This window comes from Acidovorax sp. T1, from assembly GCF_002176815.1.
Taxonomy (GTDB): Bacteria; Pseudomonadota; Gammaproteobacteria; order Burkholderiales; family Burkholderiaceae_C; genus Acidovorax.
The window spans coordinates 3,010,340-3,066,145 of the sequence record NZ_CP021648.1 but is presented as its reverse complement, the minus strand read 5'-3'; the positions used below and the strand labels follow the sequence as shown (position 1 = coordinate 3,066,145).

Annotated in this window: 54 protein-coding genes and 1 pseudogene (2 of these 55 only partly in view); 29 read left to right on the top strand and 26 right to left on the bottom strand. The window is 66.4% G+C overall.

Annotation, left to right across the window (positions count from 1 at the left end; genetic code table 11):
• Both rpoH and ftsY read right to left on the bottom strand, forming a co-directional pair.
• A protein-coding gene (gene rpoH, locus CCX87_RS14315) for an RNA polymerase sigma factor RpoH (RefSeq protein ID WP_087747327.1) crosses the window boundary here: on the bottom strand, window positions 1-903 show its 5' portion. It extends 39 nt beyond the left edge of the window; only the first 903 of its 942 coding nucleotides appear in the window; the start codon lies at window positions 901-903; the stop codon falls past the left edge of the window.
• Between the two features lie 300 nt (window positions 904-1,203).
• Window positions 1,204-2,568 carry a signal recognition particle-docking protein FtsY gene (gene ftsY / locus CCX87_RS14310; protein ID WP_157667137.1) on the bottom strand — a complete coding sequence of 455 codons (1,365 nt, stop codon included), beginning with the start codon at window positions 2,566-2,568 and terminating at the stop codon, window positions 1,204-1,206.
• Between the two features lie 28 nt (window positions 2,569-2,596).
• On the opposite strand from ftsY, the gene CCX87_RS14305 reads away from it, so the two are divergent.
• From CCX87_RS14305 to coaD, 4 genes are all read left to right on the top strand, one after another.
• The gene (locus CCX87_RS14305) at window positions 2,597-4,078 is read left to right on the top strand and encodes a M16 family metallopeptidase (protein ID WP_087747325.1); all 1,482 of its coding nucleotides are present in this window, start codon (window positions 2,597-2,599) and stop codon (window positions 4,076-4,078) included.
• A gap of 22 nt (window positions 4,079-4,100) precedes the next feature.
• On the top strand, window positions 4,101-5,474 hold the full coding sequence (locus tag CCX87_RS14300) for a M16 family metallopeptidase (RefSeq protein WP_087747323.1): 1,374 nt from the start codon (window positions 4,101-4,103) through the stop codon (window positions 5,472-5,474).
• Window positions 5,471-6,187 (top strand): 16S rRNA (guanine(966)-N(2))-methyltransferase RsmD, encoded by a 717-nt coding sequence (gene rsmD, locus CCX87_RS14295; protein WP_087747321.1) that lies wholly within the window; start codon window positions 5,471-5,473, stop codon window positions 6,185-6,187. The genes CCX87_RS14300 and rsmD overlap by 4 nt, the downstream gene beginning before the upstream one ends.
• A gap of 223 nt (window positions 6,188-6,410) precedes the next feature.
• Window positions 6,411-6,911 carry a pantetheine-phosphate adenylyltransferase gene (gene coaD, locus CCX87_RS14290; protein WP_087747317.1) on the top strand — a complete coding sequence of 167 codons (501 nt, stop codon included), beginning with the start codon at window positions 6,411-6,413 and terminating at the stop codon, window positions 6,909-6,911.
• Between the two features lie 22 nt (window positions 6,912-6,933).
• Here coaD and CCX87_RS14285 read toward each other — a convergent pair whose 3' ends face one another.
• From CCX87_RS14285 to CCX87_RS14265, 6 genes and pseudogenes are all read right to left on the bottom strand, one after another.
• The gene (locus tag CCX87_RS14285) at window positions 6,934-8,016 is read right to left on the bottom strand and encodes a zinc-binding metallopeptidase family protein (protein ID WP_087747315.1); all 1,083 of its coding nucleotides are present in this window, start codon (window positions 8,014-8,016) and stop codon (window positions 6,934-6,936) included.
• Between the two features lie 175 nt (window positions 8,017-8,191).
• Entirely contained in the window at window positions 8,192-8,509 is a 318-nt protein-coding gene (locus tag CCX87_RS14280) for a BON domain-containing protein (RefSeq protein ID WP_087748357.1), read from the bottom strand.
• 110 nt (window positions 8,510-8,619) lie between these two features.
• Window positions 8,620-8,700 (bottom strand): annotated as a pseudogene (locus CCX87_RS21675) (ferritin-like domain-containing protein); the annotation flags it as partial.
• A gap of 103 nt (window positions 8,701-8,803) precedes the next feature.
• Complete coding sequence (locus tag CCX87_RS14275; protein WP_087747313.1) at window positions 8,804-9,193, bottom strand: hypothetical protein; 390 nt, start codon at window positions 9,191-9,193, stop codon at window positions 8,804-8,806.
• Window positions 9,194-9,257: 64 nt separating this feature from the next.
• Window positions 9,258-9,422, bottom strand: coding sequence for a DUF1328 domain-containing protein (locus tag CCX87_RS14270; protein ID WP_087748356.1), 165 nt, complete (start codon window positions 9,420-9,422; stop codon window positions 9,258-9,260).
• Between the two features lie 237 nt (window positions 9,423-9,659).
• The gene (locus CCX87_RS14265; protein WP_087747311.1) at window positions 9,660-11,024 is read right to left on the bottom strand and encodes a sensor histidine kinase; all 1,365 of its coding nucleotides are present in this window, start codon (window positions 11,022-11,024) and stop codon (window positions 9,660-9,662) included.
• 120 nt (window positions 11,025-11,144) lie between these two features.
• Between CCX87_RS14265 and CCX87_RS14260 the strand changes: the two genes are divergently transcribed.
• A complete protein-coding gene (locus CCX87_RS14260; RefSeq protein ID WP_086911501.1) occupies window positions 11,145-11,777 on the top strand; it encodes a response regulator in 633 nt (210 codons plus the stop codon).
• Between the two features lie 86 nt (window positions 11,778-11,863).
• Here the strand turns inward: CCX87_RS14260 and CCX87_RS14255 are convergent, their stop codons facing one another.
• The 4 genes from CCX87_RS14255 to gpmA all read right to left on the bottom strand — a co-directional run bounded on the left by CCX87_RS14255 (window position 11,864) and on the right by gpmA (window position 15,534).
• Complete coding sequence (locus CCX87_RS14255) at window positions 11,864-12,280, bottom strand: response regulator (protein WP_087748355.1); 417 nt, start codon at window positions 12,278-12,280, stop codon at window positions 11,864-11,866.
• 114 nt (window positions 12,281-12,394) lie between these two features.
• A complete protein-coding gene (locus CCX87_RS14250; RefSeq protein ID WP_087747309.1) occupies window positions 12,395-13,147 on the bottom strand; it encodes a HesA/MoeB/ThiF family protein in 753 nt (250 codons plus the stop codon).
• Window positions 13,148-13,223: 76 nt separating this feature from the next.
• On the bottom strand, window positions 13,224-14,660 hold the full coding sequence (locus CCX87_RS14245) for a S41 family peptidase (protein WP_087747307.1): 1,437 nt from the start codon (window positions 14,658-14,660) through the stop codon (window positions 13,224-13,226).
• 130 nt (window positions 14,661-14,790) lie between these two features.
• A complete protein-coding gene (gpmA, locus tag CCX87_RS14240) occupies window positions 14,791-15,534 on the bottom strand; it encodes a 2,3-diphosphoglycerate-dependent phosphoglycerate mutase (RefSeq protein WP_087747304.1) in 744 nt (247 codons plus the stop codon).
• A gap of 72 nt (window positions 15,535-15,606) precedes the next feature.
• Between gpmA and CCX87_RS14235 the strand changes: the two genes are divergently transcribed.
• The 4 genes from CCX87_RS14235 to CCX87_RS14220 all read left to right on the top strand — a co-directional run bounded on the left by CCX87_RS14235 (window position 15,607) and on the right by CCX87_RS14220 (window position 18,017).
• Complete coding sequence (locus CCX87_RS14235; protein WP_087747302.1) at window positions 15,607-16,014, top strand: rhodanese-like domain-containing protein; 408 nt, start codon at window positions 15,607-15,609, stop codon at window positions 16,012-16,014.
• A gap of 67 nt (window positions 16,015-16,081) precedes the next feature.
• On the top strand, window positions 16,082-16,342 hold the full coding sequence (grxC, locus tag CCX87_RS14230) for a glutaredoxin 3 (protein WP_008903427.1): 261 nt from the start codon (window positions 16,082-16,084) through the stop codon (window positions 16,340-16,342).
• Between the two features lie 120 nt (window positions 16,343-16,462).
• Entirely contained in the window at window positions 16,463-16,921 is a 459-nt protein-coding gene (secB, locus tag CCX87_RS14225) for a protein-export chaperone SecB (RefSeq protein ID WP_087747300.1), read from the top strand.
• A gap of 55 nt (window positions 16,922-16,976) precedes the next feature.
• On the top strand, window positions 16,977-18,017 hold the full coding sequence (locus CCX87_RS14220) for an NAD(P)H-dependent glycerol-3-phosphate dehydrogenase (RefSeq protein WP_087747299.1): 1,041 nt from the start codon (window positions 16,977-16,979) through the stop codon (window positions 18,015-18,017).
• A 29-nt stretch (window positions 18,018-18,046) separates the two neighbouring features.
• Here the strand turns inward: CCX87_RS14220 and lysA are convergent, their stop codons facing one another.
• The 3 genes from lysA to panB all read right to left on the bottom strand — a co-directional run bounded on the left by lysA (window position 18,047) and on the right by panB (window position 21,340).
• Window positions 18,047-19,300: a diaminopimelate decarboxylase gene (gene lysA / locus CCX87_RS14215; RefSeq protein ID WP_087747297.1), complete on the bottom strand. Its 1,254-nt coding sequence runs from the start codon at window positions 19,298-19,300 to the stop codon at window positions 18,047-18,049.
• 265 nt (window positions 19,301-19,565) lie between these two features.
• A complete protein-coding gene (panC, locus tag CCX87_RS14210) occupies window positions 19,566-20,420 on the bottom strand; it encodes a pantoate--beta-alanine ligase (protein WP_087747295.1) in 855 nt (284 codons plus the stop codon).
• A gap of 26 nt (window positions 20,421-20,446) precedes the next feature.
• A complete protein-coding gene (gene panB / locus CCX87_RS14205; protein ID WP_087747293.1) occupies window positions 20,447-21,340 on the bottom strand; it encodes a 3-methyl-2-oxobutanoate hydroxymethyltransferase in 894 nt (297 codons plus the stop codon).
• A 279-nt stretch (window positions 21,341-21,619) separates the two neighbouring features.
• On the opposite strand from panB, the gene CCX87_RS14200 reads away from it, so the two are divergent.
• The 8 genes from CCX87_RS14200 to nadA all read left to right on the top strand — a co-directional run bounded on the left by CCX87_RS14200 (window position 21,620) and on the right by nadA (window position 29,096).
• Window positions 21,620-22,594: a Bug family tripartite tricarboxylate transporter substrate binding protein gene (locus CCX87_RS14200; protein WP_087747292.1), complete on the top strand. Its 975-nt coding sequence runs from the start codon at window positions 21,620-21,622 to the stop codon at window positions 22,592-22,594.
• Between the two features lie 4 nt (window positions 22,595-22,598).
• Window positions 22,599-23,114 carry a MarR family winged helix-turn-helix transcriptional regulator gene (locus CCX87_RS14195; RefSeq protein ID WP_087747290.1) on the top strand — a complete coding sequence of 172 codons (516 nt, stop codon included), beginning with the start codon at window positions 22,599-22,601 and terminating at the stop codon, window positions 23,112-23,114.
• Window positions 23,115-23,156: 42 nt separating this feature from the next.
• Window positions 23,157-24,848 (top strand): FAD-dependent monooxygenase, encoded by a 1,692-nt coding sequence (locus tag CCX87_RS14190; protein WP_087747288.1) that lies wholly within the window; start codon window positions 23,157-23,159, stop codon window positions 24,846-24,848.
• A 27-nt stretch (window positions 24,849-24,875) separates the two neighbouring features.
• Window positions 24,876-25,085, top strand: coding sequence for a DUF2783 domain-containing protein (locus CCX87_RS14185; RefSeq protein ID WP_087747286.1), 210 nt, complete (start codon window positions 24,876-24,878; stop codon window positions 25,083-25,085).
• Window positions 25,086-25,127: 42 nt separating this feature from the next.
• On the top strand, window positions 25,128-25,664 hold the full coding sequence (locus tag CCX87_RS14180) for a VOC family protein (protein ID WP_087747284.1): 537 nt from the start codon (window positions 25,128-25,130) through the stop codon (window positions 25,662-25,664).
• Window positions 25,665-25,680: 16 nt separating this feature from the next.
• Complete coding sequence (gene fahA, locus CCX87_RS14175; protein WP_087747282.1) at window positions 25,681-26,994, top strand: fumarylacetoacetase; 1,314 nt, start codon at window positions 25,681-25,683, stop codon at window positions 26,992-26,994.
• Between the two features lie 105 nt (window positions 26,995-27,099).
• A complete protein-coding gene (nadC, locus tag CCX87_RS14170) occupies window positions 27,100-27,981 on the top strand; it encodes a carboxylating nicotinate-nucleotide diphosphorylase (protein WP_087747280.1) in 882 nt (293 codons plus the stop codon).
• Complete coding sequence (nadA, locus tag CCX87_RS14165; RefSeq protein WP_087747277.1) at window positions 27,978-29,096, top strand: quinolinate synthase NadA; 1,119 nt, start codon at window positions 27,978-27,980, stop codon at window positions 29,094-29,096. Before nadC ends, nadA begins: the two co-directional genes overlap by 4 nt.
• 24 nt (window positions 29,097-29,120) lie before the next feature.
• Here nadA and CCX87_RS14160 read toward each other — a convergent pair whose 3' ends face one another.
• A complete protein-coding gene (locus tag CCX87_RS14160) occupies window positions 29,121-29,498 on the bottom strand; it encodes a 6-pyruvoyl trahydropterin synthase family protein (protein ID WP_087747274.1) in 378 nt (125 codons plus the stop codon).
• A 38-nt stretch (window positions 29,499-29,536) separates the two neighbouring features.
• Window positions 29,537-30,175: a 7-carboxy-7-deazaguanine synthase gene (gene queE, locus CCX87_RS14155; protein ID WP_087747272.1), complete on the bottom strand. Its 639-nt coding sequence runs from the start codon at window positions 30,173-30,175 to the stop codon at window positions 29,537-29,539.
• A gap of 197 nt (window positions 30,176-30,372) precedes the next feature.
• Between queE and CCX87_RS14150 the strand changes: the two genes are divergently transcribed.
• Window positions 30,373-32,160: a chorismate-binding protein gene (locus CCX87_RS14150; RefSeq protein WP_087747270.1), complete on the top strand. Its 1,788-nt coding sequence runs from the start codon at window positions 30,373-30,375 to the stop codon at window positions 32,158-32,160.
• Window positions 32,161-32,270: 110 nt separating this feature from the next.
• Here the strand turns inward: CCX87_RS14150 and CCX87_RS14145 are convergent, their stop codons facing one another.
• The 6 genes from CCX87_RS14145 to CCX87_RS14120 form a co-directional block, all read right to left on the bottom strand.
• The gene (locus CCX87_RS14145; RefSeq protein ID WP_087747268.1) at window positions 32,271-32,921 is read right to left on the bottom strand and encodes a tRNA-uridine aminocarboxypropyltransferase; all 651 of its coding nucleotides are present in this window, start codon (window positions 32,919-32,921) and stop codon (window positions 32,271-32,273) included.
• Between the two features lie 72 nt (window positions 32,922-32,993).
• Entirely contained in the window at window positions 32,994-33,353 is a 360-nt protein-coding gene (locus CCX87_RS14140) for a 5-carboxymethyl-2-hydroxymuconate Delta-isomerase (RefSeq protein ID WP_087747266.1), read from the bottom strand.
• A gap of 36 nt (window positions 33,354-33,389) precedes the next feature.
• Window positions 33,390-33,770 (bottom strand): aspartate 1-decarboxylase, encoded by a 381-nt coding sequence (gene panD, locus CCX87_RS14135; protein WP_087747264.1) that lies wholly within the window; start codon window positions 33,768-33,770, stop codon window positions 33,390-33,392.
• A gap of 33 nt (window positions 33,771-33,803) precedes the next feature.
• Window positions 33,804-35,399 (bottom strand): L-aspartate oxidase, encoded by a 1,596-nt coding sequence (gene nadB, locus CCX87_RS14130; RefSeq protein WP_087747262.1) that lies wholly within the window; start codon window positions 35,397-35,399, stop codon window positions 33,804-33,806.
• A gap of 137 nt (window positions 35,400-35,536) precedes the next feature.
• Window positions 35,537-36,382, bottom strand: coding sequence for a segregation and condensation protein A (locus tag CCX87_RS14125; RefSeq protein WP_087747260.1), 846 nt, complete (start codon window positions 36,380-36,382; stop codon window positions 35,537-35,539).
• Between the two features lie 64 nt (window positions 36,383-36,446).
• Window positions 36,447-36,653, bottom strand: coding sequence for a DUF3460 family protein (locus CCX87_RS14120; protein ID WP_086926736.1), 207 nt, complete (start codon window positions 36,651-36,653; stop codon window positions 36,447-36,449).
• Between the two features lie 42 nt (window positions 36,654-36,695).
• On the opposite strand from CCX87_RS14120, the gene CCX87_RS14115 reads away from it, so the two are divergent.
• Window positions 36,696-37,208: an outer membrane protein assembly factor BamE gene (locus CCX87_RS14115; protein ID WP_087747258.1), complete on the top strand. Its 513-nt coding sequence runs from the start codon at window positions 36,696-36,698 to the stop codon at window positions 37,206-37,208.
• Between the two features lie 114 nt (window positions 37,209-37,322).
• Here CCX87_RS14115 and CCX87_RS14110 read toward each other — a convergent pair whose 3' ends face one another.
• Window positions 37,323-39,044, bottom strand: coding sequence for a SulP family inorganic anion transporter (locus CCX87_RS14110; RefSeq protein ID WP_087747256.1), 1,722 nt, complete (start codon window positions 39,042-39,044; stop codon window positions 37,323-37,325).
• A 266-nt stretch (window positions 39,045-39,310) separates the two neighbouring features.
• Here CCX87_RS14110 and CCX87_RS14105 point away from each other — a divergent pair, with 266 nt between their 5' ends.
• A complete protein-coding gene (locus tag CCX87_RS14105; protein ID WP_232476407.1) occupies window positions 39,311-39,931 on the top strand; it encodes a YitT family protein in 621 nt (206 codons plus the stop codon).
• An 82-nt stretch (window positions 39,932-40,013) separates the two neighbouring features.
• Here the strand turns inward: CCX87_RS14105 and metG are convergent, their stop codons facing one another.
• Both metG and CCX87_RS14095 read right to left on the bottom strand, forming a co-directional pair.
• A complete protein-coding gene (metG, locus tag CCX87_RS14100) occupies window positions 40,014-42,119 on the bottom strand; it encodes a methionine--tRNA ligase (RefSeq protein ID WP_087747252.1) in 2,106 nt (701 codons plus the stop codon).
• Between the two features lie 82 nt (window positions 42,120-42,201).
• Window positions 42,202-42,780: a restriction endonuclease gene (locus CCX87_RS14095; RefSeq protein ID WP_232476406.1), complete on the bottom strand. Its 579-nt coding sequence runs from the start codon at window positions 42,778-42,780 to the stop codon at window positions 42,202-42,204.
• 120 nt (window positions 42,781-42,900) lie between these two features.
• Here CCX87_RS14095 and apbC point away from each other — a divergent pair, with 120 nt between their 5' ends.
• From apbC to CCX87_RS14050, 9 genes are all read left to right on the top strand, one after another.
• Window positions 42,901-43,992, top strand: coding sequence for an iron-sulfur cluster carrier protein ApbC (gene apbC / locus CCX87_RS14090; protein WP_087747247.1), 1,092 nt, complete (start codon window positions 42,901-42,903; stop codon window positions 43,990-43,992).
• Between the two features lie 121 nt (window positions 43,993-44,113).
• Window positions 44,114-46,012: an NADH-ubiquinone oxidoreductase-F iron-sulfur binding region domain-containing protein gene (locus CCX87_RS14085; RefSeq protein ID WP_087747244.1), complete on the top strand. Its 1,899-nt coding sequence runs from the start codon at window positions 44,114-44,116 to the stop codon at window positions 46,010-46,012.
• Entirely contained in the window at window positions 46,009-48,903 is a 2,895-nt protein-coding gene (gene fdhF, locus CCX87_RS14080) for a formate dehydrogenase subunit alpha (RefSeq protein WP_087747241.1), read from the top strand. Before CCX87_RS14085 ends, fdhF begins: the two co-directional genes overlap by 4 nt.
• 83 nt (window positions 48,904-48,986) lie before the next feature.
• The gene (locus CCX87_RS14075; protein WP_087747239.1) at window positions 48,987-49,544 is read left to right on the top strand and encodes a DUF3305 domain-containing protein; all 558 of its coding nucleotides are present in this window, start codon (window positions 48,987-48,989) and stop codon (window positions 49,542-49,544) included.
• Entirely contained in the window at window positions 49,537-50,268 is a 732-nt protein-coding gene (locus CCX87_RS14070; RefSeq protein WP_087748354.1) for a DUF3306 domain-containing protein, read from the top strand. Before CCX87_RS14075 ends, CCX87_RS14070 begins: the two co-directional genes overlap by 8 nt.
• Entirely contained in the window at window positions 50,228-52,297 is a 2,070-nt protein-coding gene (locus CCX87_RS14065; RefSeq protein WP_087747237.1) for a 4Fe-4S binding protein, read from the top strand. The genes CCX87_RS14070 and CCX87_RS14065 overlap by 41 nt, the downstream gene beginning before the upstream one ends.
• Window positions 52,294-52,926 carry a TorD/DmsD family molecular chaperone gene (locus CCX87_RS14060; protein WP_087747234.1) on the top strand — a complete coding sequence of 211 codons (633 nt, stop codon included), beginning with the start codon at window positions 52,294-52,296 and terminating at the stop codon, window positions 52,924-52,926. The genes CCX87_RS14065 and CCX87_RS14060 overlap by 4 nt, the downstream gene beginning before the upstream one ends.
• A gap of 149 nt (window positions 52,927-53,075) precedes the next feature.
• Complete coding sequence (locus tag CCX87_RS14055) at window positions 53,076-53,285, top strand: formate dehydrogenase (protein WP_087747232.1); 210 nt, start codon at window positions 53,076-53,078, stop codon at window positions 53,283-53,285.
• A 14-nt stretch (window positions 53,286-53,299) separates the two neighbouring features.
• On the top strand, window positions 53,300-55,806 hold the 5' portion of the coding sequence (locus CCX87_RS14050; protein WP_087747230.1) for a formate dehydrogenase subunit alpha. Its footprint extends 460 nt past the window's final position; only the first 2,507 of its 2,967 coding nucleotides appear in the window; it begins with the start codon at window positions 53,300-53,302; its stop codon lies beyond the right edge, outside the window.

Genomic DNA, 55,806 nt, shown 5'->3' with positions numbered 1-55,806 from the left:
GGCGGCCACTTCGATCTGGCGAATGCGCTCGGCGCTCACGCCATAAACGGCGGCCAGGTCATGCAGCGTCATGCCGCCGCTGCCATCGTCGTTGACCTTGAGCCAGCGCTCTTCCACGATGCGGCGGCTGCGCTCGTCCAGGCTGGCCAGTGCCGTGGCAATGCCATCGGTGGCCAGTTCATCGCGCTGGCGCGACTCGATCATCGCCGTGGGCTCGTGCGAGGCATCGGCCAGGTAGGCAATGGGGCCAAAGGCCTGCTCGCCATCGTCCGATGGGGCGGGGTCCAGCAGCACATCGCCGCCCGCCATGCGGGTTTCCATCTCGATGACTTCTTCGCGCTTGACGTTGAGCTGCGCCGCGACCGAGTCGATCTCGTGGTCCGACAGCGTGTCGCGGTGCGTGCCGGCATCGGCCGCTGCCGCATCGGCCTTGAAACCCTGCTTCATGGAGCGCAGATTGAAGAACAGCTTGCGCTGCGCCTTGGTGGTGGCCACCTTCACCATGCGCCAGTTCTTCAAGATGTATTCGTGGATCTCAGCCTTGATCCAGTGCATGGCGTAGCTCACCAGGCGCACGCCCTGGTCGGGGTCGAAACGCTTGACCGCCTTCATCAGGCCCACGTTGCCTTCCTGGATCAGGTCGCCATGGGGCAAGCCGTAGCCAAGATACTGGCGCGCAATCGACACCACCAGGCGCAGGTGCGACATCACCAGCCGGCCGGCGGCGTCCACATCGTTGTTATCGCGCAGCTGGCGCGCATAGGTTTGCTCTTCCTCGTGGGTGAGCAGGGGCAGGCGGTTGACGGCCGAAATATAGGCATCCAAGTTGCCCAAGGGCGGCACCAGCGCCCATGGATTGGCGGGGGCCAAAGTCGTCGTTGCGGTTCCAGATGGAAATGTCATTCCGGGAATCCTTTCCTCTAAGCCTTCATGTTAGCACTCTGTTGGAGGGAGTGCTAAGCCCGGAGTTCCCATCCGGTTGTTCCCAAGTGCACTGCGCCAAAAATATGATTAAAAATGTCGCTTTGCGCAATACCAGCAAGCGTAATAAGCTATTAATAAGTGAGCGGATAATGCCCTTTGCACACTGTCTTGGTGCACCTTTGGCAGGCAGGAGTTCCAAGTCCGACAGCCTTCTATGGCTCCGTGACCCCGATGCCACCCGCTCCTTGTGCGGGTGGACTGCATGGGTGCGTGAGCCTCTCAGGTCAGCAGGGCCTGCGCAAATTCGCGTGCGTTGAAGGTTTCGAGGTCTTCGAGCTTTTCGCCCACGCCGATGAAGTAAACCGGAATCGGCCGTTCCTGCGCAATGGCCGCCAGCACGCCGCCCTTGGCCGTGCCATCGAGTTTGGTCACGATGAGGCCGGTGAGTTGCAGCGCATCGTCAAACGAGCGCACCTGGGCCAGCGCGTTCTGGCCGGTGTTGCCGTCGATCACCAGCAGCACCTCGTGCGGCGCGCTGGCGTCGGCCTTGGTGACCACGCGGCGGATTTTCTTCAGCTCTTCCATCAGGTGCAGTTGCGTGGGCAGGCGCCCGGCGGTGTCCACCAGCACCACGTCCTTGCCGCGCGCCTTGCCGGCGGTGACGGCGTCAAAGCTCACGGCGGCGGGGTCGCCGCCTTCCTGGCTGACGATCTCGACCAGGTTGCGGTCGGCCCATACGCCCAGTTGTTCGCGCGCAGCGGCGCGGAAGGTGTCGGCGGCCGCCAGCAGCACGCTGGCCCCTTCGTTGGCCAGGTGCTTGGTGAGCTTGCCGATCGAGGTGGTCTTGCCCGCGCCGTTGACGCCCGCCACCATGATCACGGTGGGGGTGTGTTCGCCGATGACCAGTGCTTTCTCCAGCGGGCGCAGCAGGTCGGCCAATGCATCGGCCAGCAGCCCTTTGACGGCGGCGGGGTCGGTGGTCTTGGTTTCCTTGACGCGGCGCCGGAGGTCGGTCAGCAGCCACTGCGTGGCCTTGACGCCGGTGTCGGCCATCAAGAGGGCCTCTTCCAGCTCTTCATACAGCGCATCGTCGATCTGGGTGCCGGTGAAAACGGTGGCGATGCTCGAACCCGTCTTGCGCAAGCCCGCCTTGAGGCGGTTGAGCCAGCCGGTGCGTTCGGCGGGCGGGGGCAGTTCTGTTGCCGGTGTGGGGGCCTGGGCCGCCGACGCGGGCGGGGCTGCAACGGCGATGGGCTTCGCCACGACCACCACGGGCGGTGTGGGCGTCGGTTCAGGCGCAGATACCGGCGCAGACACCGGCGCCGCGGCCGGTGGTGGCACAACCACCGGGGCCGCTTCAGGGGCAGGCGCGGGCGGCTTGGCTGCAAAGGGGTTGCGCAGCCAGCCAAAGCCACCGCTGGCCGCCGGTGGGGGCGTGGGGGTCGTGGGGGTCGTGGGGGCCCGTGGCGGCGCGGTGGCCGCGGCGGGCTCGGGCCATGGCGGCGGCGCGGCAGTTGCCTGCTCGGCGGGCGCTATTGCGGCCGGTGGCGCGGGCGGAACATCCGGCACAGCAGGGGTTGCAGGCGCAGCCGCAGCGGGTGGTGCGGGCGTGGGGGGGGCTTTTTTCTTGAAAAAACTGAACATTGGCAGGTACTTAGAATCACTCCATTCTATGAAACGTGCTTTCACCCTTCTGGGCCTGCTGGCCTGCCTGAGTGCCGGGGCGCAATCCCCTGCTTCCGCAACCCTTTCCGCAACCCCTTTTGCCCCCCCTTCCGCACCCCGCTCCGTGAACCCGTCGGCGGCCCTGCCTGCGCAGGCTGCCACGGCATCGGGGGCGCGGCAATTCACGCTGTCCAACGGCATGCGGCTGATCGTGCAGCCCGACCGGCGCGCGCCCACGGCGATGCACATGGTGTGGCTGCGCGTGGGCTCCATGGACGAGGTCGATGGCACCTCGGGCGTGGCCCATGTGCTCGAACACATGATGTTCAAGGGCAGCAAGACCGTGCCGCCGGGCGAGTTTTCGCGCCGCGTGGCGGCCCTGGGCGGCCAGGAGAACGCCTTCACCAGCCGCGACTACACGGGCTACTACCAGCAGATTCCGGCCAGCCGGCTCGAAGACGTGATGCGCCTGGAGGCCGACCGCTTTGCCCACAACCAGTGGCCCGACGCCGAGTTCAAGAAGGAAATCGAGGTGGTCAAGGAAGAGCGCCGCATGCGCACCGAAGACCAGCCCCGCGCCGTGCTGGCTGAGCAGCTTTTTGCCGCCACCTACCTGGCCTCGCCCTACCGCCGTCCGGTGGTGGGCTGGATGAGCGACCTTGACGCCATGACGCCCGAGGACGTGCGCCATTTCCACCGCCGCTGGTATGTGCCCGGCAACGCAGCGGTGGTGGTGGCCGGCGACGTGGATGTGGCCCAGGTGCGCGCACTGGCCGAAAAATACTATGGCCGCCTGCCGGCCCGCGCCGTGCCCGCGCGCAAGCCGCGCGCCGAGCCCGCCCAGCAGGGCCTGCGCCGCATTGCCGTCAAGGCCCCGGCCGAGCAGGCCTATGTGGCCCTGGCGTTTCGCGTGCCCAGCATGGAGCGGGTCGATTCGCTCACCGACGGCGACCGCGATGCGCTGGCGCTGATGGTGCTGTCGGCCGTGTTCAGCGGCTACGACGGTGCACGCCTGGAGCGCGCCCTGAGCCAGGGCCCGCAGCGCGTGGCCGACAGCGCCGGCAGCTCGGCCATGGTGATGGGGCGCGGCCCCAGCCTGTTTTTGCTCAGCGGTGTGCCCGCCGAGGGCAAGACGGCGCAGCAGGTCGAAGACGCCCTGCGCGCCGAAGTGGCCCGCGTGGCCCGCGAGGGCGTGAGCGAAGCCGAGCTGTCACGCGTCAAAACCCAATGGATCGCCTCGACCGTGTACCAGCGCGACTCGGTGCACGGGCAGGCCCAGGACCTGGGCAGCAACTGGGTGCAGGGCCTGCCGCTGGATGCCGAAGAGCGCCTGCTGGCCCTGCTGCGCACCGTCACGCCCGAGCAGGTGCAGCAGGTGGCGGCCCGGTATTTTGGCGACGACCAGCTCACGGTGGCCACGCTGCTGCCGCAGCCGCTCGATGCCAAGCCCGCACGCCCCGCACCGGCCGCCGGCGCCACGCGCCACTGAACCCGCACCCCCGAGGCATTGCATGATTACTATGAAAAAAATAGCTGCCAGCGCTTTACTGGTAAGCGCTGGAGCCCTGTTGGGTGCCAATCCTGCCTGGGCGCTGCTGCCCATCCAGCACTGGACCGAAGCCAACGGCGCCCAGGTCTGGCTGGTGGAAAGCCCCGTCATCCCCATGGTGGACGTGCAGATCGACTTTGATGCCGGCAGCCGCCGTGACCCGGCCGAACAGGCCGGCCTGGCCAGTGCCGTGGCCTCGATGGCCTCCAAGGGCGTGCTGGCCATGCCTGCCGCTGGGGCGGGCGAGGGCGCTGCGCCGGCGCTCGACGAAAACGCGCTGGGCGAGGCCTGGGCCGACCTGGGCGCCAGCTTCGATGCCAGCGCCGGCAGCGATGCGCTGCATTTTTCGCTGCGCTCCCTGACCGACCCTGCGCTGCTGCAACGCGCCGCGCTGCTGGCCGCGCGCCAGATGGGTGAGCCCAGCTGGCCGGCCGACATTTGGCAGCGCGAGCGCGCCCGCTGGAGCGCCAGCATCAAGGAATCGCGCACCCGCCCCGCCACCGTGGCGGGCGAGGCCTTTGCCACTGCGGTGTATGGCAGCCACCCCTACGGCTTGCGGGCCACCGAAGACACGCTGGCGCGCATTGACGTGGCCGACATGCAGGCCTTTCATGCGCGCAGCATTGCCGCCTGCCGCGCCCGCGTGAGCATCGTGGGCGCCGTCAACCGCGCCCAGGCGCAGACGCTGGTGGCAACGCTGCTGTCGCGCCTGCCGGCGCGCACGGCGGCCGAATGCGCCCCGCTGCCGGCCGTGCCCGAAGTGGCGGCGCTGGCCGCGCCGGCCGAGCAGCGCATCCCCTTTGCCTCGGCCCAGGCCCATGTGCTGATCGGCCAGCCGGGCTTTGCGCGCCGCGACCCCGACTTTCTGGCGCTGCTGGTGGGCAACCACATCCTGGGCGGCGGCGGCTTCACCGCGCGCCTGACCAACGAGGTGCGCGAAAAGCGCGGCCTCAGCTACAGCGTGTACAGCGGCTTTGCGCCCGGCCTGCATGCAGGCGCCTTCACCATTGGCCTGCAAACCCGGCCCGACCAGGCTGCGCAAGCCGTGCAGGTCTCGCGCGACGTGCTGGCCCGCTTTGTGCGCGAAGGCCCCACCGAGGCCGAGCTGCGCGCCGCCAAGGACAACCTGATCGGCGGCTTTGCGCTGCGCATCGACAGCAATCGCAAGTTGCTGGGCAACGTGGCCAACATCGCCTGGAACGGGTTGCCGCTCGACTACCTGGACCACTGGACGGCGCGGGTTGAGGCGCTCACCGTGGCGGACATCCGCGCCGCCATGGCGCGCAAGCTGCAGCCCGAGCGCATGGTCACCGTGATCGTGGGAGGCCAGTCATGAGCCGTTCCAACTTGCGCCTTGAATCCCTGCCCGGCGGCCGCCTGGCCCGCCCCGCCAGGAACGCCCCTGCGGCAGAGCCCCACGCCAAAGAGGCCACGAGCCCCGTCAAGAGCCCCGCCAAGAACGGCGCCAAAAAAGACGCCACCCCCAAGGCCGCGGGCGAAATCCGCATCATCGGCGGCCAGTGGAAGCGCACGCGCCTGCCCGTGGCCCAGCGCCCCGGCCTGCGCCCCACGCCCGACCGCGTGCGCGAAACCCTGTTCAACTGGCTGGGCCAGGACCTCACCGGCTGGCATTGCCTGGATGCGTTTGCCGGCACTGGCGCGCTGGGGCTGGAGGCCGCTTCGCGCGGCGCCGCTGCCGTGCAACTGGTCGAAAACGACGCCGCCCTGGTGGCCCAGTTGCACAAACTGCAGCAACGCCTGGCGGCCACCGCCGTGCGCGTGCAGCGCGGTGATGGCATTGCAGCCCTGCAGCACGCGGCCCCTGGCAGCCTGCACTTGGTGCTGCTCGACCCGCCGTTTGGCAGCGCCTTGTTCGAGCCCGCCCTGCAGGCCGCAGCCAAGGCTGTGGCGGCAGACGGCTCTGTGTATCTGGAGGCGCCGTTGGCCTGGACCGACGAGGCGCTGGCCCCGTTCGGACTGGCCGTGCACCGCCACCTGAAGGCCGGCGCGGTGCATGCGCATTTGCTCCAGCGGCGCACGACAGCCTGACATGGCCGCGCTGATTTGCTATTGAATATATAGCGTGTGGCGCTTATGGGGTAAGCGCTAGAGCCGCATTTTTCATAAAAATGGGGGGTGCGGGCCCTGCCTTCATTGGTGGCGGCCTTGCACTGCATAATGCGGCCACGCGGCCCGGCAGGCCCCGGTGGCGACCACGATGTCCACGAGCCGGGGCCAATATGCCCAACCGCCCATCAAGAGACCCCAGCCCATGGCCCACAACGTGCTCGCCATCTACCCCGGAACTTTCGACCCCATCACCCTGGGGCATGAAGATCTGGTGCGCCGCGCGGCGCAACTGTTCGACCGGGTGATCGTGGCCGTGGCCATGGCCCACCACAAGAAGACCCTGTTCAGCCTGGACGAGCGCATGGACATGGCGCGCGAGGCGCTGCGCGACTGCCCGCAGGTGAGCGTCGAGCCCTTCGATGGCCTGGTGACCGAGTTCACCGCTGCGCGCGGCGGCACGGCCATGCTGCGCGGCCTGCGCTCGGGCACCGATTTCGACTACGAATTCCAGCTGGCCGGCATGAACCGCGCGCTGGTGCCGCACATCGAGACGGTGTTCCTCACACCCAGCAGCCAGCACCAGTTCATCAGCAGCACGCTGGTGCGCGAAATCGCCACGCTGGGCGGCGACGTCGCGCAGTTCGTCTCGCCCGTGGTGCACGCGCGCCTGATGCGCAAGCTGCAGCGTGCAGCGGCGGCTTGAGCCTAAGATCGCAAACACGTTCTTACCCTGCGGGCGGCGGCACCAGCATGTCGTGCACAAAGCGCAGCTTGCGCATGGCGCCCGACGAGAGCGCAAACGGGTAGGCGTCGCTTTGCCCCAGGCTACGGTTCAGGCTGTTGAGCATCAGGGTCAGGGGCACCCATTGGCGCACCATGTCGTCGAACGGCGGGCGCGGGTCTGCGAAGGGGTCGGTGACCTGGTAGCGTTGGGCTGCATGTGGGTCGGGCACGGTCATGCTGGCCTGGTAGCTGGCGGCGGTTTCGAGCAAATCGACCATGTGCAGGTAGTGGGCCCAGGTTTCGGCCCAGTCTTCCCATGGGTGGGCGGCCGCGTAGCTGCTGACATGGTGCTGGCGCCAGTCGCCCAGGTCGTTGCCTTTGGCGTAGTGGGCGCTCAAGGCGCTGGCGTAGTCCTGGCGCTCATCGCCAAACAGGCTGCGAAATGCCTCCAGGCAATGGCCGTCGCGCACCAGCTGGTCCCAGTAGAAGTGGCCCGATTCGTGGCGCAGGTGGCCGATCAGCGTGCGGTAGGGCTCGCCCAGCGCCACGCGCCGCTGCGCGCGCTCGCCATCGTCGGCCTCGGCCACGTTGAGGGTGATGGTGCCGCCGTGGTGGCCCGTGAGGATGGGCGGGCCGCCGGGCCAGTCGGCCAGAAACTCGAACACCGGCCCGAACCGGCCCGGCGCGGGTTCCAGCCCCAGGCGGGCGAGGGTGTAGAAAAGCTGGCGCTTGGCCGATTCGATTTGCTTCCAGCGGCCCAGGTTGGCGGGCTCGGAGAGGTCGGGCAGCACGCGCGTCTGGCGGCACGATGCGCACAGCGGTGAGAAATCGTTGGCCGGCACAGCAAAATTGCAGGCGTCATAGGCGGTGTGGTTGCCGCACATGCGATAGAGCCGCCCGCTGTAGTCGGCACTGCCGCGCTGCCCCATCCGGCGCCACAGGTCCGGCCCGTCTTGCGGGGCCGGGGCCAGCGCCGCCATGGCCAGCAGCTCGGGCACAAAGGCGAGCGTGCTGCCGCAGTGCAGGCATTGCACGCTGTCAAAAAAAACGAGGTGACCGCAATGGTCGCAATTGAATACCCGCATGGTGTTGCAGCATAACTCCTGCGGTGGGGTGCACCGCGGGCAAAGGTGAGAAAGCGTGGCGGCCAGTGGAAAAGGGCACAAGCGCCAGACCAGCGGGTCCGGCGCTTGTGCCCTTTTTCAGCCACGTCGCTGGCGCACGGCGTGCGCCGTGATCGACAGCGTCAGGCCTGAACGCTCAGGGGCGTACAACGATGCTGTTGCGCACTTCCTTGACGTTCTTGGTGTTGCGCGCAATGGCTCCGGCCTGGTCCTTCTCAGCCTGCGACTTTGCAAAGCCCGACAGCTGCACCGTGCCATTGAGCGTTTCAACGCTGATGGCGGTTGCCGAAACGGTTTTGTCTTCGGCCATCTTGGCCTTGACGGAGGTGGTGATGCCGGCGTCATCGATGTAGGAGCCAACAGACTCCTGATTGCGCGCCACGGCACAGCCCGTGGCGGTAACGACGGTAATGGCTGCAGCTGCGGCAAAGGCAAGGGCACGTGCGTATTTCATGGTGTATTCCTTCATAGAGTTGGGACGCGGGTGCGAGGGAAAATCACAGTCTGCCGGTTTATTGCACCCTCCGTAACCGGCTGGCTGTTGTGGCGCTGAAAGCGGGCGCGCTAGGTTTTCAGCAAGTCTTTGAGTTCGTCGGCATGCTCTTGTTCATCGGCCAGTATGCCTTTAAGCATGCGTTTGGTGGTCTTCAAGGCGTTTTCGTCATGCGTCATGGCGGAGCCATGAGAGGGCAGATGGCTGATCGTTTGCATGGGGCACCTTCAATATGGCGGAAAGCTCCGTCGTTCATCACGGATTGCGGCGGCGGGACAGCAGCAGCAAGGCGGCCGTGACAGCGGCGCCGGCGGCAGCGGCAATGGCAACGGACTTGCCCGGTTGTTGTACGACGTAGCGGGTGGTGGCGTCGGCGGCCTGCTGCACCTGGCGGCGAGCGCGGGCACCGGTGTCTGCGCAGAAATCGATGCTGCGTGTGGCCAGGTCTTGCGCGCGGGTGGCCAGATCGTCGATCACGGGGCTGGCTTCGCGGCGCAGTTCGCGCACGCTGGTGGCGGCCTTGTCCAGGGATCCATTGGCCACGTCGCGTGTAGTCTGCACGGCGTCCTGGGCACTTTGCAGCACGTTGTCTGCGATATTGCGGGCGCCGTTGGCAACTTTGTCGGTGGTGGACTGGATATTCATGGGTTCTCTCCGGAAAAAATGGGGGGAGCGCAATGGCTGCAAAAGGGCGGCAATGCGTTCAGGATCAGCGCTTGTTCAGTAGGCCCAGCACGAAGGTCACGATGGCCATGATCACGAACACAAAGAACAGGATCTTGGCAATGCCTACGGCGCCTGCCGCAATACCACCAAAGCCGAACACGGCGGCGATGAGTGCGATGACAAGAAAGACAACGGCGTAGTGCAGCATTTCCATCTCCATTTGGGGCCGGTGTGACCGGCGGTTGGGTGGCGCCAGAAGTTCGAGCGCCTGAGATGTACTGTAGGCAGTGCGGCCCGCCACGGATGCCGGTGGTTGGCGCGGCCCCGTGTCAGCGCGGGGATGGCCGGTGTGTAGGACGCCGCCGATGGCGCGGAGGGCCCGCCCGTAGACCGGTGCCCCGAACACGGGCATGCAGGCCGGCATAGGCAAAAGACTCTCAGCCTCTCAGTGCGGCTTGGGCAAGACGGCCGACACCAGGGTGCCGTTGCCGGGGCCGGAGGTGATGGTCAGTCGCCCGCCTGCGGCCTCCACCCGGTGGCGCATGCCGGCCAGTCCGTGCGAGGCAGGGCCCACGGCAGCGGGGTCGAATCCCTCGCCATCGTCGCGCACCTGCACTGTCACGTGGGTGGGATAGCTGTGCACGGTGACCAGCACTTTCTTTGCCTTGGCGTACTTGCTGATGTTGGTGAGGGCCTCTTGCACCAGCCGGTAGACCGTCAACTGGGTGGCGTCCGTCAGCTGCACGGCCTCCAGGCTGGTCTCGACCTCGATTCCGGCACCCTCGGCATGTTCGCGGGTCAGGATCTCGAGGGCCGCCGTCAGCCCCAGGTTGGACAGCGAGGAGGGGCGCAGGTCTTCGATGATGCGGCGTTTGAGGGCAATCCCGCTATTCAGCGTATCGGTCAGATGCTTGAGACGCTCGGCAATGTCGGGCGCCTGGTGGTCGATCTTGGACTTGAGCCGGGCCACGTCGAGTTTGGCGGCGGTCAGCAAAGCCCCCAGTTCGTCGTGCAGCTCGCGTGCAAGGTAGCCACGCTCATCTTCGCGCACCTGCTGCAGATGGCTGGCCAGCTCGGACAAGGATGCCGTGCGCTCTCGCACCAGGCCTTCGAGCCGCTCGCGTTCATGCTGCAGCAATTCCTGCTCGCGCTGGTTGACCTCTTGCAGAGTGCGCGCCTGGCGCAAGTACATGTAAAACGCCAGCAACCCAATGGCTGTCACGGTGGCAATGCCGATGCGCGACAACATCAGCGACTGCACAATTTGGCTGCGGCTCTCTTGCACCTTCTGGGCGCTGCGATCAATCAGCGCGTGGGCCTGCTTGCGGATCGACTCCATGTGCTCCTTGCCCACGTCGGTATGGAGGATGAATTTCCATGCATCCTCGTTGCCCTGCCGGCGCAGGCGCAGGCTCAGCTCCATCTCGGCCAGTTTGCGGGAGACCTCGCGTGACAGGTCGGCAAACTGTTGCAGCTCATCGGGTGACTTCAGGTACCGGTTGCGCAACTCGTCCAGGTTGGCATGCACGGTGGTAACGGCCTTGTCGTAGGGCTCCAGATAGGTTTCGTTGCCGGTCAGGAGGTAACCGCGCTGGCCGGTTTCGGCGTCGAGCATGCTTTGCAGCAGGCGGTTGACTGCATTGCGGGTCAGCTGTCCCTCGTTCATTTCTTCCACGGCTTTTTGCGAGCGCATGTGTCCGGCTTCGTTGATGCCAATGAGCACCAGTGCGGCCAGCAGGGCGAAAGGCAGGCTGACGGCCATCGTGCGGCTTTTGCGAAGCCAGTACCTGGAGTGATCTTTGAGGGGCATGAGAGATATTCGGATAATGGCGGTGAACTGCTACGCTGCCAGCTGCGGCGCGCAGGGCAGCGCAAGTATTTGGAACAACAACGACCCGGGGGTGGCATGGCCGCCCCCCGAAAGAGGCTCATGATCAAGATCGGCATTGTGGATGACCACGCGATTGTCCGTACCGGGCTGCGGCAGTTTCTGTCGGAGCATGTGGACTTGCGCGTGGAGGGTGAAGCGGGCAATGGCCGTGAAGCCATCGATCTCGTGCGCAACCATGAAATCGATGTGTTGCTGATGGACTTGTCCATGCCTGGCCAGAGCGGACTGGATGCGCTGGCCATGCTGCGCGCCAAGGCGCCCGACATGGGCATACTCATCCTGAGCGGATATCCCGAAGAGCATTACGCCATCAACCTCATCCGCCAGGGCGCAAGTGGCTACCTCAACAAGGAATGCGAGCCTTCCGAGATTGTCGAGGCCATTCGCACCATTGCATTGGGGCGGCGCTATCTCACGCCCGCCGTGGCCGAATTGCTCGCGCAGCAACTGAACCGTAAGGACGATGCCCCGCCCCACGAGCAATTGTCGGAGCGTGAATTCCAGGTGTTCCTGAAACTGGCCAAGGGCGAAACGGCCGGCGATATTGCCAAGGCCTTGTCGCTGAGCGTGAAGACCGTGAGCACCTACCGCACGCGGCTCATGGAAAAAATGGGCCTCTCGTCCAACAGCGACCTGACCTATTACGCACTGAAGAATCGGCTGATCGACTGAGAGGCGGGGGCTTTTGCCGCGCTGGCGGTGCGCTGGCAACGCCATGTCAAAACTGCCCCGGCACGGCCTGCGCAGGGGGAGGGGCTTCACGGCGCGTCCGGGCGAGGCTGCGGGGCAGCAGCGTGTTGTGCCTTGCCGCTGTGCTCGATGCAATAGTCCACCAACGCATCGATTTCATTGGACTTGTCGAAGACAGCATCCACACCGAGTTGCGCGCAGCGCATGCGCACGTCGGGGGTGGCGTAGTTGCTCAGCACCACCATCTTCTGGCCCGGCTTGCGTGTGCGGCAGGCCGCCAGCACACCGAGCCCGCTGCCCTGACGAAGAAACAGATCCACGATCGCAAGATCCCACTGTGCGCTGTGGGCGGTCAGCCACTCCTTGCCTTCATCTTCTGTGGCGCTGGCACCGACCGCCTCAATGCATGCGAGTTCTTCCAGCGTGCCGATCAGATTTTCCCGAATCGTGGCGTTGTCTTCAACAATATAGGTACGGAGTTTCACAGCCTGATCCATAGGGTGCGACCGGTGCAGATGTGCTGGGGCCGAGCCTTTAATTTAACGGGGTCGATGAACCCATTCTGCCAGCCGTCACACGCTTGAGCCGTAGGACGGTTCTTACTTTGACACGGCGCACACCGGGCAGTTGGGGTGCCGGTTCAGATGCATGGTGTTCCATTCCATGGCGCGGCCGTCGAGCATGAGCAGGCGGCCGGCCAGCGATGGCCCCGCGCCAGACAGCAGCTTCAGCGCCTCGGCTGCCTGCATGGCGCCCACCACACCCACGAGCGGTGCAAACACCCCCATGGTCGAGCACTGCACCTCTTCGAATGCCGCGTCGGGTGGGAACACGCAGGCATAGCAGGGCGAGGCTGCAGCGCGCGGGTCCACCACGGTGATCTGCCCGTCAAAGCGGATCACTGCCCCGACCACGAGCGGCTTGCCATGCCGCACGCAAGCCGCATTCACCGCGTGGCGTGTGGCGTAGTTGTCGCTACAGTCCAGCACCACGGTGGCCTGGGGCACCAGTGTGTCGAGCAAGGCGGCATCGGCGCGTGCCTGCAAGGCCGTGACCTGAACCTCCGGATTGATCGCCGTGATGGCCTGCGCTGCCGACACCACCTTGGGCTGCCCCACGCGGGCGGTGGTGTGGGCAATCTGGCGCTGCAGATTGGTCAGGTCCACCACGTCGTTGTCGACCAGCGTGATGCGCCCGACGCCGGCCGATCCCAGAAACAGCGCCGCCGGCGAGCCCAGGCCCCCGGCGCCGATGACCAGCGCATGGCTGGCCAGAATGCGTTCTTGCCCCTCAATGCCCACTTCGTCGAGCAGGATGTGGCGGGAATAGCGCAGGAGCTGGTCATCGGTCATGGTGAATTTTGGGGCGTGGCACATGAAAAAGGCCGGGCTCCGTGGGAAGCCCGGCCTTGATGGTATGAGAACGGTATCAGTTCTCTTTCTTTTCTTCCTTGCGCTCGGTCAGCGTCTTGCTGACCAGCACAGGGCGGCCCTTGAGCTGGTTCAGGGCCTGCGTCAGCTGGAAGTCCTTGTCGGTGCCGAACTCAGGAATCTTGCGTTCCGCCACGGGTTTCTTGGCTTCTTCTTCCAGGCGCTTGCGGGCTTCTTCGCGGGCTTTTTCCCGGCCTTCGTCCTTGGGTTCATCGCCCTGGCCGCTGCCCAGGTGCTTGTCCAGGTCGGCCTCGCGCATGCGCAGCGCGGCAAACACATTGCCTTCTTCCGACTCGTCGATCATCACGTCAGGCACGATGCCCTTGGCCTGGATCGACTTGCCACTCGGGGTGTAGTAGCGGGCGGTGGTGAGTTTGAGGCCGGTGTCCGGGCCCAGGGGGCGCACGGTCTGCACCGAGCCCTTGCCAAAGGTCTGGCTGCCCATGATGGTGGCGCGCTTGTGGTCTTGCAGCGCACCGGCCACGATTTCGCTGGCCGAGGCAGAGCCCTCGTTGACCAGCACGATCAGGGGCACCGTCTTGAGCGCCGCGGGCAGCCGCTTGAGCGGGTCACCGCTGCCGCGGCGCTGGTAGAACTCGGGCGCGGCCTTGTAGGTGGCCTTGCTTTCGGCCAGCTGGCCGTTGGTGCTGACCACCGTGACGTTCTCCGGCAGGAACGCCGCCGAGATGGCAACGGCCGCATCGAGCAGACCACCGGGGTCGTTGCGCAGGTCCAGCACCAGGCCCTTGAGATGGGGGTCCTGCTTGTAGATTTCCTCGATCTTGCGCACGAAGTCATCCACGGTGCGCTCCTGGAACTGCGACAGCCGCACCCAGCCGTAACCTGGCTCGATGAGCTTGCCCTTGACCGACTGGGTCTTGATTTCTTCGCGCGTGATGGTGACTGGGAACGTGCGGTTCTCGTCCTTGCGGAAGATGGTGAGCGTGACCTTGGTGCTGGGCTCTCCGCGCATCTTCTTGACGGCGTCATTGAGCGACAGGCCCTTGACGGCGGTGTCGTCAATTTTGGTGATCAGGTCGTTGGTCTTGAGCCCGGCGCGAAAGGCGGGAGAACCCTCGATGGGCGAGACAATCTTGATCAGGCCGTCTTCCTGGGTGATCTCGATACCCACGCCCACAAAGCGGCCTGACGTGCCTTCGCGGAATTCCTTGAAGGACTTCTTGTCGAAATACTGCGAATGGGGGTCCAGGCTGGCCACCATGCCCGAGATGGCGTCGGTGATGAGCTTCTTGTCATCCACCGCCTCCACATAGTCGGTCTTGACCAGGCCGAAAACAGCGGAGAGCTGCTGGATTTCCTCCAGCGGAAGCGGCGTCATGGCGCCGCGCGCCATCGTTTGTAGGGACACCGTGGTCAGCGCTCCTGCCACCACGCCAATCGATACCCATCCTGCAATTTTGAGTTTGTGGCCCATAGAACACCTTTACCGCTTCAATTCAATATACAACTTGGAAGGCCTGCGCCCGCTGCGGTTCCGCGCGGGCACCTACTTTCGCAGGATTTTTCGGGTTTTGGCCCGGCTTTACACCGGCTTCACATCTGTTTCAGGCTTTGCCCTGCGATGCCACGGCGGCGGCGGCCCTGGCTGCGGCCTCGGCATCCCCCAGATAGTAGTGGCGGATGGGCTGGAGGTCGTCGTCGAGCTCGTATACCAGTGGAATGCCGTTGGGAATGTTCAGCTCCACGATGTCGTGGTCGGAGATGTTGTCCAGGTACTTGACCAGCGCCCGGATGGAGTTGCCGTGCGCGGCAACCACCACCCGCTGGCCCGAGCGGATGGCGGGGGCCATGGTGTCGTTCCAGAACGGCAGCACGCGCGCCACGGTGTCCTTGAGGCATTCGGTCAGCGGAATGTCTTGCGGGTTCAGGTCGGCATAACGCGGGTCGGTGCGCTCGCAGCGTGGGTCGGTGGCTTGCAGGGCTGGAGGCGGCGTGTCATAGCTGCGGCGCCACACCAGCACCTGCGCGTCGCCGTATTGCTTGGCCGTCTCGCCCTTGTTCAGGCCCTGCAGCGCGCCATAGTGGCGCTCGTTCAGGCGCCAGCTTTTTTGCACGGGCAGCCAGGTGCGGTCCATCTCGTCCAGGGCATACCACAGGGTGTGGATGGCGCGCTTGAGCACGCTGGTGTAGGCGATGTCGAACTCGTAGCCTTCTGCCTTGAGCAGTTTGCCGGCGGACATGGCCTGCGACACGCCGGTGGGCGTGAGGTCCACATCGGTCCAGCCGGTGAAGCGGTTTTCAAGGTTCCAGGTGGATTCGCCGTGGCGAATCAGAACGAGTTTGTGCATGGTGTCCCTAGGGAAAGCGGGTCAAAATCCAGCATTCTAAAATTGTGCGGTTTGCCAACCCAAGGAATCTTCGTGAAATTCGTTATCGACAACTGGTATTTGATCCTCGTGGCACTCGCCTCGGGCGGCATGTTGCTGTGGCCGCTGCTCAAGAGCGCCGGTGGTGGCTCGCTCACGCCCACGCGCGCCGTGCAGCTCATCAACCGCGAGAAAGCCGTGGTCATCGACGTGTGCGAGACCGAAGAATTTGCCGCCGGCCATGTGGGCGGCGCCAAGAACGTGCCGCTGGGCCAGCTCGAAGAGCGCCTGCCCACGCTGGTGAAGAACAAGGCCCTGCCGCTGGTTCTGGTCTGCGCCAGTGGTGCCCGCGCCAACCGCGCCGTGGCCATGGCTAAAAAGCTGGGCTACGACAACGCCCAGGCCATGGCCGGCGGCCTCAAGGCCTGGCGCGAGGCCAGCCTGCCGGTGGAAAAAGCCTGAGCTGTCCCCAGTTATTCCATAGCCGATAGGCTTGTGACTGGTTTTGTTGTCAACAGGAAAGATCGCCATGCAACCCGTGAAGATGTACACCACCGCCGTCTGCCCCTACTGCGTGCGCGCCAAGCAGATCCTCAAGTCCAAGGGCGTGGAGCAGATCGAAGAGATCCGCATCGACACCGACCCCGCAGCGCGCAGCCACATGATGGAGATCACCGGCCGCCGCACGGTGCCGCAGATCTACATTGGCGACACCCATGTGGGGGGCCACGATGACCTGGTCGCGCTCGACAGCCGCGGCGAGCTCATGCCCCTGCTGGGCGCCGCCTGATCCGCCCCTGACCCGCACCCCGGGCGCTGCATAATGCAGCCCCATGTGCCCGCTGCGGGAGCTGCTCCCCGGCGGGTTTTGTTTTGCTGAAACCCCAGTTTGCAGAGAGACTTTTCCACCATGGCCGATCAAGAAAACCCCGTGTTCCAGATCCAGCGCGTCTACCTCAAGGACATGTCGCTCGAGCAGCCCAATTCGCCCGGCATCCTGCTCGAACAAGAGCAGCCCAGCGTGGACATCCAGCTGGGTGTGGAAGCCACGCCCGTGGCCGAAGGCATCTTTGAAGTGGCCGTGACCGCCACGGTGCAGACCAAGATCAAGGACAAGACCGTGTTCCTGGTCGAAGCCAAGCAGGCCGGTATTTTCGAGATCCGCAATATTCCCGAAGACCAGATGGGCCCCATCATGGGCATCGCCTGCCCGCAGATCGTGTACCCCTACCTGCGCGGCAACGTGGCCGACATCGTGAACCGCGCTGGCTTCCCGCCCGTGCACCTGGCCGAAATCAACTTCCAGGCCATGTACGAGCAGCAGCAGGCCCAGGCCGCCGGCCAACCCTCGCCCATCATCACGCAGTGATGCGGCTCAGAGGTCTTTTAGGCCTCTGGCGCTTGATACATAAGCGCAAGCAGCTATGAAAATAGTAGTACTTGGTGCCGGAGCCTGGGGCACGGCGCTGGCCATGGGGGCCGCCCGGCAACCCGGCGGCCACGCCGTCACCCACACCGTCACGTTGTGGGCGCGCGATGGCCAGCAGCTGGCCGACATGCAGGCGCGCCGGCAGAACGCGCGCTACCTGCCGGGCATTGATTTCCCCTCGGCGCTCTCGGTGTCGGGCGCCGACCCCTTGGCGCTGGCGCGCGCTGCCGACCTGGTCATCGTGGCCACGCCGATGGCGGCGCTGCGCAGCATGCTGCTGGCCCTGCGCGGCTGCCCGGCCCCGGTGGCCTGGCTGTGCAAGGGCTTCGAGGCGGTGGCACCGGCGGATTGGGGTTCTGTTGGCCTGCTGGCGCACGAGGTGTGCGCGCAGGTAGCCCCTGATTTGATCGCTGGCGTGCTCAGCGGCCCCAGCTTCGCGCAAGAGGTGGCGCGCGGCCAGCCCACGGCGCTGGTGGCGGCCAGCCGGCATGCCCTGGTGCGCGATGCGCTGGTGGCCGCCTTTCACGGCCCCAGCCTGCGGGTGTATGCCAACGACGACATCGTGGGCGTGGAAGTGGGCGGCGCGGTCAAAAACGTGCTGGCCATTGCCACTGGCCTGTGCGATGGGCTGAACCTGGGGCTGAACGCCCGGGCCGCCCTCATCACGCGCGGCCTGGCCGAAATGACGCGCCTGGGCGTTGCGCTGGGCGCGCGGCCCGACACCTTCATGGGGCTGTCGGGCGTGGGCGATCTGGTGCTGACCGCCACCGGAGACCTGTCGCGCAACCGCCGCGTCGGCTTGCTGCTGGCCCAGGGCCAGAGCCTGCAACAGGCGGTGGACTCCCTGGGCCATGTGGCCGAAGGCGTGTACTGCGCCCGCACCGTGGCCCAGCGTGCGGCGGGGCTGGGTGTGGACATGCCGATCACCCAGGCGGTCGTGGACCTGCTCGATGGCCGCCTGGCACCCGCCGATGCCGTGGGGCTGCTGATGGGGCGGGACCCGGCCTCGGAACTCTGCAGCGAGTCCACCCGATAACGCCAGGATGACGCCAGGGCGCGCTGGATTTACAGGCCCAGCTCCAGCGCCAGCAGTTCCTCCACCGTCTGGCGGCGGCGGATCAGACGGGCCTGGCCGCCATCGACCAGCACCTCGGCAATCAGCGGCCGGGTGTTGTAGTTGGAGGACATCGAGGCGCCATAGGCGCCTGCGTCGTGGATGACCAGCAAATCGCCCACCTGCGCATCGGGCAGGTTGCGCGGCAGCACCACGCCGCCGTCGCCCTGCGTGAACACGTCGCCCGATTCGCACAGCGGCCCCGCCACCACGCTGGGCCGGTGGGCCGCCGTGCTGCCGTCGCGGCGCAGGACGCTCATGGTGTGGTAGCTGCCGTACATCGACGGGCGCATCAGCTCGTTGAAGCCGGTATCGAGCAGCATGAAATGGTTGTTGCCCGCATCCTTGGTGGCGCGCACCTCGCCCAGTAGTACGCCCGATTCGGCCACCAGGTAGCGGCCAGGCTCGATCTCCAGGCCCAGCGGGTGGTCCACGATGGCCTCGGCCTGCTGGCGCGCGGCATCCCACAGGCCGTGGTAGTGCTGCGTGTCGATGATCGGTTCGCCATCGCGGTAGGGGATGGACAGGCCGCCGCCGGCCGAAATGGCGTGCAGGTCGTGCCCTGTGGCATGCGTGGTGCGCACCAGCTCTACCATGGCGCCGCACACTTGTTCGAGGTGGCGGTAGTCCACGCCCGAGCCGATGTGCATGTGCAGCCCCACCAGCTTCAGGCCATGCTGGCGGATGGCGGCCAGCGCGGCCGGCAGGTCGGTGTGCCAGATGCCGTGCTTGCTGTGCTCGCCGCCGGTGTTGGTCTTGTTGCTGTGGCCATGGCCAAAGCCGGGGTTGATGCGCAGCCACACCGCGTGGCCCGGCGATGCGGCGCCCAGCTGGTGCAGCATGTCGATGGAGCCGGCGTTCACCGGCACGTCGTGCTCGATCACGCAGGCCAGTGTGGCCGCGTCGAACAGGTCGGCCGTGAAGACGATCTCGGACGGCGCATTGCTCTGGTGGCCCGCCTGGTAACCGGCGGCCAGCGCGCGCAGGATCTCGCCGCGCGAGACCGCGTCCACCTTCACACCCTGCTCGCGCATGAGTTTCAAAATGTGGATGTTGGAGCAGGCTTTTTGCGCAAAGCGGATGGTTTCAAAGTTGGACAGCTGCGCAATGCGCTGTCGGATGGTGGCGGCGTCATACACCCACAGCGGGGTGCCGAACTGGTCGGCCAGGGACCACAGTTGCGCAGGCGAGAAAGGGTTGGACATGGGGCGATGCGGGTGCTGGAAGAAGCGAAAGTGTGCGGTGGGTCCATCGTTGGACCCGGGGCGTTGAAGTTTACCGGGCATTCATTCTGAACAGCACCCGCAGCGCGGCCCGCCGATGGCGTTGCCTTGCGATAGATCGGCTTTTTGGGTGAAATCAGGCTGTAGTGCTTGATGTATAAGCGCTTGCAGCTATTAATTGAATAGCATTGACATGCCGTGAACAGGCGCCAGGGCCCGATCGGGTTCGAAACCCATGGGGCCGGGCTCAGAACTCCCGGTTGTCAATCAGCCGCGTGGCCCCCAGCCGGGCGGCGCCCAGGGCCACCAGCGTTCCGGGCGCGTCGCCCTGCGTGGCCGGCTGCAAATCCAGGCGCCGGCGCACCGTCAAGTAGTCGGGCAGCCAGCCGCGCGCGCGCAGCTGGTCCAGCGCCTGCTGCTCCAGGTCGGCCGCCTGCAGCGTGCCAGCGGCCTGCGCAGCGGCCCAGTGGTTGGACAGTTGCTGCAGCGCCTGCGACAGCGCCACCGCTTCCTGGCGCTCAGGTGCGCTCAGGTAGCCGTTGCGCGAGCTCAGGGCCAGGCCGTCGGGGGCGCGGCTGGTGTCGCCCGCCACCACGTCGATGGGCAGCGCAAACTGCCGCACCATCTGGCGGATCACCATGAGCTGCTGGTAATCCTTGCGGCCAAACACCGCCGTGCCGCCGCCGTTGGCGCCAAACACGCAGCTGAACAGTTTCATCACCACCGTGGCCACCCCGATGAAGAAACCGGGGCGGAACTGGCCTTCGAGCATGTCGGCCAGTTGCGGGTCGGGGTGCACCTTGAAGGTCTGCGGCTCGGGGTAGAGGTCGGTCTCGCGCGGCGCAAACAGCACATCGCAGCCGGCGGCCTGCAGTTGGGCGCAGTCGGCATCCCAGGTGCGCGGGTAGCTGTCGAAGTCTTCGTGGGGCAGAAACTGAAGGCGGTTCACAAAGATGCTGACCACGGTGGTGTCGCCCAGCGGCCGGGCCTGGTGCACCAGCGACAGGTGCCCCGCGTGCAGGTTGCCCATGGTGGGCACGAAGGCGGGGCGGCGGCCGGCCAGGGCGGCGCGCAGTTCGGGAATGGAGCGGGCGATGAGCATTTGGAGATCTGGGTGAAAGAGGGGCCTTACCAGGCGTGCAATGCGTTGTCGGGAAAGCGGCCCTGCTTGACGGCCTGTACATAGGCTTCCATGGCACCGCGCACGCTGCCGGTGTCCTGCATGAAGTTGTGCACGAACTTTGGCATCTTGCCCAGGTTCATGCCCAGCATGTCGTGCAACACCAGCACCTGGCCGGCCGTGCCATTGCCCGCGCCAATGCCGATGGTGTGGCAGTGCGGCAGCTCGGCGGTGATTTCGGCGGCCAGCGGGGCGGGCACCATCTCCAGCACCAGCATGGCGGCGCCGGCGGCTTGCAGCTCCAGGGCTTCCTTGCGCAGGGTGCGCGCTGCGTCTTCGGTTTTGCCCTGCACGCGGTAGCCGCCCAGGGCGTGCACGGTTTGCGGCGTCAGCCCCAGGTGGGCGCACACGGGCACGCCGCGCTGCACCAGAAACTCCACCGTGGGCGCCGTCCAGCCGCCGCCTTCGAGCTTGACCATGTGCGCGCCCGCCTGCATCAGCGTGCAGGCGCTGCGCAGGGCCTGTTCGCGGGATTCATGGTAGGTGCCATAGGGCAGATCGGCCACCAGCCAGGCCGTGCCCTGCACCCGGTGCAGGCCGCGCGCCACGCTGGCCGTGTGGTAGGCCATGGTGTCCAGCGACACGCCCACGGTGCTGGGCAGGCCCTGGCAGACCATGCCGAGCGAGTCGCCCACCAGAATGCATTCGACGCCCGCCGCGTCGGCCACGGCGGCAAAGGTGGCGTCGTAGGCCGTGAGCATGGTGACTTTTTCGCCGGCTTCGCGCATCTGCGCCAGGCGCGGCAGGCTGACGGGCCGGCGCTGGGGCAGGGGCGACGCGGGTGGCAGCGTGCCGTAAGGGGTGGCGTGGGGTGTGGCCGGGAGCTGCGCAGGATCAGTCATGAAGGTCCCATGGGCAAAAAAGTGCCGCGAGTCTATGCCATGTCTATGCCATCGGGGCCTGTGGTGCCTGCGGTTTGACGCCGCAGCAAGCGCGTGTGGCCCGTCCGCAGCATGGTGCGGCAAGTTGCGTGCGCAACTATTAGGGTAAATATCTAGTTGCGCACGCAACCAAATTCTGTACATTCGCTGAGCCAGATCAATACCGCATGTATCTGCCCGGTGGTGGTTTTGGTGTCGTTGTTCCAGCTCAATCCATCCTGCTTGATTTCGAGGTTTTACATGCGCGCTTTTCTGCCCACCACCCGCCGCCTTTTCGCCCTGGCCGTGCTCACCGCCTGCACGGCTGCGGCGGCCCAGACCTATCCTTCCAAGACCATCGAATGGGTGGTTCCCTACCCCGCGGGCGGCGGCACCGACGTGGTGGCGCGCACGCTGGCCGAGGCCATGGGCAAGTTGCTGGGCCAGCCCATCATCATCAACAACAAGCCTGGCGCGGCCACCAACATCGGGGCGGAATACGTGGCCCGGGCCAAGGCCGATGGCTATGTGCTGATGTCCGCCGACACCGCCACGCTGGCGGCCAACCCGTCGCTGTACACCAGGCTCGGCTACAGCGCCGAGAAGGACCTGGCCCCGGTCGGCCTCACGGTGCGGTTTCCGATGATCCTGGTGGTCAACCCGCAGGTGCCCGCCAAGACGCTGCCTGAGTTCCTGGCCTGGGCCAAGGCCCAGAACGCCGCCAATTACGCCTCGCCCGGCCCGGGCAGCCCGCACCACCTGGCTGCCGAGCTGTTCCGCGAGAAAACCGGCAACCACTTCACCCATGTGCCGTATCGCGGCGCGGCGCCTGCGGTGCAGGATGTGGTGGCCGGCCAGGTGCCCTTCATGTTCGTGGACACGGCCAGCGGATACCAGTTTGTGGCCGCCGGCAAGCTGCGCGCCATCGGCGTGGCCAGCCCCAAGCGGGTCAAGGGTTTCGAGGACATTCCCACGCTGCAGGAGCAGGGCCTCAAGGGCTTTGAGGCCTATGCCTGGCAAGGCCTGGTGGTGCCTGCGGGTACGCCCAAGGACGTGATTGCCAAGCTCAATGCGGCCTTGCTTGCCGCCATGGACAGCACGGCAGTCAAGGCGCGCCTGCAGACGCTGGGCCTGGAGTCCATTCCCAGCTCGCCCGAGCAGATGGCCCGCTATGGGGCCGATGAGCGCGCCAAGTGGGGCCAGGTCATCAAGGCCAGCGGCATCAAGCTGGACTGATCCCATGGCCCGGCCCGCCCGCTCCGCAGCCTCCCCAGACGCCCCGGCCGAACCCGCCGCCGACCCGGTGGGCGCGGGTGACCCGTTCGACGTGCCGCTCAACCGCTCGTTTTCCTACCGGTTTCACCACCTGGGCAAGTTGTCCGACCCGGTGAGCCACCAGGCTTACCTGGAGGAGGCGGGGCTGTCGCTCAGCGATGGCCGCTGCCTCACCACCATCGGCACCTTCGAGCCGCTGTCGGTCAAGGACCTGGCGCGCCTGTCCAACCTCAACAAAAGCCAGGCCAGCCGCGCTGCCCAGGCGCTGGTGGACCGGGGGCTGGTGCTCAAGCAGGGCAGCGAGGCCGACGGGCGCGGCGTGGTGCTGATGCTTTCGCCAGAAGGCCGCGCGCGCTGGCAGGCCACCAACCAGCTGGTGGTGCGGCGCAACCGCGAAATTTTTGGCTGCCTGAGCCCCCGCGAACTGGCCCAGCTGGGCAAGCTGCTTGACCGCCTGGTCGCGCACAACGAGCGCTGCTGATCGGACGGCCGTTTTACTTTTTTGATGGATTGACGACTCACCATGCACCAGCCCACCACGCAAGCGCGCCCCTCTATCTATTACCCCTACCAGGTCCACGCCCCGTGGCTGGCATCGCAGCATCCGGCCCAGGGCCGCCACCCGGTGGTGATCGTCGGCTCGGGCCCCTCGGGCATGGTCACAGCACTCGAGCTGGCCCGCCACGGCGTGGCCAGCGTGGTGCTCGAATCGGAGCTGCAGGTCTCGCAGGGCAGCCGTGCCATCGTGTTCACGCGCCGTTCGCTGGAGATCCTGCAGCAGGTCGGCGTGGCCCAGCGCATGGTGGACAACGGCCTGCCCTGGCGCTTTGGCAACTCGTACTACCGGGGCCAGCGCGTGTTCCGCATGGAAGCGCCGCACGACGCGGACGACCGGTTTTTTCCCATGCTCAACATCCAGCAGCAGTACATGGAGGAATACCTCTTGGATGCCTGCCAGGCCGAGCCGCTGGTCGATTTCCGCTGGGGCAACAAGGTCACGCAGGTGGCGCAGGACGCCACCGGCGCCACGCTGGAGGTGGACACCCCCGAAGGGCCCTACCAGCTGCACGCCGACTGGGTGGTGGCTGCAGATGGCGGGCGTTCTGCGATCCGCGCCGCGTTCGACCTGCAGATGGAGGGCGCCTCGTACGAAGGCCGCTTCGTGATTGCCGACATCCGCATCGACCTGCCGCTGCCCACCGAGCGCCTGGCTTTCTTTGACCCCGACTGGAACCCCGGCAACACCGTGCTGATGCACCGCGAGCCGCATGGCATCTGGCGCGTGGACTACCAGCTGCCCGAGAACGAAACCCCCGAAGACGCGCTGCAGCCGGCCGCGCTGGCCACCCGCATCAATGCGCTGCTGGCGCAGATCGGCCACGGCGACAAACCCTGGGAGATGGACTGGAGCTCGGTGTATTCGGCCCGCACGCTGACACTGCCCGACTACCGCCACGGCCGCGTGCTGTTCACCGGCGACGCCGCCCACCTACTGCCGATTTTTGGCGTGCGCGGTGCCAACACCGCCTTCCAGGACGCGCAGTCGCTGGGCTGGCACCTGGCCTTTGCGGTCAAGGGCATCGCCAGCGCCGCGCTGGTGGACAACTACAGCCGCGAACGCGTGGGCGCTGCCCGCGAGATCATCGAAGAGTCGGGCAAGAGCACGCGCTTCATGACGCCGCCCACGCGGGGCTTTCGGCTGCTGCGCGATGCCGTGCTGTCGCTGTCGCTGTCGCAAGAATTTGTGCGCCCGCTCTACCACTGGCGCACCTCGCGGCCGCACGAATACACGCAGTCGGCGCTCAATAGCCCCGGCGACGACAACGCCTTGTTCAAGGCCGGACCGGCCCACGGCGCGCCGCCGCAAAACATCCGCCTGTCGGCCAACGACTATCTGCTCGACCACCTCGGTGGCGGCTTTGACCTGCTGTATTTCACCGAAGGCGCGGCCATGCCCGAGGCGCTGCAATCCGTGGTGAACGCCGCCCGTGCCAAGGGCGTGCCGCTGCGGGTGACCGCCGTGGGCGCCAGCGCCCCGGTGGCCGGTGCCGACCAGACCCTGGCCGATGCCGATGGCCATTTCCGCGCGCGCTACGGCGTGCCCGCCAGCGGCGCGGCCTACCTGCTGCGCCCCGACCAGCATGTGTGTGCCCGCTGGCTCACGCTCGATGCCACCCGCCTGCAGGCGGCCCTGAACCACGCATTGCCCCAGTAAGGAGACCGCACCGTGTCCAACACTTCCATGACCCCTGTATCGTCCGCGCTGGGCCAGCCCGCCCTCGGCATCGCCGGGCTGGAGCAGGTCTATGACCAGCTCGCCACTGCCATCGACCAGGCCGGCCCCGCCAAGGCCGAACTGTTCCTCGTCAAGCTCGCGCTGCTCAACGCCCAGGCGCTGGGCGACGCCGAGGCTTTTGGCCGCCATTTGCAGGCGGCCCTGCAAGACCTGTAATTCCCTTCAGGATTCGCCTTCCAACGCCCCAAGGAGACCGCCATGCTGGTTCAGAAAATTCACCACGTTGCCTACCGCTGCAAGGATGCCAAGCAAACCGTGGACTGGTACGTCAAGCACCTCGATATGAAGTTCGTGCTGGCCATTGCCGAAAACGAGGTGCCCTCGACCAAGGCCCCCGACCCCTACATGCATGTGTTCCTGGATGCCGGCAACGGCAATGTGCTGGCGTTTTTCGAACTGCCCGCCCAGCCGCCCATGGACCGCGACCACAACACCCCGAGCTGGGTGCAGCACCTGGCGCTCAGTGTGGATTCGATGGACACGCTGCTGGCCACCAAGGCCCGCCTGGAGGCCGCTGGCATCGAGGTGGTCGGCCCTACCGACCACACCATCTTCAAGAGCATCTACTTCTTCGACCCCAATGGCCACCGCCTGGAGCTGGCCTGCGACATCGGCACGCCCGAGATGTACGCCAAGCTCGATGCCGTGAAGTGGGAGATGCTGCAGGAGTGGAGCGAAACCCGCCGCGCTCCCAAGCATGCCGCCTGGATGCACGACGGCAGCATGGCGCAATGACGCACGGACGAACCGCATGACGCTCCTGAACGAAACCCACGACCCGCTGCTGCGCAGCTGGGTGGCCTCTGCCAACGCGGCGGGCGCCGATTTTCCGATCCAGAACCTGCCGTTTGCCGTGTTTCGCCGCCAGGGCCGCACCGAGCCCTGGCGCGGCGGCGTGGCCATTGGCGACCAGATCATCGACCTGGCGGCGCTGGCCGGTGCCGGCGTGTTCTCGGGCGAGGCGGCGGTGGCCGTGCAGGCCGCAGCCAACGACAAGCTCAACGCCCTGATGGCCCTGGGCCACGGTGCCTGGCGCGCTCTGCGCCTGGCGCTGTCGCGTGCCCTGCGCGAAGGCGCGCCCGGGCAAGCCGCGCTGCAGGCCTGCCTGGTACCCCAGGCCGAGGCCGAATACGACGTGCCCGCCCGCATTGGCGACTACACCGACTTCTACACCTCGGTGCACCACGCCACCAACATCGGCCGCCTGTTCCGCCCCGACAACCCGCTGATGCCCAACTACAAATGGGTGCCCATCGGCTACCACGGGCGCGCGTCCAGCATTGGCGTGTCGGGCCAGGCCTTTCACCGCCCCAAGGGCCAGACCTTGGCAGCGGGCGCGCAGACGCCTTCGCTGGGGCCCAGCCAGCGCCTGGACATCGAGCTGGAGTTGGGCATCTTCGTGGGCGATGGCAACGCCCCGGGCGACGCCGTGCCCATCACCGAGGCTGAGCAGCATGTGTTTGGCCTCTGCCTGCTCAACGACTGGTCGGCCCGCGACCTCCAGGCCTGGGAATACCAGCCCCTGGGCCCGTTCCTGGCCAAGAACTTCGCCACCACCATTTCGCCGTGGATCGTGACGCTGGAGGCGCTGGCGCCGTACCGCGTGGCCTTTGCCCGCCCCGAGGGCGACCCCGCGCCGCTGCCTTACCTGGACAGCCCCGCCAACCGCGCGGGCGGCGCGTTCGACATCCAGCTGCAGGTGGGCCTGCGCACGCCGCGCATGGCCGCGGCCGGGCAGGGCGACGCCAGCATCTGCCGCACCAGCTACCGTCACGCCTACTGGACGGTGGCGCAAATGCTCGCGCACCACACCGTCAACGGCTGCAACCTGCAACCCGGCGACCTGCTGGGCAGCGGCACCCTGTCGGGCCCCACGCTGGATCAGGCGGGCGCGCTGATCGAGCTGACCGCCGGCGGCAAGAACCCGCTGCAGCTGCCCGGCGGCGAGCAGCGCACGTACCTGGAAGACGGCGACGCGGTGGTGCTGCGCGGCTGGTGCGAAAAGCCCGGTGCGGCGCGCATCGGCTTTGGTGAGTGCTGGGGCACCGTGCTGCCCGCGCGCTGAATCGGCGCGGGCAGCCCGCCGTGCGTGCCCTGTGCCCGCACCGGGACTGCGGGTGAAGCCCGCGCAACGGCGCTGCCCTGGCCAATGCCGCTATGCTCTGCGCCCATGACAAATGCTACCGACGATTTCAGCGACGCGGCAGTGGCCGCCCTGGCCCGCGCCGATGTGGCCCGGGCCCTTGAAGAAGACGTGGGCAGCGGCGACTTGACCGCTGGCCTGATCGACCCCCAGCGCCGCACCCGTGGGCGCATCCTGGCGCGCGAGGCTGCCGTGATCTGCGGTGCCCCCTGGGCCGAGGCCGCCTTGCGCGCGCTCGACCCTTCCGTGCAGCTGACCTGGCATGTGGCCGAGGGCCAGCGCTGCGCCCCCGACCAGGTGGTGCTGGAGATCGAGGGCAACGCCCGCGCGCTGCTCAGCGCCGAGCGCACGGCGCTCAACTTTTTGCAGCTGCTGTCCGCCGTGGCCACCAAAACCCGCACCTATGTGGATATGGTGGCCGGCACCCGCGCGCGCATCGTGGACACCCGCAAAACCCTGCCCGGCCTGCGCCTGGCGCAAAAATACGCCGTGCGCGTGGGCGGCGGCACCAACCACCGCATCGGCCTGCACGACGCCGTGCTCATCAAAGAGAACCACATTGCCGCCGCCGGCGGCGTGACCGCCGTGCTGCGCGCCGCCCAGCAGGTGGCGGCGCAGGCAACCTTCATCGAGATCGAGGTGGAAACGCTGGTGCAGCTGACCGAGGCGCTGGATGCCGGAGCGAAGATGGTGCTGCTCGACAACATGCCGCTGCCCATGCTGCGCGAGGCCGTGCGCATCAACGCAGCGCATACGGGGGGTGGTGCCATCCTCGAAATCTCGGGCGGCGTCACGCTGGCGGGCCTGCGCGAGCTGGCCGAAACCGGCGTGGACCGCATCTCCATCGGCACCCTCACCAAAGACGTGAAGGCCACCGATTTCTCGATGCGCCTGCAGGAGCTGGCATGAACACCACCATCACCCTCAAAGAAGTCGATTACGAGCAGCCCACCGACGGCGCGGTGTGCAGTACCAAGCACGCCTGGGCCCGCGTGCCCGCCGAGCTGTCGAAGGACGAGCGCGCGCAGCTCAAGGACAAGATCCGCCGCCTGCTGAAAGAGAAGAACGCGGTCATGGTGTCGCACTATTACGTGCACCCCGACTTGCAGGATCTGGCCGAAGAAACCGGCGGCATCGTCAGCGACTCGCTGGAGATGGCCCGCTTTGGCCGTGACCACGCCGCGCAGACGCTGGTGGTGAGCGGCGTGCGCTTCATGGGCGAGACGGCCAAGATCCTCTCGCCCGAGAAAACCGTGCTCATGCCCGACCTGGACGCCACCTGCTCGCTCGATTTGGGCTGCCCCATCGAAGAATTCAGCGCGTTTTGCGACGCCCACCCCGACCGCACCGTGGTGGTGTATGCCAACACCAGCGCCGCCGTCAAAGCCCGCGCCGACTGGCTGGTCACATCGAGCTGCGCGCTCGACATCGTGCGCGCCCTCAAAGACCAGGGCCAGAAGATCCTGTGGGCGCCCGACCGGCATCTGGGCGACTACATCCGCCGCGAAACCGGCGCCGACATGGTGATGTGGAACGGCGCCTGCATCGTGCACGACGAGTTCAAGGCGCTGGAGCTGGAGCTGCTCAAAAAAGAGCACCCCCTGGCCAAGGTGCTGGTGCACCCCGAAAGCCCCGCCGACGTGATCGCCCTGGCCGACGCCGTGGGCTCCACATCGGGCATCCTGAACGCCGCGCGCAGCATGGACGCACGCGAGTTCATCGTGGCCACCGACAACGGCATGATGCACAAGCTGCGCACCCTGAACCCCGGCAAGGTGTTCATTGAGGCGCCCACCGCCGGCAACAGCGCCACCTGCAAAAGCTGCGCCCACTGCCCCTGGATGGCCATGAACGGCCTGGCCGGCGTGGCGCAGGTGCTGGAGACGGGCTGCAATGCCATCCACGTCGACCCGGCCCTGATCCCGCGCGCGCGCCTGCCCATCGACCGCATGCTGGCCTTCACCGCCGCGCTGAAAAACGGCCAGCCGGTGGCCGGCCTGGTGCCGAACATCGGCGCGGCCTGAGCGGGGTCAGGCGGGGACGACGGTTCAGGCCCGGGGCGGCGCCAGGTCGAGGGTGCAGCCGTCCCCCAGCGCTTCGCGCCACACCCGCACGCGGCTTGGCGGCGGTTGCATGCCCGACAGTTGCTGGGCGATGAAGGCGCACAGGTTCTCCAGCGTGGGCGCGCCCAGCCCCGGCACTTCATCGAGCAGGTGGTGGTCGAGCTGCTCGCGCACCACGGCGAGGTGCTGGCGCAGAAAACCCAGGTCGATCACCATGCCGTTGGCGGGATTGCGCGGGCCCTGCACCCACACCTCGGCGTGGTAGGTGTGGCCGTGCACGCGGCGGCTGCCTTCAGCCTCGATCTCGCGTTGCAGCGTGTGGGCGGCATCAAAGAAAAAACGCTGGCTGACGGTGAATTGCATGGTGGACGAACAAACAGGAACGGGGCTTATCGGTGGGCTTATCGGATGCCGGTGAGCTTGTGGGTCTGCAGGCTCAGGCGCCACGCGGGGCGCTGCAGGCACAGATCGATGCACAGGGCGATGTGGCGGGCCTGGTCGGGCCCGTCCATGGGCTGCAGAAAGCGGTGCTGGAACTGGCCGGTGGCCTCCAGCACATCCAGGTCCAGCCCCGGCTGCGGCCACACCACTTTCAACTCCTGCCCCTGGCGCTGCACCCAGCCGGCGCCGGCCTTGGGGCTCACGCACAGCCAGTCGATGCCTTGCGGGGCCGCCACGGTGCCATTGGTCTCGACGGCGATGCGAAAGCCCTGCGCATGCAGGGCCGCGATCAGCGCGGCATCCACTTGCAGCAGCGGCTCGCCGCCCGTCAGCACCACCAGCCGGTGGTGTGCGTCGCCCGCAGGCCACAGGGCGGCAATCTGGTGCGCCAGGGCATCGGCGTCGGCAAACTTGCCGCCCAGGGTGCCGTCGGTGCCCACAAAGTCGGTATCGCAAAAGCGGCAGATGGCGTTGGCGCGGTCTTGTTCGCGGCCGCTCCAGAGGTTGCAGCCTGCAAAACGGCAGAACACGGCCGGGCTGCCCGCCTGGCCGCCTTCGCCTTGCAGGGTGTAGAAAATTTCCTTGACGGAGTAGGTCATTGCGTGCGGGTTGGAGCGACGAGCGGGGTGGGGGATTATCTTCGCTAGTGCCCGGCGCCGGTCAGACGCCCGTCTTTTGGCTGGCTGGCAATGCCTTGCAGCCGGGGCATTGGGCTACGGTGCCGCGCTTGCGGCGGCTGCCGTCAATCCTTTTTTCATAGCTGCTCGCGCAGATTCTGCAAGCCCTGGAGGCCCATTTGGTTCCAACCGCACTGATTGATTTTGCCAACCCGAACGACCCCGGTGCGCCGCACCTGCGCCATGCCTTTGGCACGCCGCGCGCCGTGCTGGTGGCGCGCGAGCCGGCCCAGGTGCGCGCGGTGCTGGCCGCCGTGCAGGCCGCCGCCGAGGGCGGCGCCTGGTGCATCGGCGCGCTGTGCTACGAGGCCGCGCCGGCCTTCGACGCCGCCGTGCAGACCCACCCCGCCGATGGCCCGCTGGCCTGGTTTGCCATCCACGACGCGGCGCTGCCCTGGCCCGCTGCCGAGCTGCCGCCCCAGGATGCGCCCACATTGCACTGGCACACCGTGCAGGGGCGCGCGCAGTTTGATGCGGCCCTGGCCGCCATCCACCAGGCCATCGCCCGGGGCGAGTATTACCAGGTCAATTACACGGCGCAGACGGTGGCCAGCGTGCAGGGCGGCGGGGCGCAACCCGCCCACGCCCTGTTTGCGGCCCTGCAGCGCGCGCAGCCGGGCGGTTATGCGGCCTGCTTCGACATGGGCGACGAGCAGGTGCTCAGCGTCTCGCCCGAGCTGTTTTTCGACTGGCACAGCGGGCCGGGCGGCGGCGCGGCCGGCCATATCCTCACCCGGCCCATGAAGGGCACGGCGCCGCGCGGCGCCACGCCCCAGCAGGATGCCGCCCATGCCGCCGCCCTGCGTGCCTCGCCCAAGGAGCGCGCCGAAAACGTGATGATCGTGGACCTGCTGCGCAACGACCTCTCGCGCATTGCCGAGCCCTTCAGCGTGCAGGTGCCCCGGCTTTTTCATACCGAAGCGCTGCCGGCCGTGTGGCAGATGACGTCCGATGTGCAGGCGCGCACCCGGCCCGGCACCCGGCTTGGCGACGTGTTTGGCGCGCTGTTTCCCTGCGGCTCGATCACCGGCGCGCCCAAGGTGCGTGCCATGCAGGCCATCCACGCGCTGGAGCCAGGCCCGCGCGGCATCTATTGCGGCGCCATCGGCGTGGTGCGGCCGGATGGCGCGGGGGGCATCCGCGCCACCTTCAACGTGCCGATTCGCACCGTGGTGCTGCGCGATGGCCAGGCACGCTGCGGCATTGGCAGCGGCATCACCTCGGGCGCCCAGGCCGGTGCCGAATGGAACGAATGGCGCCACAAGCGCGCTTTTGCCCTGCGCGCCAGCCAGCCCTTCGATCTGCTCGAAACCCTGGCGCTGCAAGCGGGCCAGTTCCGCCATCTGGCTGAACATCTGGCGCGGCTGCAAGGCACGGCCGCGCATTTCAACGTGCCGTTCGACGCTGCGGCCGTGCAGCACTGCCTGCAGGCGCTGGCCGCCAGCCACCCCGCTGGCGCATGGCGCGTGCGCCTGCTGCTGGACGGGCGCGGCCAGCCCCGCGCCGAAGCCTTTGCCCTGCAGCCCACGCCCGAGCCGGTGCGCCTGCAACTGGCCCACCGCCCGCTGGATGAAGCCCATGGCGAATTCGTGCGCTACAAGACCACGCGCCGCGCGCACTACGCAGCGTTTGCGCCCACCACGCCCGGTGTGTTCGACACCGTGCTTTACAACGAAGCCGGCGAGATCACCGAATGCACGTTTGGCAACATCGCCATGCTGCTGGACGGCCGCTGGGTCACGCCGCCACTGGCCTGCGGCCTGCTGCCCGGCGTGGGCCGCGCAGTGGCCCTGCGCGAGGGGCGCCTGACCGAGGCTGTGGTGCGCGTAGAGGATGTGCCGCGTGTGCAGGCCTGGGCGTTTGTTAACAGCCTGCGCGGCTGGTTGGCGGCTGAATTGGTGCCGTGATGTTTTGAGTATTTTTTGGCTCTGGCCCTTATTGGTAAAGCGCTAGAAGCTATGTTTTTGATAGTAATTTGCTGATCCAGCGGCTCGCCATTGCGATGGCATTGCCGCCCTTACCGGCCCTGCCAGGCCGCTTGTTGCGCCACAAACCCGTCGAAGGCGCGGAGCAGGGGCTCGAACCGGTCCGGGTCGGCTTCCAGTTGCGCCAGTGCCGCGCAGGTGGCCTCCAGGGTAGAGAGCTGGTGCGGCTGGCGCGCCGAGCGGATGCGGTAGCGCGAGGCCGGCAGTGCGCGCAGCGGCAGGCGCGGCAGCTGCTGCAGCAACGGGTTCAGGTGCAGCATCTTGCGGCTTTTGCGCCAGGTGCCGTCGAGCACCACCAGGCGCAGGCGCTCTGGCGTTGGCAGCCAGGCCGGGTCCAGCGGCGGCGGGGTGGCAATGCCCAGGGCGGCGTCTTGCGGGGCCTCGGGGTAGAGCAGCAGTGCGTGGCGCGGGGTGTGGGCTGCGTCCGTTGCTGCAAATGGCGCTGTCAGCAGCGGCTGCAGCGCGCTGGGGTCCAACTGTTCGCCCGTCACCATGCGGCTGTGCGGCAGGCTCAGGTGCAGCAGCCGGGCCGTGCCCTTGGCCTCGTGCAGCTCCAGCGGGTGCTGCAGGATCAGCACCTCGGTGCGGTGCGCCACCGGGGTGGCCCAGCGGCAGATGCAGGCGCTGTGCGGGCGCAGGCAGGTGGGGCAGCGCGGACGACTGGCGCTGAGCGGTGTCACTATAAAAAAAGGAGCTGCTGGCGCTTGCTGGATAAGCGCTACAGCCCTGTTTTATTAAAAATTGGCGGCGATGGCTTACAGCCGCTCTTTGACGTAAGAGCCGCGGTCCATATCGACGATTTCCACGCTCAGCTGCACCATCACGCCGGCCGGCTTGGGCGAGAGGCGGCGCAGCACCTCGGCGATGCGCTCGGACAGGTCTTTCTTGGCCTCGGGCGTGCGGCCCGACAGCAGGCGCAGCTGGGCGTGCACAAAGGCGCGGTTGGCGGGGGCGGTGCCCACTTCAAAGCTGTCCACCAGCACGAAGCGGCTTTTGAGGTCGGCCTCGTCCAGCACTTCGGGGCTACTGGTGACTGCCTGGTTCAGCTCGGTCAGGGCTTGCGCCTCGGGGAAGCCAGCAAGGTTTTGCGAGTATTCGACGATCAGGTGGGGCATGGTCTGCTTTCGGCGGTGGTGGTGATAAAGCGGGCGTTACAGAGCCTGGGTGGGCACATGGTGGCGCAGTTCGGTCTGGCGGTTGTGGCCATCGACAAACACCAGCTGGGGCTTGTGTGTGGCCACCTGGTCTTCGGGCACTTGGGCAAATGCCGCAATGATGAGCAGGTCGCCCACGGCGGCGCGGCGGGCGGCCGAGCCGTTGACCGAGATCATGCCGCTGCCGCGCTGGCCCTTGATGGCGTAGGTGATGAAGCGCTCACCGTTGTTGATGTTCCAGATGTGGACCTGTTCGTTTTCGACCAGGTTGGCGGCATCGAGCAGGTCTTCGTCGATGGCGCAGGAGCCTTCGTAGTGCAGCTCGCAGTGCGTGGTGGTGGCGCGGTGGATCTTGGATTTGAGCAGGGTGCGGTACATGGCGGTGTGGGCGGTTGAGCGGGGGGGCTGTGTTCAGCGTTGCGCGACGGGCGGAACCAGGATGGTGGGCGCGGCGGGCGCAGCGAGCGCGGGGTAGTCGCGGCTGTAGTGCAGGCCGCGGCTTTCGCGGCGCAGCTGTGCGCTGCGCACGATGAGGTCGGCCACCTGCACCAGGTTGCGCAGCTCCAGCAGGTCGCGCGTGACGTGGAAGTTGGCGTAGAACTCTTGTATCTCGGCCTGCAGCAGCGCGATGCGGTGGGCCGCGCGTTCCAGTCGTTTGTTGGTGCGCACGATGCCCACGTAGTCCCACATGAAGCGGCGCAGCTCGTCCCAGTTGTGCGAGATGACCACTGACTCGTCGGCGTCGGTGACGCGGCTGTCGTCCCAGTGCGGCAGGGCCGGCACGGGCGTGCGCGGCGCGGCGGCGATGGCGTGGGCGGCGGCGCGGGCGAACACGATGCATTCGAGCAGCGAGTTGCTGGCCAGCCGGTTGGCCCCGTGCAGGCCGGTGTAGGCGGCTTCGCCCACGGCAAACAGGCCGGGCACATCGGTGCGGCCGGCCAGGTCGGTCAGCACGCCGCCGCAGGTGAAGTGGGCCGTGGGCACCACCGGAATGGGCTCTTTGGTGATGTCGATGCCCAGCGACGCGCAGTGCGCCAGGATGTTGGGGAAGTGCTCCTGCAAAAACGCGGGGCTCTGGTGCGAGATGTCCAGGTGCACGCAGTCCAGCCCGTGCTTTTTCATCTCGAAGTCGATTGCGCGGGCGACCACATCGCGCGGGGCCAGTTCGGCGCGCGGGTCGTGGTCCAGCATGAAGCGCGTGCCGCCGGCGGAGGGCGGCAGCAGCAATTTGCCGCCTTCGCCGCGCACGGCCTCGCTGATGAGGAAGGACTTTTCGTGCGGGTGGTACAGCCCCGTGGGGTGAAACTGGATGAACTCCATGTTGCCCACGCGGCAGCCGGCGCGCCAGGCCGCGGCAATGCCGTCGCCGGTGGCGGTGTCTGGGTTGGTGGTGTACAGGTACACCTTGCCCGCGCCGCCCGTGGCCAAAATGGTTTGCGGCGCGTGGAAGGTGACGACCTCGTCGGTGGCATCGTCGAGCGCATACAGGCCCAGGCACTGCTGCGGGCCCGCCAGGCCGAGCTTGTGGCTGGTGATGACGTCCACCAGCGTGTGCTGCTCGAACAGCGTGATGCCGGGCGTGCCGCGCACCACGTCGATCAGCGTGCGTTGCACGGCGGCGCCGGTGGCGTCGGTCACATGGGCAATGCGGCGCGCGCTGTGGCCGCCTTCGCGCGTGAGGTGCAGCTGGTCGCCTTCCAGCGAAAACGGCACGCCCAGCTGGCGCAGCCAGGCGATGGCCTCGGGGGCGTTTTCCACCACGAAGCGCGTGGCGGCCAGGTCGCACAGGCCGGCGCCGGCCACCAGGGTGTCCTCAATGTGCGCGGCAAAGCTGTCGTCGTCGGCCAGCACGGCGGCAATGCCGCCCTGGGCCCAGGCGCTGGCGCCGTCCTGCAGCTGGCGTTTGGTGATGACGGCCACGCGGTGCGTGGGCGCCAGGTGCAGGGCGGCCGAGAGGCCTGCGAGGCCGCTGCCTACGATGAGAACGTCAAAGTCGTGGGATTGCATGGGGTTTTTCGTGGCCTGAGAAATGGGCGCCGCTCCATGCCAGAGCCACCGTGGAACTGGCTTTGCCAGGCCACCGGTGGCGTCCCCCTCCCGCGCCGCGAGAGAGGGGGGAAGCGGCGCAGCCGCTCAGGGGGGTGTCATGTCGGTACATAGGCCAGCCGGACGTAAATGGGGGCGAAGGCCTCGGCTTGGGTGATCTCGATCAGGGTCTCTTTGGCCAGCTCCAGCAGCGCGATGAAGGTCACCACCAGCACGGTGCTGCCATGGCGGGGGTCGAACAGCTCTTCAAACTCGACAAAGCGGCGCCCTTTGAGGGTTCTGAGCACCATGCTCATGTATTCACGCACGCTCAGCTCTTCGCGGGTGATCTTGTGGTGCTGCACGAGCCGGGCGCGCTTCAGGATGTCGTACCAGGCTTGCTGCAGATCGACCACATGCACATCCGGAAAGCGTGGCTGCAGGCTTTGCTCGATGTACACCTGCGCCTTCACAAAGTCGCGCCCATACTGCGGCAGCTGCGCCAGGCGCATGGCGGCCATTTTCATCTGCTCGTATTCAAGCAGGCGGCGCACCAGCTCGGCGCGCGGGTCTTCGGCTTCTTCGCTGCCTTCCTGCTTTTTGGGCGGCAGCAGCATGCGTGACTTGATCTCGATCAGCATGGCCGCCATCAGCAGGTATTCGGCGGCCAGCTCCAGGTTGCGGCTGCGGATCTCATCCACGTACACCAGATACTGGCGCGTGAGGCCGGCCATGGGGATGTCGAGGATGTTGAAGTTCTGCTTGCGGATCAGGTACAGCAGCAGATCGAGCGGGCCTTCAAAGGCTTCGAGGAAGACTTCAAGCGCGTCGGGCGGGATGTACAGGTCTTGCGGCAGCGCAAACAGCGGCTCGCCATACAGGCGGGCCAGCGCCACTTGGTCCACCACATCGGGCATGGCACCCGGGGCGATGGCAGTGGCCTCGGCAGGGCTTGCGCTGTGCATGGATTGCTATGCTATCAATAGCTGCTTGCGCTTGCTGGTAAAGCGCAAGAGGCCATTTTCATGCTCAATCAGCATTGGTCTGATAGACGTAGGGCTTTTGCGGCACCTGGGCATCGCGGTATTCGCCCCAGATCTTGCGGTCCACCTGCTTGTCCCACAGCAGGGCGCGGCCCGCACGCTGCTGCGCATCCAGCTCGGGCCTTTGGGCTTTGAGCTGCTCGATGAACTGGGTGGCTTCGGACTGGTAGTCGGGACGGCGGAAAATGGACATGGACTGATAACCTCTCTTGCTTGATTTTACCGGGAGCCTTCCATGCCCTTTCATTTCAGTGCCCTGGCGCTTGCCGCGGCGGCCCTCAGTCTGGTCGCCCTTGCTGGATGCGACGCGCAGCGCATCAGCGAACTGCAGCCCGGTGTTTCCACCGAGGCCGACGTGCGCGACCGCTTTGGCGCCCCCGAAACCGTCTGGGACGACGCCGATGGCGCGCGCACCCTCGAATACAACCGCCAGCCCGCCGGCCAGATCAATTACATGATCACCGTGGGTGCCGATGGCAGGCTGGTGGCCGTGCGCCAGGTGCTCACGCCCGAGAACTTTGCCCGCATCACGCCCGGCACAGACATGGCGCTGGTGCGCCGCATCCTGGGCAAGCCGGCCAAGGTCACGCCCTACCGGCTCAGCGGCGAAACCCACCACGACTGGCGCTTTGCCGAGCCGCCCAACATCCCCAAGGTGTTCACCGTGGTGACCACGGACGGCGCCACGGTGCTGCGCACGCAGATCGGCCCCGACATGGACGCGCCCGAGAACAAGGGCGGGCGCTGAGATCGTGAAACCGTTTTGAGGGCGTCTGCAGGTTGACAACGGCGCGCATGGTTCGCAGCCGCGCCGCACCCAGCCGTTGGAGTCACACTGCTTTGGCGCTTGCGGTGGGGGGAACTATTCGCTCTCGCTCTTGCTTTCGTAGCGTTTGCGGCCTTGCGCCGCGTTCTGCTCGGCCATCCGGGCGCTGAAGCCCGAGCGCTCCATCAGCGAGCGTGGCTGCTCCTGCGCATCCACCACCCACAGCACGCCGCCGCGCTGGCCCACGGCCTTGAGAATCTGCTCCAGGCCTTCGAGGCCCGTGGTGTCGAGCGCGAACAGGTCGCGCGCGTTCAGCACCACTTCCGGGCCCTCGGGGCCGGCCTCCACGGCCTGCACGATGGGGTCGATCTTGGCGGCCGCGCCAAAAAACAGCGCGCCGTGCAGGTGCCATGCCATCCGGGGGCGTGGCCCAGCTTCAACGGCCAGCCCCGGTGCGCCAGGGGTGGCAGGGGTGAGCGTGGGCGCGCGCTCGGCGCGGAACAGCGCGCTCATGCGCCGCACAAACAGCACGCACGCCAGCCCCAGCCCCACTTCCACCGCCACCGTGAGGTCGAACACCACGGTGAGGAAGAATGTGCCCAGCATCAGCAGCCGGTAGTGGTTGCTGAAGTGCCTGAGGCGTGCAAACTCATGCCATTCGCCCATGTTCCAGGCGACATGCAACAGGATGCCGGCCAGCACCGCCAGCGGAATGTGCAGCGCCAGTGGCGCGGCCACCAGCACGATCACCGCCAGCGTGGCCGCGTGCACGATGCCTGCAATGGGGCTGGTGGCGCCCGCACGCAGGTTGGTCACGGTGCGGGCAATGGTGCCGGTGGCCGGCATGCCGCCGAAGAACGGCACCACGAAATTGGCCACGCCCTGGGCCATCAGCTCCTGGTTGGGGTCGTGCTTGCGGTAGTGCGGGTCGGTGGCCACCTGGTCGGCAACGCGCGCGCACAGCAGCGACTCGATGGCACCCAAGAGCGCAATGGTGACGGTGGGCGTGACCAGCAGGCGCACGGTGTCCCAGGAAAAATCGGGCAGCGCAAACGCCGGCGGCTGTTGCGGAATACCGCCAAACTTGCTGCCGATGGTCTCCACCGGCATCTCCAGCCAGCGCGCCAGCACGGTGAGCGTGACCAGCGCCACCACGGGCGCCGGAATGCGCGCAAAGCGGCGCACGGTGTGGCCCTCGGCCACGCGCAGCACCGGCGAGCCCTGCACGAACAGCCGTGGCCATAAAAACAGCCCGCCCAGGCAGGCAGCGCCCAGCGCGAGCGCATGGGGGTTGTAACTGCCAAGGTGCAGGGCCAGCGTGTGCACCTGCGAGAAAAAGTTGCCCGGCATCTTGTCGATGGCCAGCCCCAGCCAGTCCTTGAGCTGTGACAGCCCGATCAGCACCGCGATGCCGTTGGTGAAACCGATGACGATGCTCACTGGCACAAAGCGCACCAGGTTGCCGAGCTTGAACATCCCCAGCACAAACAGCAGCACCCCCGCGCAGGCCGTGGAGATCAGCAGGTTGGCCACGCCATAGCGTTCGACGATGCCGTACACGATGACGATGAAGGCCCCCGCAGGCCCGCCGATCTGCACGTTGGTGCCGCCCAGCAGAGCGATCAGGAAGCCGCCAATGATGGCCGTCCACAGCCCGGCTTCGGGCTTGAGGCCGCTGGCGATGGCAAAGGCCATGGCCAGCGGCAGCGCGACGATGCCCACCGTGACGCCCGCGCCCACATCGGCTAGCCAGCGGCTGCGGCTGTAGCCGCGCAGCGCGTCCAGCAGACGGGGGTGAAAGGCAAACGAGAAACGCATGGATGAAGTGGGTGCAGCTAAAAAGCGAGGGCCGGGGCCTGTGGCTCCAGTGTAGTGAGCCAGTGAGCATACGCAACCGTGGCGACCGCATCCCGGTTAGCTGCTGTTCATTCTGTTGCTATTTATTTAATAGCTTATGGCGCTTTATAGATAGGCGCTGCAGGCCGATATGATTGAAAATCGTGCAGCGGGCGCCGTGGGCGCGGCGGTCAGCCGCCACGCCGTCTGGCGCGTTGCTTGCTTGCCTCCATTCCATGAATCCACCCATGCCTGACGCCTCAGCACCGCCATCCTCCCTGCGCCACGGAACGTTTGAAGATGTGCAGGCACTGTTTGCCGGCACGCTGTTTGTCGCCATGGCGCTCATGCTGTTCAACCAGGCCGGCCTGCTGGTGGGCGGCACGGCGGGCGTGGCGTTTTTGCTGCATTACGTGACGGGCATCTCGTTCGGCAAACTGTTTTTTGTGGTGAACCTGCCCTTTTACTGGTTCGCCTGGACGCGCATGGGGCGCGAGTTCACGATCAAGACTTTTGTCTGCGTGGCCCTGCTGTCGGTGCTGACCGAGCTGTTCCCGCATGTGATGCATGTGGACTACCTGAACCCGCTGTTCGCTTCGCTGCTCGGCGGGTTGCTGCTGGGCACGGGCTGCCTGTTCCTGGCGCGGCACCGCTCTAGCCTGGGCGGGGCCACGGTGGTTTCGCTGTACCTGCAAAGCCGCTACGGCATGCGTGCCGGCAAGGTGCAAATGATGATCGACGGCACCGTGGTGCTGCTGGCGCTGTTCATCGTGCCGGTGGAGCGCGTGGCGTATTCGGTGCTGGCTGTGCTGGTGATGAGCGGCTTCTTGTGGATCAGCCACCGGCCGGGGCGCTATACGGCAGAGTGATCGGGCGGGTTGTCGACGTCTGCGCCGGCCAACAAAAAAGGCCCCGAAGGGCCTTTGCGTGGGGGCGCACGCACGGCACCGTTCAGCGTACGCGCATGCCGGGTGTGGCGCCCGGCCAGGGGTTGAGCACGTAGATGCCGGGGTTGGCCTTCTCGTCGCCATGGCTGGCGGCCAACACCATGCCTTCGCTCACGCCAAACTTCATCTTGCGCGGCGCCAGGTTGGCCACCATCACGGTGTGCTTGCCGATCAGGTCGGCGGGCTGGTAGGCGCTGGCGATGCCGCTGAACACGTTGCGGGTGATGGGATTCCCCTGCGTGTCCGTGCCCTCGCCCACATCCAGCGTCAGGCGCAGCAGCTTGGTCGAGCCCTCCACGGCCTCGCAGTTGACGATCAGCGCGATGCGCAGGTCGATCTTGGTGAAGTCGTCGATGGTGATGGTGGGGGCCAGTTCCTCGCCGCCGGGTGCTACGCTTTCTGTAGCTGCTTGCGCAGGTGCTGCCTGCGCTGGGGCCTCAAACAATGCTTCAAGCTGTTTGGCATCCACGCGCTGCATCAGGTGCTTGTATTCGCCGATCACATGGCCCTTGCCGAGCATGGTGGCGGCGTCGGCAAAGGTGAATGGCTGCACTTTCAAAAACGCTTCGACCTGCGCGGCCAGCGCTGGCAGCACCGGCTTGAGCAGGATGGTGAGCAGGCGAAAGGCCTCGATGCAGGTGGTGCACACGTCTTGCAGGCGGCCTTCCATGCCGTCCTGCTTGGCCAGCTCCCAGGGCTTGTTCTGGTCCACGTAGGCGTTCACGCGGTCGGTCAGCAGCATGGTTTCGCGCAGGGCCTTGCCGTATTCGCGTTCGGCCAGCAGCTCGATGATGGACGGCGCCACGGTGCGCAGGTGGTCCAGCAACGCGTCGCCGTCGGCCGACACCTCGCCGAGCTGGCCGCCAAAGCGCTTGGCGATAAAGCCGGCCGCGCGCGAGGCTATGTTGATGTACTTGCCGATCAGGTCGCTGTTGACGCGGGCCATGAAGTCGTCGGCGTTGAAGTCGATGTCCTCGTTACGGCTGCTCAGCTTGGTAGCCAGGTAGTAGCGCAGCCACTCGGCGTTCATGCCCAGGCCCAGGTACTTGAGCGGGTCCAGGCCCGTGCCCCGGCTCTTGCTCATCTTCTCGCCGTTGTTCACCGTCAAAAAGCCGTGCACGAACACCGAGTCGGGCACCTTGCGGCCGCTGAATTTCAGCGTGGCCGGCCAGAACAGGGTGTGGAAGGTGACGATGTCCTTGCCGATGAAGTGGTACTGCTCCAGCGCCGGGTCGGCCATGTAGGCGTCGTAATCTTCGCCGCGCTTTTCGAGCAGGTTCTTCAGCGAGGCCAGGTAGCCGATGGGCGCGTCGAGCCACACATAAAAGTATTTGCCTGGCGCATCAGGAATTTCGATGCCGAAGTAGGGCGCATCGCGCGAGATGTCCCAGTCGCCCAGGCCTTCGCTGGTTGTGCCGTCGGGGTTGGTGCGCACGCTGAACCACTCGCGCACCTTGTTGGCCACCTCGGGCTGCAGGCGGCCGTTTTGCGTCCAGTCTTCCAAAAATGCCACGCAGCGCGGGTCCGACAGCTTGAAGAAGAAATGCTCGGAGCTTTTGAGCACCGGCTTGGCGCCCGACAGCGCCGAGTACGGGTTGATGAGGTCGGTGGGCGCATACACGGCGCCGCAGACCTCGCAGTTGTCGCCGTACTGGTCCTTGGCATGGCACTTTGGGCATTCGCCTTTGATGAAGCGATCCGGCAGGAACATGGCCTTCTCGGGGTCGAAGAACTGCTCGATGGTGCGCGTCTCGATCAGGCCGTTGGCCTTGAGGTCGCGGTAGATGTCTTGCGCCAGCTGGTGGTTTTCTGGCGCGTCGGTGCTGTGCCAGTTGTCGAATTTGATGTGAAAACCATCGAGGTACTGCTGGCGCCCGGCGGCGATGTCGGCCACGAACTGCTGGGGCGTTTTGCCGGCTTTTTCGGCGGCGATCATGATGGGCGCGCCGTGCGTGTCGTCGGCACCGACAAAATTCACCGCGTTGCCCAGCAGCCGCTGCGTGCGCACCCAGATGTCGGCCTGGATGTATTCCATGATGTGGCCGATGTGGAAGTTGCCATTGGCGTAGGGCAGGGCGGTGGTGACAAAAAGTTTGCGTGCAGACGGCATGAAAGCGACTTTCTCGGGCGGAACCCGCGATTTTAGGCGCTGCGGGGCCGCTTTTGCCGGCGCTGCGTCAGCGGTCTCAGCCTCAGGGCTTGGCAAGCAGCAGGGCGGCCAGGGTGTCGTCCTGCACGAGGGTGATGCCGTGGTCGCGCGCATACAGCCGGGCGTTGTCGCTGAGGCTGCCCTGGGCCAGCACATACAAGCCCGTGGCCGCCCCGCGCTGGTCCATGGCGGCGCGCAGCTCGCGCAGCGGCTCCACGCCATGGGTGGCGGCTTTCCAGCGGCGGGCGCTGGCCAGCGTGGTGCTGCCGCTCCGGGTCAGGCAGAAATCGGCGGCACCGTTGTCAGGAATGCGTTCTACGGTGTAGCCTGTGTGCGTCCAGGCGGCTGCCAGCGTGTTGGCAAAGTCACGCCAGGGCATGGTGGCCGCAGCGCCGAGCATCTCGATCACTTTGGCGGAATTGGGTGCGCGCAGCTGCCTCCAGGCGGCCATGCAGCCCACCACGAAGATGGGGAAACCGGCCAGCGCACCGACCACGAAATATTCCTTGGGCAGCAGCGCGCCCGATGCCAGCGTGATGAGGGCCACCACCACAAAGCTGATCCACCACGGCGAGCGCAGCAGCACGGCAAACAGGGATTTCTCGGCCATCTTGAATTTCACGGGGGTCCTTTTCGTTCGGGGCGGCGGCGGTTGCGCCAGGAGGCAAAGCGTGCGCATTGTCCTTCAGACACCGGGGGAACAGCGCTTGGATAGACTACCGGCCCCACAGGAGTTATTTGAATGTCAGTCACCGAACAGGGCCTCTTGGCCGCACTTTCCAGCGTGCTGGACCCCCATACCGGCCAGGATTTCGTCAGCACCCGCGCGCTGCGCAATGTGCAGATCACTGGCGGCGACGTGGCCTTTGATGTGGAGCTGGGTTACCCCGCCAAGAGCCTGGTGCCTGAGCTGCGCCGCAGCCTGGTGGCCGCCGCCAAGGGCGTGGCCGGGGTGGAGAACGTGTCGGTCAACATCACCACCAAGGTGGTGGCGCATGCCGTGCAGCGCGGCGTGCAATTGCTGCCGCAGGTCAAGAACATCATCGCCGTGGCCTCGGGCAAGGGCGGCGTGGGCAAGAGCACCACGGCCGCCAACCTGGCGCTGGCGCTGGCCGCCGAGGGCGCCAGCGTGGGCGTGCTCGACGCCGACATCTACGGCCCCAGCCAGCCCATGATGCTGGGCATCAACCGTCGCCCCGAAAGCGAAGACGGCAAGACCATGGAGCCGCTCGAAAACTATGGCGTGCAGGTCATGTCCATCGGTTTTTTGGTGGACCAGGACGAAGCCATGATCTGGCGCGGCCCCATGGCCACCCAGGCGCTGGAGCAACTGCTGCGCCAGACCAACTGGAAAGACCTGGACTACCTCATCATCGACATGCCGCCCGGCACCGGCGACATCCAGCTCACGCTCTCCCAGCGCGTGCCCATGACCGGCGCCGTGATCGTCACCACGCCACAAGACATTGCCCTGCTCGACGCCAAGAAGGGCATCAAGATGTTTGAGAAGGTGGGTGTGCCCATCCTGGGCATCGTCGAGAACATGGCCGCCCACGTGTGCAGCAACTGTGGCCATGTGGAACACATTTTTGGCGCCGACGGCGGCAAGAAGATGGCGGCCGAGTACGGCATGGACTACCTGGGCGCGCTGCCGCTGAACATGAGCATCCGCCTGCAGGCCGACAGCGGCAAGCCCACCGTGGTGGCTGACCCCGATGGCGAGGTCGCCCAGATTTACAAGAAGGTGGCGCGCGATGTGGCGGTGAAGATCGCCCAGCAGGCCAAGGACTTCTCCAGCAAGTTCCCCACCATCTCGATCAGCAAGAACACTTGATATGCGAGAGGGCCCGCGCCCGGCGGCGCGGGCTGTCCCGAGCGGTGGGACTGCGGCATTGACGCCATAGCGGGCAACGGCCACACTGCCTGCGCTTGATCTCTTCCTGTATGACGGCCCGATGAAAACCACCCCGCCAACCGCCGCCGTGCCCCTGGGCACACCGGACGACATGCGCGAGCGCATCCGCCGCAAAAGCCGCCTCAAGGGCCGCCAGCCTGAAGACGCTGCCATGGCCGATGTGGCGCGGCTGCTGGGCCCGCGCCCGGCCACTGGCTTTCGGCGCGACCTGCTCATTGAATACCTGCACCGCCTGAACGACCGCTTCGGCGTGCTGCACGACCGGCACCTGGTGGCGCTGGCCAAGCAGATGAACCTGCCCATGGCCGAGGTGTATGAGGTGGCCAGCTTCTACCACCACTTTGAGATCGTGCGCGGCGAGGATGCCCAGGCGCCCCGTCTGGTGCTGCGGGTGTGCGACAGCCTGAGCTGCAGCATGGCGGGCGCGCGCGAACTGTTGGCCACGCTGCCCGAGCGCCTGCTTGCGGCCGGGCAGGGCGACGTGCAGGTGGTGGCCGTGCCCTGCGTGGGCCGCTGCGAGCAGGCGCCGGTGGCCGTGGTGCACCAGTGCCCGGTGCCGCACGCTACCGTGGATGCGGTGTTGGAAGCGGTCAGTTTGAAGCCAAATCGGGCTCTGGCGCTTCATCCACCAGCGCTGGCAGCTATCAATTTTGATATTGCAGCGCTGGCCGAGCAAAGCGTGCCTGCGCAGCCGGACTCCGTCAGTCCTGCCCACACCGACCTCGCCACCTATCGCGCCCACGGTGGCTACCAGCTGGCCGCCGCGCTGGTCAACGGCGAGCGGGATGCCGAGGCCGTGCTTGCGGCCATGGAGGATTCGGGCCTGCGCGGCCTGGGGGGCGCGGGCTTTCCGGCGGGACGCAAGTGGCGCATTGTTCGGGACCAACCCGCGCCACGCCTGATGGCCGTCAATATCGACGAAGGCGAGCCCGGCACGTTCAAAGATCGCACGTATCTGGAACGCGACCCGCACCGCTTTCTGGAAGGCGTGCTCATCGCCGCCCAGGTGGTGGGCACCGAGGCTATCTACATCTACCTGCGCGACGAATACCACGGCTGCCGAGCGCTGCTGCAAAAGGCGCTGGACGACCTGCATGCCCAGCCCCCATGCCCCCTGCCGCACATCGAGCTGCGCCGGGGTGCGGGCGCCTACATCTGCGGCGAAGAGTCGGCCATGATCGAGAGCATCGAAGGCAAGCGTGGCGAACCCCGCATGCGCCCGCCCTACATCGCGCAGGTGGGTCTGTTCGGCCGGCCCACGCTGGAGCACAACTTCGAGACGCTGTACTGGGTGCGCGACATCGTGGAGCGCGGGCCGCAGTGGTTTGCCAGCTTTGGCCGCAACGGCCGCAAGGGACTGCGCAGTTTCAGCGTGAGCGGCCGGGTGAAGCACCCTGGCGTCAAGCTCGCGCCTGCGGGCATCACGGTGCAGGAACTCATCGACGAATACTGCGGCGGCATGTTGGACGGCCACCAGCTCTATGCGTACCTGCCGGGCGGCGCCTCAGGCGGCATCCTGCCCGCCAGCCTGAACCAGATTCCCCTGGACTTCGACACGTTGCAGCCCTACGGCTGCTTTATCGGCTCGGCCGCCGTCATCGTGCTCAGCCAGCACGACCGCGCGCGCGACGCGGCGCTGAACGTGATGCGCTTTTTTGAGCACGAAAGCTGCGGCCAGTGCACGCCTTGCCGCGTCGGCACGGCCAAGGCGGCCACGCTGATGCAAGCGCCGAAGTGGGATGAAGAACTGCTCGACGACCTGGCACAGGTAATGGCCGACGCTTCCATCTGCGGCCTGGGCCAGGCTGCGCCCAACCCCATCCGCTGTATCCACAAATACTTTGCGCACGAAGTGGGCGAGGGGCCCTGGCCGGGCGACCTGCCCAAGCCGCGCAACAGCCCGCTGGCCGAGCAACTGCCGAAGGGAGCCCAGCCATGAGCGCGTTGCAACCAACCTGCGGCGTGGCCTTCGAGCTGGACGGCCAGCCCGTCACCGCCCACCCTGGCGAAACCATCCTGAAAGCCGCGCAACGCCACGGGGTGGAGATTCCGCACCTTTGCTACACCGACGGCCTTCGCCCCGACGGCAACTGCCGCGCCTGCGTGGTCGAGATTGCGGGCGAGCGCACGCTGGCCCCCAGCTGCTGCCGCGCGCCGACTGAAGGCATGAAGGTGCAGGCGGCCAGCCCGCGTGCACGCAAGAGCCAGCAGATGGTGCTGGAGATGCTGCTGTCGGACATGCCGGACGTGGGCTACCGGTGGAACGATGGCAAATCAGATACTCCTGAATTGATAGCTGGTGGCGCTTATGTATCAAGCGCTACAGGCCAATTTGATTCAAAAAATGCTGAAACGGTGGGCCAACACGGCGAGCTGAGCCAGTGGGCGGATCGCTTGGGTGTGGCCGTGCGTCCGGCCCTCCAAGCCCTGCGCCGCGAGCAGCCTGCGCCCGATCTCAGTCACCCCGCGATGGCGGTGAATCTGGACGCCTGCATCCAGTGCAACCGCTGCGTGCGCGCCTGCCGCGAGGAACAGGTGAACGACGTGATCGGCTACGCGCTGCGCGGGGCAGACAGCAAGATCGTGTTTGACCTCGACGACCCCATGGCGGCCAGCACCTGCGTGGCTTGCGGCGAATGCGTGCAGGCCTGCCCCACGGGCGCGCTCAGCCCCAAAACGCACATCGGCTCGCAAAAGGTGGACCGCAAGGTGGATTCGGTCTGCCCGTTTTGCGGCGTGGGCTGCCTCATCACCTACAACGTGCGCGATGAAAAGATCATCAGCGTGGAAGGCCGCGACGGCCCCGCCAACCACGGCCGCCTGTGCGTGAAAGGGCGCTTCGGCTTTGACTACGCCCACCATCCCGACCGCCTCACGGTGCCGCTGATCCGCAAGCCCGGTGTGCCCAAGGAGGTACGCCCCTACGGCGCCGACTGGCGCAGCACCTTCCGCGAGGCGACCTGGGACGAGGCGCTGGATCTCGCCGCAGTGCAGCTCAAAAGCCTGCGCGACACCCACGGCCCCAAGGCGCTGGCGGGCTTCGGCTCGGCCAAGGGCAGCAACGAGGAGGCCTACCTGTTCCAGAAGCTGGTGCGCACCGGCTTTGGCAGCAACAACGTGGACCACTGCACGCGGCTGTGCCATGCGTCCAGCGTGGCCGCGCTGCTCGAAGGCGTGGGCTCCGGCGCGGTGAGCAACCCGGTGCACGACGTGGAGCATGCCGAGCTGATCTTCGTGATCGGATCCAACCCCACGGCCAACCACCCGGTGGCGGCGACCTGGATGAAGAACGCTGCCAAGCGCGGCGCGAAGATCGTGCTGGCCGACCCGCGCGTGACCGACATCGGCCGCCACGCCTGGCGCACCCTGCAGTTCAAGGCCGACACCGACGTGGCCATGCTCAACGCGCTGATCCATACGGTGATCGACGAGGGGCTGGTGGATGAAGCCTTCATCAAGGATCGCGCCAACAACTTCGAGGCCCTCAAGGCCAACGTGATGGGCTGCAGCCCCGAGGCCATGGCGCCGGTGTGCGGCATCCCGGCCGAGGCGCTGCGCGAGGTGGCGCGGGCGTTTGCCACCGCCAAGTCCTCCATGATCCTCTGGGGCATGGGCGTGAGCCAGCATGTGCACGGCACCGACAACGCGCGCTGCCTGATCGCGCTGTGCGCCGTCACCGGCCAGATCGGCAAGCCCGGCTCGGGCCTGCACCCGCTGCGCGGCCAGAACAATGTGCAGGGCGCGAGCGATGCGGGCCTGATCCCCATGATGTTCCCTAACTACCAGCGTGTGGATAACGCCGGGGCACATGCGTGGTTTGAAGACTTCTGGGGCACCCAGCTCGATGAAGCGCCGGGCTACACGGTCGTCGAGATCATGCACAAGGCCCTGGCGCCTGACACCGACCCGCACAAGGTGCGCGGCATGTACATCATGGGCGAGAACCCCGCCATGAGCGACCCCGACCTGAACCACGCGCGCCACGCGCTGGCCAGCCTGCAGCACCTGGTGGTGCAGGACATCTTTTTGACCGAGACCGCCTGGCTGGCCGACGTGGTGCTGCCCGCCAGCGCCTGGCCCGAGAAGACCGGCACCGCCAGCAACACCGACCGCATGGTGCAGATGGGCCGCCGTGCCTTGAACCCGCCGGGTGATGCACGGCCGGATTTGTGGATCATTCAGCAGATCGCCCGGCGCATGGGCCTGGACTGGAACTATGCGGGCGAGGAATCGGGCGTGGCCGCCGTGTACGAAGAAATGCGCCAGGCCATGCACGCCAGCATTGAGGGCATCACCTGGGACCGGCTGGAGCGCGACTCCAGCGTGACCTACCCGTGCCTCACGGCCGACGACCCCGGCCAGCCCATCGTCTTCATCGAGAACTTCCCGACGCCCACGGGCCGCCTGCAACTGGTACCCGCCAGCGTGATCCCGGCCGCCGAGAAGCCCGACGCTGACTACCCGCTGGTGCTCATCACTGGCCGCCAGCTGGAGCACTGGCACACCGGCAGCATGACGCGGCGCAGCACCGTGCTGGACGCCATCGAGCCCATGGCCACCGCATCGCTGCATGGCGATGAACTCGCCCGGCTGGGCGTGGCGCCCGGCGCGCTGGTGGGCATCCGTTCACGGCGGGGCATGCTGCAGGTGCGCGTGCGCCGCGACGACGGCACGCCGCGCGGCACGGTGTTCATGCCGTTTGCGTATGTGGAGGCGGCAGCCAATCTGCTCACCAATGCTGCGCTGGACCCCTTTGGAAAGATCCCGGAGTTCAAGTACTGCGCGGTGGCGGTGGATGTGTTGCAGGGCACCGGCAGCGAAATCGTCTGACGCGCCGTGTATCCGCACGCGGGTTGCGGGGCTTTGCGGGCATTGCTGTCTGAGGGGGCTGCGCCGGGGTAAAGTCTGCGCCCATGACTGAGCGCCCCTACACCGACGTTGCCGTGATCATGCGGTGTGAGCACATCGACAACCGCTGGCAGCCCTGGCGGTGGTCGCTGGCCGAGGTGGTGATCCACGAGCCCGCCTTTGGCTCCGAACCTCGCCTGCTGATCCAAGACGAGCGAGAGCAGCGCTGGCTGTTCCCCGGCTTTCGCGTGGAGCTGTTCCGCGACGATGCCGAGGGCTACCACCTGAACCTCACTTCGCCAGCCCCCTGCTGGTTTGTGATGTGGCGCCGCGATGACGACACCGGCACGGGCGAGGTCCCGCTGGCCCGTCCCGTGGCGGTGAGCCTGAGCTACCACGACGCGGGCCGCTGGCTGGACGCGCAGGAATCCGTGGAGCAGGTGCCTGCTGCGCCCGAAGTGGTGGAGGCGCTGCGCGCCTTTGTTGACGAGCACTACCAGCCCGAGCCCAAGCGCCGCAAGCGTCCAGAGAGCTTTCGCACGTTGCAAGACCGCTTTGGCAACCCGGCCTCGGTGTCCACCGAGAAGCTCCGTGGCGGGGGAGGAGGGGGTGGCCATGGCTGACGGATTCCTCAGCCGCTGGTCGCGCCGCAAGCAGGACGTGCTGGCGGGCAATCCCGTGCAAGACCCGCCCCCGCCCGCCCCCCAGGTGGCAACCCCAGCGCCAGCGGCGGCGGCCGCTGTGGCAGCGCCAGCCACACCTGCATCCCCCGTCGCCGAGGTGCCACCGCCGCCCACGCTGGCTGACGCTGAGGCCCTCACGCCCGCGTCCGACTTCAAACCGTTCGTGGCCCGTGCCGTCTCGCCCGAGGTGCGCAACCTGGCCATGAAAAAGCTGTTTGCCGATCCGCACTTCAATGTGATGGATGGTTTGGACATCTACATCGGCGACTACACCCAGCCCGACCCGCTGCCCGCAGGCATGCTGCGAAAGATGGCCAGCGCGCATGCGCTGGGCTTTTTTGACCAAGAGAAAAAAGCCACGTTAGCTGCGCAGAGTCTGCAGGGCGATTTGGTGCCGGATGCGGCCCCCGAGGCACCAATATCCCCGCCGGCCAGTCAGCCTCGGGATGATGCGGAGGCGCAAAGCCCCGCAGACGTGGCACAGTCCCGGGTATGCAACGCTGTTCCTAGCGTTCCCTCTAGCGAGCCTGAGGTGCACCCACGCTCTGCCCAGGACGCGGTGGTCACGCCAGCCAGCCATACCGACAATGACCACGACGCTCATCTGCGACTGCAACCAGACGATGCCCCTCAACGCCAAAGCGTTGGGCGAGGCACTGCATGAAGACCTGACCCTTCACTCCACCCTGTGTCGGCGCGACGCGGGGGCGTTCCAAAAGGCCATCCAGTCGGGCGACGACGTGGTGGTGGCCTGCACCCAGGAGCAGCGCCTTTTTGGTGACCTGGGCCAGCAGACCGAAGGCGCGGTGTCGCCTATCCGGTTTGTGAACATCCGCGAAACCGGTGGCTGGAGCCGCGATGCCGCCAAGGCCAGCCCCAAGATCGCCGCGCTGCTGGCGGCCGCCCGGTTGCCCGATCCGCCGCCCGTGCCCACGGTCACCTACAAGAGCACCGGCCGCTTGCTCATCATCGGCCCGATCGACCAGGCCGAGCAGGCCGCGGCCCTGGTGTCGGATGTGCTGGACGTGACGCTGTTCACCCAGGGCCCAGGCAACGCGGGGGGCGCGCAGGCGCGGCGCTTTCCGGTGCTGGGCGGGCGCATCACGGGCCTTGCGGGGTGGCTGGGCGCGTTCGATCTGCAATGGGCGGCGGACAACCCCATCGACCTGGATTTGTGCACGCGCTGCAACGCCTGTGTGGCGGCCTGCCCCGAGAACGCCATTGGCCTCGACTACCAGATTGATCTGGCCGTCTGCCAGTCGCACCGCGCCTGCGTGAAGGTGTGCCAGGTGGCCGGTGCCATCGACTTTACGCGCGATGCTGCCGCGCAGACCGAGCGCTTTGACCTGGTGCTGGACCTGCGCTCACCCACCGCCACGCCCACCTTCTTGCAGCACGCGCTGCCGCAGGGTTACCTGCGATGGGATGGGCGCGACCTGGCTACGCTGCTGAAGCTGCGCGAGCTGGTGGGCGAGTTCGAGAAGCCCAAGTTTTTTGTCTACAAGCAAAAACTCTGCGCCCACAGCCGCAACGAAACCGTGGGCTGCAACGCCTGCGTGGACATCTGCTCGGCCGAGGCCGTGAGCAGCGACAAGAGCCGCCAGCAAATCAAGGTGAACCCCAACCTGTGCGTGGGCTGCGGCGCTTGCACCACCGTGTGCCCCACGGGTGCGCTGACCTATGCCTACCCCAGCGCGACAGAGCAGGGCACCAGGCTCAAGACCCTGTTGTCCACCTACACCGCAGCAGGCGGCAAGGACGCCGTGCTGCTGCTGCACAGCCAGGAGCGCGGCCAGGCACTGGTGGAAGAGCTGGGCCGCGCCGCGCAGCTCAAACTGGCGCAGGGCGTGCCTGCCAACGTGATCCCGGTGGCGCTGTGGCACACGGCCAGCACCGGGGTGGACTTGTGGCTGAGCGCCATTGCCTACGGTGCCTCGACGGTGGTGGTGCTGGCGACGCACGAAGAGGCGCCGCAGTACCTCGACGGCCTGCAGGCGCAGATGGATGTGGCGCAAGCCATCTTGCGGGGCCTGGGCTACACCGGCACGCATGTGCAACTGCTGCGCGCTGCGCACCCCACCGAGCTGGATGCCGCCTTGCAGGCCCTGGGCCAGACCCGTCAGAAGACCCCGACCGTGGCCGCACGCTTTGCCGTGGCGCAGGAAAAACGCAGCACGCTGGAGATGGCGCTCGACCACCTCATCGAGCAGGCCCCGATGCCCGTGGCCGAGCGGCCCCAGGCCATTGTCTTGCCCGCAGTGGGGTCGCCCCTGGGCACTATTGAGGTCAACAAAGACCGCTGCACCCTGTGCCTGAGCTGCGTGAGCGCCTGCCCGGCGAGTGCGCTGCAGGACAACCCGCAGCTGCCGCAGCTGCGCTTCATCGAAAAGAACTGCGTGCAGTGTGGCCTGTGCGCCACCACTTGCCCAGAGAACGCCATCACCCTGCAGCCGCGCCTGCTGCTGGCGCCCGAGCGTGCGCAATTGCGTGTGCTCAACGAAGCCAAGCCGTGGGCCTGTGTGCGCTGCAGCAAGCCGTTTGGCACCGTGAAGGCCATCGAGGCTATGTTGGGCAAGCTGTCGGGCCACCCCATGTTCCAGGGCGAGGCGCTGGAGCGGCTGAAGATGTGCAGCGACTGCCGTGTGATCGACCTGTATTCCTCCCAAAGCGAAACGAAAGTGACCGACCTGTGAGCGCCCCATCCACTTTGACCCCCCTGGGCGGCAGCTCTGCGCTCGACGAGGAAACCGCACGCGCCGAGCTGTATGGCCTGCTGTCGCAGCTGTATTACGCCGCGCCCAGCGCCGATCTGTTGTCTGCCCTGCGGGTGTCCGTGACCGAGGCGCCCGCCGATGGTGCCTTTTTGCAAGAGCCCTGGCAGGTGCTGGTGGGCGCGGCCCGTGAACTGAGCGACGGCGTGATTGCGCAAGAGTTCGACCGCCTCTTTGGCGGCGTGGGCAAGCCGGAGGTGTTTTTGTACGGCTCGCATTACCTGAGCGGTTTCCTCAATGAGAAGCCGCTCGCCCGCCTGCGCACCGACCTGGATAGGCTGGGGTTGGCACGCGACGAGGCCATGTCCGAGACCGAGGACCACGTCGCCTACTTGTGCGAAGTGATGCGCTACCTGATCGCGGGTGATGACGTCGCTGTCTGTAACCTGACGGCGCAGCGCGATTTTTTTGCAACGCATCTACAGCCCTGGGTATTGCTGTTGTGTGATGCCCTTGCGGCTCAGCCGCAGGCCCGGTTTTATGCCGCTGTGGCCCAGTTTACGCGGGCTTTTGTGTCGGTAGAAACCCAGGGCTTCGACATGATGGAGTGAGCCTGTGGGTCAGCATTAACCCTGATCCGCGTGTTCCAAAAGATGAGCGCTTTGGTCGGCGGTTGTGGTGTCGCATTGCAGGCTTTCACACACTGACATAGACTCATATGAATTCCGTTTCATAGCTGCCAGCCATTCTGGAGACAAGCATGCAGAACCGCCAGCCCAATTCCTCCCGCCGGAGTTTCTTTTCTGGCGCCGCCACCGCAGGGGCTGCCGCAGCAGCCGTTGTGGCGCTTCCCCATGTTGCGCCGTCCGATGCTGTGGTGTCCGAGCCCGCTCGCGTCGCACCCGAAAAGGGCGGTGGCTACCACCTGTCTGCCCGCGTGAAGCAGTACTACAAGACCACCCAACTCTGACAACGGGGCACGCCATGTTGCTAACCAAGAAGCCTTCCCATTCCGTGCAGGGCAACAGCTCTGCATCGCCTTTTGTGCACAGCCTGCGCCGTGGCCTGTCGCAGGCCCTGCCCACTATGGACCGCCGCTCGTTCCTGCGCCGCTCCGGCTTGGGGGTGGGCGTGGGCATCGCCGCCTCGCAGCTCACGCTGGTCAAGAAATCCAACGCAGCCGAAGGCGCCAAGGTCGGCATCGGCGACAGCAAGATCGAAGTGCGCCGCACGGTGTGTTCCCACTGTTCAGTGGGTTGCGCGGTCGATGCCGTGGTTGAGAACGGCGTCTGGGTGCGGCAGGAGGCGGTGTTCGACTCGCCCATCAATCTGGGCGCCCACTGCGCCAAGGGCGCGGCCCTGCGCGAGCACGGCCATGGCGAGTACCGCCTGCGCTATCCGATGAAACTGGTCAATGGCAAATACGAGCGCATCAGCTGGGACACGGCTCTGAACGAAATCACGGCCAAGATGCAGGAGCTGCGCAAGGCCAGCGGCCCTGACAGCGTGTACTTTGTAGGGTCGTCCAAACACAACAACGAGCAGGCTTACCTGCTGCGCAAGTTCGTGAGCTTCTGGGGCACCAACAACTGCGACCACCAGGCGCGCATTTGCCACTCCACCACGGTGGCGGGTGTGGCCAACACATGGGGCTACGGCGCCATGACCAATTCGTACAACGACATGCAAAACAGCAAGGTCGCTTTGTACATCGGCTCCAACGCGGCCGAAGCCCACCCGGTCAGCATGCTGCACATGCTGCACGCCAAGGAAACCGGTTGCAAGATGATCGTGGTGGACCCCCGCTTCACCCGCACCGCAGCCAAGGCCGACGAATTCGTGCGCATCCGCTCGGGCACCGACATCCCCTTCCTGTTTGGCCTGCTGTACCACATTTTCAAGAACGGCTGGGAAGACAAGAAGTACATCAACGACCGTGTCTATGGCATGGACAAGGTGCGCGAGGAAGTGCTGGCCAAGTGGACGCCCGACAAGGTGGAGGAAGCCTGCGGCGTTCCCGAGGCGCGGGTGCTGCAAATTGCCACGCTGCTGCACGAGAACAATCCCGGCACCATCGTATGGTGCATGGGCCAGACACAGCACACCATCGGAAACGCCATTGTGCGTGCCTCGTGCATCCTGCAACTGGCACTGGGCAATGTGGGTAAAAGCGGCGGCGGCACCAACATTTTCCGCGGCCACGATAACGTGCAGGGCGCCACCGATGTGGGCCCCAACCCCGATTCGCTGCCTGGCTACTACGGCCTGGCCGAAGGCTCGTGGAAGCACTTCGCCGCCGTGTGGGGCGTGGACTTCGAGTGGATCAAGAAACAGTATGCGTCGCCTGCGATGATGACCAAGAACGGCATCACCGTGTCGCGCTGGATCGACGGTGTGTTGGAGAACAACGAGCTGATCGATCAGGACTCCAACCTGCGCGGTGTGTTCTTCTGGGGCCATGCGCCCAACTCGCAGACGCGCGGCCTGGAAATGAAGCGGGCCATGGACAAGCTCGATCTGCTGGTCGTGGTGGACCCGTATCCATCGGCCACCGCCGCCATGGCGGCCATGCCCGGCAAGCCCGAAGACCTGAACCCCAACCGTGCGGTGTATCTGCTGCCAGCGGCCACGCAATTCGAGACCAGCGGCTCGTGCACGGCATCGAACCGTTCCCTGCAGTGGCGCGAGAAGGTGATCGAACCGCTGTGGGAGAGCCGCACCGACCACATGATCATGTACCAGTTCGCGCAAAAACTCGGTTTTGCCGACGAGTTGGTCAAGAACTACAAGATGCAGAAGGTCAAGGGCATGGACGAGCCCGTGCCCGAGGATATCCTGCGCGAAATCAACAAGAGCGTCTGGACCATTGGCTACACCGGCCAGAGCCCTGAGCGCCTGAAGGCCCACATGAAGAACATGCATTTGTTCGATGTGAAAACCCTCAAGGCCAAGGGTGGCAAGGACAAGGAAACCGGGTACGACTTCGCTGGCGACTACTTTGGGCTTCCCTGGCCTTGCTATGGCACACCCGAGCTCAAGCACCCGGGCTCGCCCAACCTGTACGACACCTCCAAGCATGTGATGGACGGGGGTGGTAACTTCCGCGCCAACTTCGGCGTCGAAAAAGACGGTCAGAACCTGCTGGCCGAGGATGGATCGCACTCGCTGGGCAGCGAGATCACCACGGGCTATCCAGAGTTCGACCATGTGCTGCTCAAGAAGCTGGGCTGGTGGGACGACCTCAGTGATGCCGAGAAGGCCAAGGCCGAAGGCAAGAACTGGAAGACCGACCCCACAGGCGCCATCATTCGTGTGGCCATGAAGCATGGTTGCCACCCCTTTGGCAATGCCAAGGCCCGTGCCGTGGTCTGGAATTTCCCCGATGCGATTCCTCAGCACCGCGAGCCCATTTATGGTACGCGTCCCGACCTGGTGGCCAAGTACCCCACGCACGACGACAAAAAGGCTTTCTGGCGCCTGCCCACGCTCTA

Coding starts and splice junctions, on each gene's coding strand:
- CCX87_RS14125 (WP_087747260.1), bottom strand. CDS start 36,382: ATGCACAGCGCAAGCCCTGCCGAGGCCACTGCCATCGCCCCGGGTGCC.
- fdhF (WP_087747241.1), top strand. CDS start 46,009: ATGAGCGCGTTGCAACCAACCTGCGGCGTGGCCTTCGAGCTGGACGGC.
- rsmD (WP_087747321.1), top strand. CDS start 5,471: ATGAGCCGTTCCAACTTGCGCCTTGAATCCCTGCCCGGCGGCCGCCTG.
- CCX87_RS14055 (WP_087747232.1), top strand. CDS start 53,076: ATGCAGAACCGCCAGCCCAATTCCTCCCGCCGGAGTTTCTTTTCTGGC.
- CCX87_RS14160 (WP_087747274.1), bottom strand. CDS start 29,498: ATGCAATTCACCGTCAGCCAGCGTTTTTTCTTTGATGCCGCCCACACG.
- CCX87_RS14220 (WP_087747299.1), top strand. CDS start 16,977: ATGAAAATAGTAGTACTTGGTGCCGGAGCCTGGGGCACGGCGCTGGCC.
- CCX87_RS14265 (WP_087747311.1), bottom strand. CDS start 11,024: ATGCCCCTCAAAGATCACTCCAGGTACTGGCTTCGCAAAAGCCGCACG.
- CCX87_RS14185 (WP_087747286.1), top strand. CDS start 24,876: ATGACCCCTGTATCGTCCGCGCTGGGCCAGCCCGCCCTCGGCATCGCC.
- CCX87_RS14300 (WP_087747323.1), top strand. CDS start 4,101: ATGATTACTATGAAAAAAATAGCTGCCAGCGCTTTACTGGTAAGCGCT.
- queE (WP_087747272.1), bottom strand. CDS start 30,175: ATGACCTACTCCGTCAAGGAAATTTTCTACACCCTGCAAGGCGAAGGC.
- CCX87_RS14200 (WP_087747292.1), top strand. CDS start 21,620: ATGCGCGCTTTTCTGCCCACCACCCGCCGCCTTTTCGCCCTGGCCGTG.
- CCX87_RS14085 (WP_087747244.1), top strand. CDS start 44,114: ATGAAAACCACCCCGCCAACCGCCGCCGTGCCCCTGGGCACACCGGAC.
- panC (WP_087747295.1), bottom strand. CDS start 20,420: ATGCTCATCGCCCGCTCCATTCCCGAACTGCGCGCCGCCCTGGCCGGC.
- nadC (WP_087747280.1), top strand. CDS start 27,100: ATGACAAATGCTACCGACGATTTCAGCGACGCGGCAGTGGCCGCCCTG.
- metG (WP_087747252.1), bottom strand. CDS start 42,119: ATGCCGTCTGCACGCAAACTTTTTGTCACCACCGCCCTGCCCTACGCC.
- secB (WP_087747300.1), top strand. CDS start 16,463: ATGGCCGATCAAGAAAACCCCGTGTTCCAGATCCAGCGCGTCTACCTC.
- CCX87_RS14180 (WP_087747284.1), top strand. CDS start 25,128: ATGCTGGTTCAGAAAATTCACCACGTTGCCTACCGCTGCAAGGATGCC.
- nadA (WP_087747277.1), top strand. CDS start 27,978: ATGAACACCACCATCACCCTCAAAGAAGTCGATTACGAGCAGCCCACC.
- CCX87_RS14115 (WP_087747258.1), top strand. CDS start 36,696: ATGCCCTTTCATTTCAGTGCCCTGGCGCTTGCCGCGGCGGCCCTCAGT.
- gpmA (WP_087747304.1), bottom strand. CDS start 15,534: ATGCACAAACTCGTTCTGATTCGCCACGGCGAATCCACCTGGAACCTT.
- CCX87_RS14195 (WP_087747290.1), top strand. CDS start 22,599: ATGGCCCGGCCCGCCCGCTCCGCAGCCTCCCCAGACGCCCCGGCCGAA.
- ftsY (WP_157667137.1), bottom strand. CDS start 2,568: ATGTTCAGTTTTTTCAAGAAAAAAGCCCCCCCCACGCCCGCACCACCC.
- CCX87_RS14105 (WP_232476407.1), top strand. CDS start 39,311: ATGCCTGACGCCTCAGCACCGCCATCCTCCCTGCGCCACGGAACGTTT.
- CCX87_RS14140 (WP_087747266.1), bottom strand. CDS start 33,353: ATGCCCCACCTGATCGTCGAATACTCGCAAAACCTTGCTGGCTTCCCC.
- panB (WP_087747293.1), bottom strand. CDS start 21,340: ATGACTGATCCTGCGCAGCTCCCGGCCACACCCCACGCCACCCCTTAC.
- CCX87_RS14270 (WP_087748356.1), bottom strand. CDS start 9,422: ATGCTGCACTACGCCGTTGTCTTTCTTGTCATCGCACTCATCGCCGCC.
- CCX87_RS14280 (WP_087748357.1), bottom strand. CDS start 8,509: ATGAAATACGCACGTGCCCTTGCCTTTGCCGCAGCTGCAGCCATTACC.
- nadB (WP_087747262.1), bottom strand. CDS start 35,399: ATGCAATCCCACGACTTTGACGTTCTCATCGTAGGCAGCGGCCTCGCA.
- CCX87_RS14275 (WP_087747313.1), bottom strand. CDS start 9,193: ATGAATATCCAGTCCACCACCGACAAAGTTGCCAACGGCGCCCGCAAT.
- panD (WP_087747264.1), bottom strand. CDS start 33,770: ATGTACCGCACCCTGCTCAAATCCAAGATCCACCGCGCCACCACCACG.
- CCX87_RS14120 (WP_086926736.1), bottom strand. CDS start 36,653: ATGTCCATTTTCCGCCGTCCCGACTACCAGTCCGAAGCCACCCAGTTC.
- coaD (WP_087747317.1), top strand. CDS start 6,411: ATGGCCCACAACGTGCTCGCCATCTACCCCGGAACTTTCGACCCCATC.
- lysA (WP_087747297.1), bottom strand. CDS start 19,300: ATGTCCAACCCTTTCTCGCCTGCGCAACTGTGGTCCCTGGCCGACCAG.
- CCX87_RS14075 (WP_087747239.1), top strand. CDS start 48,987: ATGACTGAGCGCCCCTACACCGACGTTGCCGTGATCATGCGGTGTGAG.
- CCX87_RS14305 (WP_087747325.1), top strand. CDS start 2,597: ATGAAACGTGCTTTCACCCTTCTGGGCCTGCTGGCCTGCCTGAGTGCC.
- CCX87_RS14260 (WP_086911501.1), top strand. CDS start 11,145: ATGATCAAGATCGGCATTGTGGATGACCACGCGATTGTCCGTACCGGG.
- CCX87_RS14190 (WP_087747288.1), top strand. CDS start 23,157: ATGCACCAGCCCACCACGCAAGCGCGCCCCTCTATCTATTACCCCTAC.
- fahA (WP_087747282.1), top strand. CDS start 25,681: ATGACGCTCCTGAACGAAACCCACGACCCGCTGCTGCGCAGCTGGGTG.
- CCX87_RS14110 (WP_087747256.1), bottom strand. CDS start 39,044: ATGCGTTTCTCGTTTGCCTTTCACCCCCGTCTGCTGGACGCGCTGCGC.
- CCX87_RS14065 (WP_087747237.1), top strand. CDS start 50,228: ATGCCCCTCAACGCCAAAGCGTTGGGCGAGGCACTGCATGAAGACCTG.
- CCX87_RS14285 (WP_087747315.1), bottom strand. CDS start 8,016: ATGCGGGTATTCAATTGCGACCATTGCGGTCACCTCGTTTTTTTTGAC.
- CCX87_RS14070 (WP_087748354.1), top strand. CDS start 49,537: ATGGCTGACGGATTCCTCAGCCGCTGGTCGCGCCGCAAGCAGGACGTG.
- apbC (WP_087747247.1), top strand. CDS start 42,901: ATGTCAGTCACCGAACAGGGCCTCTTGGCCGCACTTTCCAGCGTGCTG.
- CCX87_RS14245 (WP_087747307.1), bottom strand. CDS start 14,660: ATGGGCCACAAACTCAAAATTGCAGGATGGGTATCGATTGGCGTGGTG.
- CCX87_RS14250 (WP_087747309.1), bottom strand. CDS start 13,147: ATGACCGATGACCAGCTCCTGCGCTATTCCCGCCACATCCTGCTCGAC.
- grxC (WP_008903427.1), top strand. CDS start 16,082: ATGCAACCCGTGAAGATGTACACCACCGCCGTCTGCCCCTACTGCGTG.